General features: G+C 56.8%; 42 protein-coding genes, 3 pseudogenes and 2 riboswitches. Of the genes and pseudogenes, 10 read left to right on the top strand and 35 right to left on the bottom strand.

The annotated features are described in order from the left end of the window. Nucleotides 1–72 precede the first annotated feature (72 nt). The 16 genes and pseudogenes from FCN80_RS19830 to FCN80_RS19760 all read right to left on the bottom strand — a co-directional run bounded on the left by FCN80_RS19830 (nucleotide 73) and on the right by FCN80_RS19760 (nucleotide 17,345). The gene (locus FCN80_RS19830; RefSeq protein ID WP_136992020.1) at nucleotides 73–930 is read right to left on the bottom strand and encodes a hypothetical protein; all 858 of its coding nucleotides are present in this window, start codon (nucleotides 928–930) and stop codon (nucleotides 73–75) included. 11 nt (nucleotides 931–941) lie between these two features. Next, entirely contained in the window at nucleotides 942–1,580 is a 639-nt protein-coding gene (locus FCN80_RS26950) for a DUF2345 domain-containing protein (protein ID WP_230492801.1), read from the bottom strand. 35 nt (nucleotides 1,581–1,615) lie between these two features. Further along, nucleotides 1,616–3,296: pseudogene (locus FCN80_RS19825) on the bottom strand (type VI secretion system Vgr family protein). 168 nt (nucleotides 3,297–3,464) lie between these two features. Continuing rightward, on the bottom strand, nucleotides 3,465–4,943 hold the full coding sequence (locus FCN80_RS19820; protein WP_136992018.1) for an OmpA family protein: 1,479 nt from the start codon (nucleotides 4,941–4,943) through the stop codon (nucleotides 3,465–3,467). Next, nucleotides 4,943–5,482: a DotU family type IV/VI secretion system protein gene (locus FCN80_RS19815; protein ID WP_306767905.1), complete on the bottom strand. Its 540-nt coding sequence runs from the start codon at nucleotides 5,480–5,482 to the stop codon at nucleotides 4,943–4,945. Before FCN80_RS19815 ends, FCN80_RS19820 begins: the two co-directional genes overlap by 1 nt. A gap of 33 nt (nucleotides 5,483–5,515) precedes the next feature. Continuing rightward, nucleotides 5,516–6,865 carry a type VI secretion system baseplate subunit TssK gene (gene tssK / locus FCN80_RS19810; protein WP_136992016.1) on the bottom strand — a complete coding sequence of 450 codons (1,350 nt, stop codon included), beginning with the start codon at nucleotides 6,863–6,865 and terminating at the stop codon, nucleotides 5,516–5,518. Nucleotides 6,866–7,664: 799 nt separating this feature from the next. Beyond that, a complete protein-coding gene (gene gpmA / locus FCN80_RS19805) occupies nucleotides 7,665–8,372 on the bottom strand; it encodes a 2,3-diphosphoglycerate-dependent phosphoglycerate mutase (protein ID WP_136992015.1) in 708 nt (235 codons plus the stop codon). A 47-nt stretch (nucleotides 8,373–8,419) separates the two neighbouring features. Then, nucleotides 8,420–8,638, bottom strand: a complete 219-nt coding sequence (locus FCN80_RS19800; protein ID WP_136992013.1) for a hypothetical protein — start codon at nucleotides 8,636–8,638, stop codon at nucleotides 8,420–8,422. 81 nt (nucleotides 8,639–8,719) lie between these two features. Beyond that, complete coding sequence (locus FCN80_RS19795) at nucleotides 8,720–9,139, bottom strand: universal stress protein (RefSeq protein WP_136992011.1); 420 nt, start codon at nucleotides 9,137–9,139, stop codon at nucleotides 8,720–8,722. Between the two features lie 15 nt (nucleotides 9,140–9,154). After that, entirely contained in the window at nucleotides 9,155–9,682 is a 528-nt protein-coding gene (locus FCN80_RS19790; RefSeq protein WP_136992010.1) for a hypothetical protein, read from the bottom strand. A gap of 89 nt (nucleotides 9,683–9,771) precedes the next feature. After that, nucleotides 9,772–9,848: riboswitch (Fluoride riboswitch) on the bottom strand. Between the two features lie 145 nt (nucleotides 9,849–9,993). Then, complete coding sequence (locus FCN80_RS19785; RefSeq protein ID WP_136992008.1) at nucleotides 9,994–11,976, bottom strand: proton-conducting transporter transmembrane domain-containing protein; 1,983 nt, start codon at nucleotides 11,974–11,976, stop codon at nucleotides 9,994–9,996. Continuing rightward, nucleotides 11,966–12,772 (bottom strand): NADH-quinone oxidoreductase subunit NuoB, encoded by an 807-nt coding sequence (gene nuoB, locus FCN80_RS19780; protein WP_136992006.1) that lies wholly within the window; start codon nucleotides 12,770–12,772, stop codon nucleotides 11,966–11,968. Before nuoB ends, FCN80_RS19785 begins: the two co-directional genes overlap by 11 nt. Nucleotides 12,773–12,784: 12 nt before the next feature. Continuing rightward, entirely contained in the window at nucleotides 12,785–14,257 is a 1,473-nt protein-coding gene (locus tag FCN80_RS19775; RefSeq protein WP_230492798.1) for a hydrogenase large subunit, read from the bottom strand. Next, nucleotides 14,254–15,717 (bottom strand): proton-conducting transporter transmembrane domain-containing protein, encoded by a 1,464-nt coding sequence (locus FCN80_RS19770; RefSeq protein WP_136992005.1) that lies wholly within the window; start codon nucleotides 15,715–15,717, stop codon nucleotides 14,254–14,256. The genes FCN80_RS19775 and FCN80_RS19770 overlap by 4 nt, the downstream gene beginning before the upstream one ends. Further along, on the bottom strand, nucleotides 15,714–16,394 hold the full coding sequence (locus tag FCN80_RS19765) for a hydrogenase (protein ID WP_136992003.1): 681 nt from the start codon (nucleotides 16,392–16,394) through the stop codon (nucleotides 15,714–15,716). Before FCN80_RS19765 ends, FCN80_RS19770 begins: the two co-directional genes overlap by 4 nt. A 6-nt stretch (nucleotides 16,395–16,400) precedes the next feature. Further along, nucleotides 16,401–17,345, bottom strand: a complete 945-nt coding sequence (locus FCN80_RS19760; RefSeq protein ID WP_136992001.1) for a respiratory chain complex I subunit 1 family protein — start codon at nucleotides 17,343–17,345, stop codon at nucleotides 16,401–16,403. A 343-nt stretch (nucleotides 17,346–17,688) separates the two neighbouring features. Then, nucleotides 17,689–17,764: riboswitch (Fluoride riboswitch) on the bottom strand. A gap of 806 nt (nucleotides 17,765–18,570) precedes the next feature. On the opposite strand from FCN80_RS19760, the gene FCN80_RS19755 reads away from it, so the two are divergent. Then, nucleotides 18,571–19,383: an MIP/aquaporin family protein gene (locus FCN80_RS19755; RefSeq protein WP_136992000.1), complete on the top strand. Its 813-nt coding sequence runs from the start codon at nucleotides 18,571–18,573 to the stop codon at nucleotides 19,381–19,383. A 113-nt stretch (nucleotides 19,384–19,496) separates the two neighbouring features. On the opposite strand, the gene FCN80_RS19750 is transcribed toward FCN80_RS19755, so the two are convergent. From FCN80_RS19750 to FCN80_RS19730, 5 genes and pseudogenes are all read right to left on the bottom strand, one after another. Continuing rightward, the gene (locus FCN80_RS19750) at nucleotides 19,497–21,173 is read right to left on the bottom strand and encodes an FAD-dependent oxidoreductase (RefSeq protein ID WP_170975465.1); all 1,677 of its coding nucleotides are present in this window, start codon (nucleotides 21,171–21,173) and stop codon (nucleotides 19,497–19,499) included. Between the two features lie 407 nt (nucleotides 21,174–21,580). Next, a complete protein-coding gene (locus FCN80_RS19745; RefSeq protein WP_136991998.1) occupies nucleotides 21,581–22,477 on the bottom strand; it encodes a MurR/RpiR family transcriptional regulator in 897 nt (298 codons plus the stop codon). A gap of 38 nt (nucleotides 22,478–22,515) precedes the next feature. Next, nucleotides 22,516–23,430: an aldose epimerase family protein gene (locus tag FCN80_RS19740; protein ID WP_136991996.1), complete on the bottom strand. Its 915-nt coding sequence runs from the start codon at nucleotides 23,428–23,430 to the stop codon at nucleotides 22,516–22,518. Nucleotides 23,431–23,438: 8 nt separating this feature from the next. Next, nucleotides 23,439–25,082: pseudogene (locus FCN80_RS19735) on the bottom strand (sulfatase); the annotation flags it as partial. 137 nt (nucleotides 25,083–25,219) lie between these two features. Beyond that, on the bottom strand, nucleotides 25,220–26,761 hold the full coding sequence (locus tag FCN80_RS19730) for a PTS transporter subunit EIIC (RefSeq protein ID WP_136991994.1): 1,542 nt from the start codon (nucleotides 26,759–26,761) through the stop codon (nucleotides 25,220–25,222). A 180-nt stretch (nucleotides 26,762–26,941) separates the two neighbouring features. Between FCN80_RS19730 and FCN80_RS19725 the strand changes: the two genes are divergently transcribed. Further along, nucleotides 26,942–28,180, top strand: a complete 1,239-nt coding sequence (locus FCN80_RS19725) for an anaerobic sulfatase maturase (protein ID WP_136991993.1) — start codon at nucleotides 26,942–26,944, stop codon at nucleotides 28,178–28,180. 54 nt (nucleotides 28,181–28,234) lie between these two features. Here FCN80_RS19725 and FCN80_RS19720 read toward each other — a convergent pair whose 3' ends face one another. The 7 genes and pseudogenes from FCN80_RS19720 to pehA all read right to left on the bottom strand — a co-directional run bounded on the left by FCN80_RS19720 (nucleotide 28,235) and on the right by pehA (nucleotide 35,198). Beyond that, entirely contained in the window at nucleotides 28,235–29,092 is an 858-nt protein-coding gene (locus FCN80_RS19720) for an ABC transporter permease (protein WP_136991991.1), read from the bottom strand. Next, nucleotides 29,089–30,012: an ABC transporter permease gene (locus FCN80_RS19715; protein ID WP_136991989.1), complete on the bottom strand. Its 924-nt coding sequence runs from the start codon at nucleotides 30,010–30,012 to the stop codon at nucleotides 29,089–29,091. Before FCN80_RS19715 ends, FCN80_RS19720 begins: the two co-directional genes overlap by 4 nt. After that, the gene (locus FCN80_RS19710) at nucleotides 30,006–30,995 is read right to left on the bottom strand and encodes an ABC transporter ATP-binding protein (RefSeq protein ID WP_136991987.1); all 990 of its coding nucleotides are present in this window, start codon (nucleotides 30,993–30,995) and stop codon (nucleotides 30,006–30,008) included. The genes FCN80_RS19715 and FCN80_RS19710 overlap by 7 nt, the downstream gene beginning before the upstream one ends. Continuing rightward, complete coding sequence (locus FCN80_RS27485) at nucleotides 30,982–31,389, bottom strand: oligopeptide/dipeptide ABC transporter ATP-binding protein (RefSeq protein WP_373880352.1); 408 nt, start codon at nucleotides 31,387–31,389, stop codon at nucleotides 30,982–30,984. The genes FCN80_RS19710 and FCN80_RS27485 overlap by 14 nt, the downstream gene beginning before the upstream one ends. Before the next feature lie 78 nt (nucleotides 31,390–31,467). Then, nucleotides 31,468–32,013 (bottom strand): annotated as a pseudogene (locus FCN80_RS27480) (ATP-binding cassette domain-containing protein); the annotation flags it as partial. Between the two features lie 5 nt (nucleotides 32,014–32,018). Continuing rightward, entirely contained in the window at nucleotides 32,019–33,641 is a 1,623-nt protein-coding gene (locus FCN80_RS19700; RefSeq protein ID WP_136991986.1) for an ABC transporter substrate-binding protein, read from the bottom strand. A gap of 3 nt (nucleotides 33,642–33,644) precedes the next feature. After that, a complete protein-coding gene (gene pehA, locus FCN80_RS19695; protein WP_136991984.1) occupies nucleotides 33,645–35,198 on the bottom strand; it encodes a phosphoric/sulfuric ester hydrolase PehA in 1,554 nt (517 codons plus the stop codon). A gap of 395 nt (nucleotides 35,199–35,593) precedes the next feature. On the opposite strand from pehA, the gene FCN80_RS19690 reads away from it, so the two are divergent. Together FCN80_RS19690 and dcuR are read left to right on the top strand one after the other, a co-directional pair. After that, nucleotides 35,594–37,171, top strand: a complete 1,578-nt coding sequence (locus FCN80_RS19690; protein ID WP_170975464.1) for a sensor histidine kinase — start codon at nucleotides 35,594–35,596, stop codon at nucleotides 37,169–37,171. Beyond that, a complete protein-coding gene (gene dcuR / locus FCN80_RS19685) occupies nucleotides 37,168–37,887 on the top strand; it encodes a two-component system response regulator DcuR (RefSeq protein WP_136991981.1) in 720 nt (239 codons plus the stop codon). Before FCN80_RS19690 ends, dcuR begins: the two co-directional genes overlap by 4 nt. On the opposite strand, the gene FCN80_RS27475 is transcribed toward dcuR, so the two are convergent. Then, the gene (locus tag FCN80_RS27475; protein WP_373880351.1) at nucleotides 37,789–38,094 is read right to left on the bottom strand and encodes an FAD:protein FMN transferase; all 306 of its coding nucleotides are present in this window, start codon (nucleotides 38,092–38,094) and stop codon (nucleotides 37,789–37,791) included. The genes dcuR and FCN80_RS27475 overlap by 99 nt on opposite strands. Nucleotides 38,095–38,316: 222 nt before the next feature. Beyond that, on the bottom strand, nucleotides 38,317–38,583 hold the full coding sequence (locus FCN80_RS26515; RefSeq protein WP_170975463.1) for a hypothetical protein: 267 nt from the start codon (nucleotides 38,581–38,583) through the stop codon (nucleotides 38,317–38,319). Between the two features lie 119 nt (nucleotides 38,584–38,702). Between FCN80_RS26515 and tnpA the strand changes: the two genes are divergently transcribed. Then, nucleotides 38,703–38,972 (top strand): IS66 family insertion sequence element accessory protein TnpA, encoded by a 270-nt coding sequence (tnpA, locus tag FCN80_RS27620; protein ID WP_445081509.1) that lies wholly within the window; start codon nucleotides 38,703–38,705, stop codon nucleotides 38,970–38,972. Here the strand turns inward: tnpA and FCN80_RS19670 are convergent. Next, nucleotides 38,905–39,318, bottom strand: a complete 414-nt coding sequence (locus FCN80_RS19670) for an oxidoreductase (protein ID WP_230492796.1) — start codon at nucleotides 39,316–39,318, stop codon at nucleotides 38,905–38,907. The genes tnpA and FCN80_RS19670 overlap by 68 nt on opposite strands. Nucleotides 39,319–39,485: 167 nt before the next feature. After that, nucleotides 39,486–39,701, bottom strand: a complete 216-nt coding sequence (locus tag FCN80_RS26510) for a hypothetical protein (RefSeq protein ID WP_170975462.1) — start codon at nucleotides 39,699–39,701, stop codon at nucleotides 39,486–39,488. 306 nt (nucleotides 39,702–40,007) lie between these two features. Between FCN80_RS26510 and FCN80_RS19665 the strand changes: the two genes are divergently transcribed. From FCN80_RS19665 to FCN80_RS19650, 4 genes are all read left to right on the top strand, one after another. Continuing rightward, nucleotides 40,008–41,525 carry a DASS family sodium-coupled anion symporter gene (locus FCN80_RS19665; RefSeq protein ID WP_136991977.1) on the top strand — a complete coding sequence of 506 codons (1,518 nt, stop codon included), beginning with the start codon at nucleotides 40,008–40,010 and terminating at the stop codon, nucleotides 41,523–41,525. Between the two features lie 71 nt (nucleotides 41,526–41,596). Further along, complete coding sequence (gene fumA / locus FCN80_RS19660) at nucleotides 41,597–43,246, top strand: class I fumarate hydratase FumA (RefSeq protein WP_136991975.1); 1,650 nt, start codon at nucleotides 41,597–41,599, stop codon at nucleotides 43,244–43,246. 347 nt (nucleotides 43,247–43,593) lie between these two features. Beyond that, nucleotides 43,594–44,544: an AEC family transporter gene (locus tag FCN80_RS19655; protein WP_136991974.1), complete on the top strand. Its 951-nt coding sequence runs from the start codon at nucleotides 43,594–43,596 to the stop codon at nucleotides 44,542–44,544. A 131-nt stretch (nucleotides 44,545–44,675) separates the two neighbouring features. Continuing rightward, nucleotides 44,676–46,358: an NAD-dependent malic enzyme gene (locus FCN80_RS19650; RefSeq protein WP_136991972.1), complete on the top strand. Its 1,683-nt coding sequence runs from the start codon at nucleotides 44,676–44,678 to the stop codon at nucleotides 46,356–46,358. A 79-nt stretch (nucleotides 46,359–46,437) separates the two neighbouring features. Here the strand turns inward: FCN80_RS19650 and FCN80_RS19645 are convergent, their stop codons facing one another. Both FCN80_RS19645 and FCN80_RS19640 read right to left on the bottom strand, forming a co-directional pair. Further along, entirely contained in the window at nucleotides 46,438–47,472 is a 1,035-nt protein-coding gene (locus FCN80_RS19645) for an alpha/beta hydrolase (protein WP_230492795.1), read from the bottom strand. Between the two features lie 47 nt (nucleotides 47,473–47,519). Further along, entirely contained in the window at nucleotides 47,520–48,026 is a 507-nt protein-coding gene (locus FCN80_RS19640; RefSeq protein WP_136991970.1) for a phenolic acid decarboxylase, read from the bottom strand. A gap of 96 nt (nucleotides 48,027–48,122) precedes the next feature. Here FCN80_RS19640 and FCN80_RS19635 point away from each other — a divergent pair, with 96 nt between their 5' ends. Next, the gene (locus FCN80_RS19635) at nucleotides 48,123–49,004 is read left to right on the top strand and encodes a LysR family transcriptional regulator (RefSeq protein WP_136991968.1); all 882 of its coding nucleotides are present in this window, start codon (nucleotides 48,123–48,125) and stop codon (nucleotides 49,002–49,004) included. Nucleotides 49,005–49,198: 194 nt separating this feature from the next. Here the strand turns inward: FCN80_RS19635 and fhuE are convergent, their stop codons facing one another. After that, nucleotides 49,199–51,364: a ferric-rhodotorulic acid/ferric-coprogen receptor FhuE gene (gene fhuE / locus FCN80_RS19630; protein ID WP_230492794.1), complete on the bottom strand. Its 2,166-nt coding sequence runs from the start codon at nucleotides 51,362–51,364 to the stop codon at nucleotides 49,199–49,201. Nucleotides 51,365–51,653: the final 289 nt, after the last annotated feature.

Here is a 51,653-nt window from a genome sequence, read left to right as displayed (position 1 = left end):
GCTTCCATCGGGAATAAGGATCTGGCAGCCTGAGTTCCCAACTAAAATACTCTCCCGGAAAACCGGGGCGGTTCAATAAGCGCCAGGGCTGGTTTTCCCGTTGCCGGCCGGTACGATTTCCTCCCCGAGGAATCCGATCGCATCCCCCGCCTGTATTGCAAGCCTTGTGGCAGGTTGTACCACGGCATCAAATTTTCCCTGTGCGACAGCATATTGCATCCATGCCGGTAAATGCGTGTAGTGCTCGCCTTCCGCGATCATGTTCTCTGGCAGCGTGGTCACCCAAAAGGCCTTGCCGACGACTCGCCCTTCCTTGTCAAGCTCCCGTGCCAGTCCAAACGGCTGATTCTCGCCGTGATTTGTAAATCTGGACTCCTCAAGTATCAAAACTCGGCAATCTTTCGCGAGAATGCCCTGAGCCGGCGGCACTGGTCCTACGCCTGTTTGTGTCCGGTAAGTGTCATTTTTGCCAGCTTGGCGTTTTCTGACGCCTCGAGAGGCGATCACTCTCATGCACTTACGTTTCACAAATGCCGATAATGGCGCCAATCCCATATATAGCGAGTAAAACTCAAGCCAGGTTCTGTCGTTTCGCGGATCTGGCCGACAGAGGGATCTCACCAGCACAAAAGTCGTCGAGTAGCGTAAAGCCTGGCCGTTATAGGTATTTCCCAGATAATCCCTGTTAACGCGCCAGGCCACCACCTCGCCATCGGCCATGCATTGCAACGGATAGGCCGAGTCCATCGCCCTGGCCCTCAGCATGGCGCCCGGCGCCGAGGTTTCCGTCAAGTGGATACCGCCATGCCACATCCGGTTAGTCCCCGCCAGCCAGGAGCCATGCGTCTCACGAGCGAGGCATCCCATCATGTCATCCAGCGTGGCGTAGTGTTCGTTGTTTTTGTTGCGGGCGGGGAAACAGATTTTCATTTCAGCCATCCTTAGCGCGACAGGTTGTCTTCTGTCGCGGACGGCAGAAGATCAAGCAGGGATTTATCGCAGGCAGGCCTCTCGCTTTGCAGAATCGCGGCCGTCATCGGCACCTGATAGCGTGCCGCTTTAATCACGAAATCTCCGTGAGTGCCGTGTTCAATGCCATGCTGACTCAGCTTAAGATAAGCTCCCCCGCCATTAAGCGTCAGAGTTTTCGGCGTGCTGATAACCACTTCATCCTTGCCGCTGGCGATGGTGAACTGCTGCTCGGCGCTCATTTCAAGCCGGCCGTGCTGGGCGCGCACCTCGATATCCCCCAGATCGGCGATAAGTCTCGCCCCGGATTGATGGGCAAACAGCCCCAACGCCTGTTCCGCGCTGACAGTGATATTGTTCATCGCCCCCATATCCAGGTGCCGGCCCGCGTTAATCATCGTATTTTGCGCGCTGGTCAGTTGGATATGTTCCCCGGAGGTGAAGGCTATTCCCTGTGGAGCACAGGCCATTACCACGGCCGACTTCAATGCCTCCAACCGGTCGCGCAGCAGGTTATGTTGTGCCTGAATATCGCAGGTCAACGCTTGCGCCTGCTCCGCCGCCCCATTCAACGCCTGCATTTGCCTGTTGGCCTCTAACAGTTGATTCACCGCCGAGCTCATCTCCAGCACCTGTCCCTGCCCTTTTATCTGGGCATCCGCGTCAGGTAGACGCCGCGGGCGGCGCGCACCGCGCCGAATTCATCCGTTCGCAGTTCAAACCCCGCGCCGCTTGCGCTCGCTATTGACCAAGTGGCCGATATTAAGCTGAGTCTTGCCGTATTCGGTAGCAAGCTTGATATGCTCTGCCTGGCGCCTGTCCTCAAGGCGCAGTTTATTGTTTGCCGGGGTACGCCAGACGTTGCGGGTATGGTTGTCGCGGGTCACGTGATCGGGGTGGCCCGCATCGTGCTGGGCATGGGCGATATACGGGCGATCAGGGTCGCCGCCATCGAACATCACCGAGACCTCGGTACCGTCTAGCAGGGGCGAGTGAAAACCATAACCGTTACCGGCATACGGCTTTGCCATACGCAACCAGAGGTAAGCGTACCCCCGCTCGCCATGACTGCGGTCAAAGTCAAGTTTCACCCGGTAACGGCCCTGGTTATCCAGCCAAGGGTAGATGTCCCCTTTCTCCGCACTCTCCACACGCGCCGGCAGCGTACCGGCAATGACCGGGCGACGTCGCAGCGGCGGGCGATAGCACACGGATTCACGGTAAGGGATCCCGGTAAACGCCATTCGAAAGCCGCGGCTGCGGGAGCCGCCGCTTTTTACGCCCGTGATAACGATACCCTTTTTCAGGTTCGCCGGCAGAATGCCCAGCGGCTCCAACACGTTTCCAGGCATCAACCTTGGACTGGTGGTTTTTCCCACGATGACCTGTCGTCCATTCAAAATGCGCTCATGGTGCAGACGGGCGTAAAAGGCGTTATTCTCCGCGCTCTCCGTATCGTCTTGATTCTGAGGGGGGTCGGCGTAATAACGATACGCTTCGCCCGCCGTGATGCCGTCATCCACGGGGATGGAAGCGATGCTGTCTTGTGATATCCGTCCTTGGCGAGCGTTGTCATCGCGGGTGGTCACCAGGCCCGTGACCACGCGATGATGCGTATGGATATCCCAGACGCTGAACTGGCCGTTATCGTTGGTATGCGACGGTGCAATGAGCGGCAATGCCATGCCGAATCCGTACTGCCGCGGGCTGTCCTGGAAAATCACCACGTCTTGTTCAAGGCGCGTATCCATCTCAAAACACCAGAAAATACCCACTTCGGCCAATAAGCGCTGAACGAACGCCAGATCGGTTTCATGCCATTGCGTCACCAGTTCCCGCACCGGATAGGGTTGCGACAGGCGAAACTCGAAATCCACCCCCGACAGACCATGGGAGCGCAGGAGGGACTCCACCACCTCGGGCACTGTCTGGTTAAGGTAGATCTCACTGCGTTTTGTGTGTTGCAGTAGCGCAATGCGCGGTACGATGGTCAGGGTATAGCGGGTTTCATCCACAGACGCGCGCAGTCGCTGAAAGGCATGAACCACGCCGAAAACGGTGCGTATCGGCACGGCGGGCATGCCGTTACCCTGCGGCGCCAGAAAAGTGAACGATGCCGGCTTCAGCAATAGCATGTCTCCGGCAATATCATCCACCGCACAGGTCACTGTGACCGCGTAATACCCGGGTTCGCTGAGCTTCTCCTCGGCCCGGAAATCCAGAACATCCAGAAAATGGGGGCAGTCATGTACATCGATGCCATAGCGCGACAGACCACGCAGTTTGTCGATGTTGCCCCGCCCCGGTACAAGCGTAGAATTATCCATGGTTATTTCCCTATACAGTGTCCGGACAGGCAAAGGTTAAGACAACGCGGCAGGACAGGTTGGGCTCCCGGAGGGGCTAACCCGTTGTCGGGGGTGCGTTCAGGCACGCTACCGCCCATCGCTGTAACCAAAGCGCATCAGGTCGGATTTTCGCGGTGTGGGCGCCGTCTACTCGACATTGCGCGAAACCCGCTCTCCTTTATGATGTGATTTGCCGTCATCCTGCGATGGCGCCAGAGTGTTGCCCGGTATCTGACAGGCATTGGCCTGCGGTACCAGACTGATTTCGACGCGGCGGTTAGCCGCGCGTCCTTTCGCGGTGTCATTGCCCGCTATCGGGCGACTCGCCCCATGGCCCCGCGCCGCAAAACAGCTTTCCGGGATAGCGCCGGCGTCTCGCAGCCAGTCTCGCACCGCTTCGGCGCGTTTCATGGACAGCGTCTGATTCAGCGCCGGGCTGCCGGTGTTGTCAGTGTGGCCGGCCACCACAATGAGCCAGCCCGGTCTGGCTTTGATTCCCGCCAGAGAGGCCATCAGCGTCCCGGTGGATCCGGTTTTCAGGACCGATTTGCCGGAATCAAACAGCGACATGCCGTCAAGGCGGACGATCTCCGGCGCCGCGCCGCGTTTGGGGGTGTTGAACGATCTGGCCTTGGGCCTCGGAAGCGGCGCATGGCTGTCAATGGCTTGCTGGACGCTCGACCACAGACGCTCGCCCGGATACAGGCCAAGGCCGTAACGCTGCGGCTCGCCCTGGCGCCGCCAACGTTCCAGCAATAGGGCATCTCGTCGCAGTGCTAGCAGTGACTGCGCCTTATGGACGTAATCTGTCGTTGGGATGACCTGCCAGCGTTGCAGGTCAGCGCCGATCCGCAGGATAAGCGATTGGTTATGCATTACCGACAGGCCAATGCCGGCAAGCGCGCAAAGCATTAGCGCCATGACCACCCGGCATCCGGTTTTACTGTCCTGAAGAGGCATAAAATCAGACGCAAACAAGGGCAGAACCGGATCGGCGAAATGCCACGGCGAAGGATGAGGCGCCGTCGCCATCGACGGCAGTAGTCGCGAATGGCGAAACAGCCATTGCGGCCATACGGCCCGGGCGGTAGTACGCACGGCGCCGACCCGGAGCGCCACGACGAACGGGGATATGGCGGGACACAGCCTATCGGCTTTGGACAGTTCATCCATTGCGACCTGCCGCAGCATGTCCATCGCGTGGAACAAATACGGCAGGCATCGGCACATCACCACCAGTTGCCCGGCCATGCGGGGGTCGCGGGCCAGTAGCCTGCCGGCGAATGCGCTCAGCCGCTCCGCGGGTCCGACACGCAGGTAACACCCCCGCGCCGTGGTGCGGCATGCGCTTTTGATAAAGAGGTCGTCACTGATATCGCCGCAGACCAGCAGAACCGGTCCGCTAAAATTCGCCGGCGGGTAAATGCCAACTTCAGCCTGCCGGCTCGCCGGGAAACGGCGGCGATCATGACGGTCTATCCGCAACAGGGCCGCAATGACGCTCAGTACCGTGAGAGCGCCTTTCAATATTACGGAAAGCCGCAGATATCCCCAGACCAGCCAAAGCACGGCGACCAGACAGATCAAAGCCGGAAAGGCTGTCCGTAACCACGCGGATCCTGGCATTAATGCAGCTCCGGAAGTTCGTGGCGCAGCAGTGCCTGTAGCCACAGGTAGCCGCTGATCCAGGCCACTGTCGTCAGCATCACCGCCAAAACGATCCAGAACCACAGGGAGCGCAAGAGACCGCAACGACGCTTCCCGGTTTCATGCACCACCAGGGATACCGTCGGGTTCAGCGGCGGAACCCGCGCATTGAGGGAAGCGAGGATTTTTTCCCGCTGCTCGCGGCACTCGCCCCGGAGGCTGAATTGCCCCTGAAATCCCAGCGCCAGAACACGTTGATAACAGGCCAGCACGGCCGGAACCGGAGACGGTTGGCGCAAAACCTCGGCAATTCGGTCATATAGCGCGCCACCGGCGCGTAATGAGCCGAAATACCGAGCCTGCAACGGGGCGGCGCGCCAGGCCCTCGCCCCTTCATCCCCTTCTGTCTCGGTAACTTCCGCCACTGTGTTGCTATCACCGACACGGGTGGCGGCAGACTTACGGTTCATTACCGCCTCATCCAGCAGGGCGCAACTGCGCCACCGTAAACCAGGTATCCATCATCAGACTGTCGATATCAATATCCTTGCTCATGAGCGCGGCACCGCGAACAATTCAAGTTCAAGTTCGCCCAGCAGCGAAGGCACGTAGAACAGGCACACCCCCTGCTCCAGCATGTCGCGCGCCGCCCGGCTCTGCATATCCAGCACGAAGTACTGATTTTCCAGCCGCACCGGCAACGCCGCGGGGACCCGGCTTAATAAAATGAGTCCGATGCCTTCCATCGCCACACCGGAAATTCGCCCTACCGCGTCCGGCGTGCCGACCATTGCCATTTCGGCAAATTTCTCGGCCACCTGCCAGGCGGGCAGGGTCGACCGGACGGAGAGATAGAAATCGGTGTCTTCACGCAGACGGATATTGTGCAAAACGGCTTTCCAGGTCTGTTCATCCTGGCGAGTCATGCTCACCGGGACGACGCGGGACGGCAGGCCGGATTCAAGCAGCTCGCTGATAAGTTCAAACAACGGCGGGAAGCTGTTCTCCGGCGCCAGATGGTCATAACCTGGAATAGCGTCCGGATCGCGATCGAGTGAAAAGGTCAGCATACTGCCGGCCAGACGCGCCAGCTCGGCCCACACCTGTTCAGGGTGGCGCGCCGGGAACCGTTCAATTTCAGAAAGAGCGCAAGCATGGGTGTTCAGCGCGTTCAGTAACCAGAATAAGGTGACATCGGCCACGGCGAAATCGGCCATGCGTTCGTTGCTTTCCCGGCGCAAAGCCATCAGATACCGACGGCGGGAGCGCAACTGACGGTTCAGCAGCGCCAGCCGTTCACATAACAGATGGCTGGCGGAAAACAGCGCCATTGGCGGCACATAATCCGGATCCTGACGCCAGCCCCCCTTGCCGTCGCGAAACAAGCGCGCAATGGGGCAAGTCTGCCAGGCATCGTTATTTTCATGATGAAAGCGGAAGGCCAGATTGAAGCGGGCCACCGCCATTGGCTCTTCTTCCTGACCGAAGACATCGGGTATCGTCACCCACTCTTCACGGTAGCGTAACGGACGCTCGGTTGGCGTCGTTTTCGTCTGTACATTGACGATCCCGGACTGCATGACCGGCAGGGCAACGAATACGGTCACGCTTTCTTCATGTCCCTGGGCCGGCACAGCGACCGAACGCGGCGCTGGCGGCAAATCGCTGCGGCGGGTATCAATAAGCGTGCCGTCAGGCAGCCACAGACGCAGGTACTGCGCCTGCACGCGGCCGGAAGCCAGCATCGCATCATTCAATTCCACGCGCTCCACTCCCCAAGGGAAGGGGCTGGCGAGCGATGACAATCCGGCGCGGGAGAAGGACTCCCATTCCGACTGTTGCTGAAACTGCTGAGGCGCCAGCAAAGTCCCTTCATTCCATAAAGGGCGATAAATGTTCATCCCTGGTTATCCCTCTCATTGCGATTTCACGTTCGGTATCCGTGAAACCGGCGACAGATCGATGTTCAATCCTTTAACCCGATCATGCGCGATAGCGGCTGAAACTGCCGCTGGCCTGGTTATACGCTAAATACCATAAGCCGCCCCGCGACTGGCAATAACACGGCGTAGTCAGCGTATACATTCGTCATACTTAACATTGCCTCTTTGTTGGCTGCGCGCATTTACCGCCGTATAGCAACTCGACGTATTTAAACTGTGCGTTAGGCATGGTTTAAATTGCATCTTTGCTAATCATTTTTTCCCACATGCGTATCTGGTTTAAGAGAAATGCGATATTAAGGCACCTTAAGGGCGACGATTCCCGCGCATCCCCCCTGGATATTGTCATAGGGTGATTATTCAAACCCTAACGCGCTATGGGCGATGATAAAACAAGATAACATCAAAAAGCAACCATGCGGTGTATTGATCTTAATAAGGGCATTTTTCAAGAATAAACTCTCATATTACTTATTGAATCATTCAGCTATACTTTAATTAATTCAAGTTGCATCGCGGCGGTAAGCGATCGACAAATTCGTCGGAAAAGAATTTGAACCGCCAACGGCCTCCGGTGAGAGGCGGGATGTTTCTTTTGCCTCCCCAGGGGCATAGCTGATGGCGCGACGGGGGGCGGGAAAACGCCGCAACGGAGGGGCAACGTGAAATATGACGATTACAGCGGCCAACCCAAAGGCGGCGTAACGCATGGCAATGGATCGTCAAGGCCGCGGTGAATGGAATAATCAACGGCAATTCATATCAGCAAGCGCGTTTTTCCTAAGAAATAGGGTTTCGCAGCCGTTCCATTTTTGTCAAATTCATACATTATAGGTATTCCAGTGGGAATGTGAACGTCACCGATTTCAGTGGCTGAAAGCCGACTGATATATTTGATCAAGGCACGCAGTGAATTCTTGTGGGCAATGACCAGTAGGCGTTCGCCATTATTTAAGCGTGGGAAAAGTGTATCGCGCCAATACACCGACACGCGGTCCACGGTCATTTTTAAGCTTTCCGCCACGGGGATATTTTCCGGCGCAAGATGCGCATAACGTCTGTCGCGACCGGCGTAACGCGGATCGCGCAACGACATCGCCGGTGGAGGAATGTCATAGCTCCCGCGCCATTGCTGAACAAGCGCATTTCCGAAACGTTCGGCCGTTTCCGTTTTATTGAGGCCTTGCAACGCGCCGTAATGGCGTTCGTTCAGCCGCCAGCTCTTATCTACCGGCAGCCATTGCGACTGCATCTCATCAAGGATGATCCATGCCGTATGGATTGTCCGCGTCAGCACGGACGCGCATACCGCATCGAACACCATGCCGTCTTTTTTCATCAGCGAAGCGGCATGCCTGGCCTCGTCCCTGCCTTTATGCGTCAAGGGAATATCGGTCCAGCCGGTGAAGCGGTTTTCTTTATTCCAGAGGCTTTCGCCGTGTCTGAGTAGCACCAGGCTGGGCATCTTATCTTCCTCCCGCGCTCGCGCGAGCTTGACTACGACGAGATGGCTTATCGTTTATGCGTGGGACGTGACGCATTATGATTCTTTTTGACGAAAAAATGCCTGGTCAATAAATGCGCGGTAGCACCAATAAGCAGTGCCAGCGATATGTTGACGGTATCGGAAAGCATATCGCCCAAAAAGATGTCTTCAAGGCAAAATACCAGGTAGGTCGTTAATATACCGACAATAGTGGCGGCAATCAACGCCGAGGTCTCTCGCGTCATGGCGCTTGCTCCGGTCGTTAGATTGGGTCAGGGTTATGCCAGTGTTTTTCAATGAAAAACAGGCAACGTACTTTCTTTGCGTCAGAGATGGTGAATGAGTACATCCACCGTGAGATGATTGGCAAACTCCGCCGACCGGGAAGTTAATGTGCCTAAAAACCGATTTTTATGGCCCGCGACCACAAGGTCTATGTTATTGCGTTCCACAAATTTCTCCAGGTCTTTAAATCGACGTATTATCGCCATAAAGGCGATATCAGCCCGATTGGGCGCTTGATTCGCCACGCGGTTTAACATCTCCCTGGCCGCAATGGCTTCAGGGGATTGCGAATCGTCAGCAGGTGTGTCGGAAATATATTCCAGGGGATGGAATTCATCGCGAAGGTGGCATAATGAAACCTTGGCACCCCGTGTTTCAGGCAAGCTGGTGACATGGTTTAATAATGTCAATCCATCGTTTTCATCGTGAATCAATATCAAGACGTGGTTGTAAATGCCCATACATTCTTCCCTCACTTATATCGTTAATCGTTCGACTAGCCAGGGAAGCGTTTCATCTTTTCTACAAAGCACGCCCGGTAGGGAAAGAGACCGCTGAACGCCTGGAAGATTATTTTTGGAAAACCAGAGTGTGGCCTTGTTGCGAGATGTGTCGGTGATCATCAGGATAACGGCGTCGGAATCATGCCGTTGAAAGTGCGTCTCCATTTCCGCCGCCAGTGCCGGCATGAGTCCGTCCAACCGCGAGAGGCTATCAAGAGCCAAATGCATTAACAGAATTTCATGACCGTTAATATTGTAACGCTCGGTTTTTTCGTTGATTAACCCTGCTGGGGCTGGCGCGGAATAGCGCGTCTGCGCATCCATCCGGCTCACGTGCAATTTTTCCTGACCCGGGTCAGGAACGTTGGCGGCTAACGCATGGCATGCCGAAGACCGGACGGACATCCCATTCTCAGCGGAATGACGGCGGTGGCTCGCAGCGCTTGATGCGTCGTGGAGAGTGTCGCGACCGGGACGGTGATGACCGTAAACGTCAATCATTTACCCTCCTGTGCGGCAGAAGAGCAATGTATAGGATACAGGAGTAAAACCAAAAAGCCTGACATACCTTTTCCTCTTGAAAAAAGAATCGGATATCAGGCGTCATCAGCCGGTGTGGAACCACGCCGGCGGTTGGGAAAGGTGGAACGCCATCACCTTATGAGTTATACGTTAGCCTAGAAAATGAAGTTAGGCAATTCCCAGTAAGAGTCGATATCAAGCCGAAACCCGGCGGTGGAAGAGGCTTACCGCACAAGGGCAATCCCGGGCAACGCCACCCCCGGGTATAAGTTCTCCGCGACGTGGTTTGCTCACCATACGGCCACCGCCAGGATCAATACCAGTAATCCACCCACCATGCCGAGATAAACATTCATATGGCCGGATTGTATCGGCGCCAGCTTGCGCGCCAGCCACTGAACCGTCAGCGTCAGGGCGGTAAAAACGGCACTGTTGAACAATGGCAGAACTTGCGCCCGGTGGCGTATTTGCCGAATGAAATACCGGCTGCCGTTATGTTCATGAACAATCTCACTTTTAGTACGGTAAATAAACCGATAAAACGTCCGCATGGCGTTGGAAAAGGTCAGCGCCGTGGCGGCGGCATGCGCCATAGGCGGTTCCCCGCCATACCAAACCGGAACACGGCGCAAAGCATGCCGCAAACGCGAGCGCGCCAGCAGCGCTAAGGGAATCAGCGCCAGCAACGGCCACGCCATAACCAGTTTGGTCGGTGATATAAAGGCGAAGGTATCGGTCAGTGGTACGAGCAACAGCCCATGATGCAATGCCTCGCTGCTTTGGCCGGGGAAACGCTGCGCGACGACGACACGCAGCGCCGACAGCCACCATGGCATACCCACCGCCAGTCCCAGCACCGCCAGCCCCAGTAGCCCGCAAAAAACGGCCGTCCCCGTCGATATGCCCGCCCGCTGCGGTGGGTCGGCGGCGTCCCGCCGGCCAAGGAGCCCCAGGCCGATAACCTTAATAAAAGCGGCCAGCGCAATGGCCGCCGTCAGCGCCATACCGGCGCCGGCGAAGGCCAGGGTCAGGCGTCCCGCCAGTCCGGATAAATGAAATCCCTGGAAAAGCGTCTGGAAGGTGAACCACTCACTGACGAAACCCGCCTGCGGCGGCATCGCCGCCAGACTCATGCCGGCGAACACGATACCGATGCCATACAGCCGGCGATTGTGGCGCAGTAGTCCCCGCTGGATAATCGCGTAGCTGCCGGTGCTGCGATAGGCGCCATCGGCCCCGAGCATCATGGCGCTCTTTGCCAGGGAATGTCCGGCAAGGTGGAGCAGCGCCACCGTAAAACCCAGTACGGCGAGGGCATCGAATCCTTCGCTTCTGAACAATTGACTGGCCCCCAGCAACGTTACCGCGATGGCGGCATTCTCCGCGGAGGAAAAGGCCAGCAAGCGACGCCAGTCCGCCTCCTGAAAAGCATATAGCGCGGGCAGAATGGCGCTGAGCACCCCCAGCGCCACGGTAACCATCGCCAGAATGCCTTGCGGGGGCAGCCATGCGGTATAGGCCCGTTCCAATGCGAAAAACGCCGCGTTCAGCACGATGCCGGACAGCAGCGCGCCGCTGGCGCCGCTGCCTTGCCCGTAAGCGCCCGGATACCATTCGTAGAAGGGCAGCAAGCCGAGTTTCGCGCCGATCCCAATGAGTAGCAACAAGCCCACCCACCGCGTTTTCGCCGGACCCAGCGCGCCCAAATGAGCGAAGGCGGCAAAACCGTCGCCCCGCGCCTCGCCGCTCAGTATCAGCATCGCCGCCAACAACGCTACCGCGCCCACCTCCAGCAGGCTCAGCATAAACAACACGCCATGCCCCTGTTGCGTCGGTCCCAACCGTTCGCCTATGAGCAGCAACGCGCCGCCCAGACTCATGACTTCCCAGGCAATCAGGAAGCCAACCGCGCTCTGCAAGCCGAAACACCCCAATGCGCCAAGCATGCTGAGCGCCGCGCCAACGGTCCAACAGCGCCAATGCCGGGCGGGCGTACCCAGGGCGGTGGCGAAAAAGGCCGCGATGGCGCCGAACAACAAGAGCCATAGTGCGTCCGGCTCAAAGATCATTCGGCTTCCGATGAGCGCCGGGGAAACCCACGTCGCGGAAAATGTCACCCCCGACGGCAGCGCCCAGACGGCCGCCGCCGACAGTAATGCCGACCCGGCCGATAAGGCATAGCGAGCCACATGGCGCGCCACTCCCGCGCACGCCAGGATGATGGCCAGTAGCCACAGGACCAGGGTGATTGCCACCAGGGTATCAGGCGCCATTCAGTCTTCCTCCCCTGACATGTTGCGATCGGCGCTCCAGCAGCAACAGCAATGCGTCAATGATTGCCGCCGGATTGGGCGGACACCCCGGCAGCCAGATATCCACCGGCAATATGCCGTCCAATCCCTGGCCGCTGGCATAACCGCCGCCGCATACGCCGCCGCTGACCGCGCAGGTGCCGCAGGCCAGCACATAACGAGGCTCAGGCATGCCCTGCCAGGTGGCGAGCAGCGGTTCGCGCATGGCGGCGGTCACCGTCCCCGTCACCAGCAGTAAATCGGCCGCACGCGGCGAGGCGGTAAAAAAAATCCCCAGACGATGGAAGTTATAGAAGGGATTGTTTAAGGCTTGCAGTTCCGTTTCGCAGCCATTGCAAGAGCCGGCGTCCACATGTCGGATATGCAGGCTGCCGCCGAAACTAACGTCAATCCGGCGCTTGAGGCGCCGGGCGTCAGGGGAATCGTCATTCGCCGTCCAAAGCAAATCCCGGCGTTCCCTCACGCCGAAAGCCCAGCCGGCATCCGTCTGTATGGCATCCCCGGGGCAATGTTCCACGCATAATTGGCAGGCGATGCACCGGCCGTAGTCCAGTTGAGCCAGATGGCCGGACATATCGGTGGTGATGGCCCCCGTGGGACACACCTCTTCGCAGCGCCGGCACTCATCGCCGCACGGCCGCCCGGTGACGCGCGGCATGCCCAGCGTTCCCTGCTGGCCGTGGGGGTCGTCGGGCCGTTTTGGCCAATCCGTCGTCACTTGGCCCCGCCGCAGTCCGCGCAAAGTCCATAAAGGCATAGCACCCTCCTGTTAGCGATCGCAACCGGCGATGGTGAGACCGAAACTGGCTTCGTTGATGGCGTAATCCATCATGTTGCTTTGGGATACCGTGAACGGGAATACCCGCCAGTTAGAAAAAGAAGGCGATTTGATCTTGACCCTCGCCAACCGCCCTTGCGCATCCAGGTGTATGGCATAGTAAAGCGATCCGCGCGGCGACTCCGCCCATCCCAGGCCACAGGAATCAGGTTTGATGACGCAATCGGCGTGGATGTCGCCCGGCGGCAGATCCGCCAGCAACCGTCTGATAACGTGGAAACTTTCGCGCAGTTCCAGCGCGCGTACCACGGCTCGCGCATGGGCATCGCCCGCCGTCGCCCCCGCCACCTTAACCTCAAGTTCGCCATAGGCCGCGTAGGGATGATCGCGACGCAAATCGCGATCCAGGCCGGAAGCCCGTTCAACCGGCCCGGTCGCCCCCTGATCGAAGGCCACTTCGCGACTTAGCGGGCCGGTGCCGAGCAGCCTATCCTGGTAGCTGGTGGTGCGGGACAATTGGCCGAGATACGACTTGACCCGATCGTACAAACGGAATGTCGTCGCGGCGAATTCGTCGGGCAACGCGAGATCCCGGCGCAACCCGCCGGGCGTCAGTAAATTGTGCATCAGACGATGGCCGGTCAGCCGGCCGGCCAATTGTTTGACGTCCTCTTCCAGCAACCGTCCCTCGGCCTGCCCCACCTTGAGCGTGGTGGTATCCGCCAGTAAGCCGAAAAAATGCAAGTGATTGTAAATACGCTCCAGTTCAGCCAGCAACGTCCGTAGCCGTCGCGCCCGCACCGGGACCGCGCAGCCGGCGGCATCTTCCACCGCCTCGCAATAGGCCAGGGCATGAGCCACCCCGCCGACGCCCGAGACCCGCTCGGCCAGCACGGTGGCGGCAAGAGGATTCATGGCCGCGAACCGGCTTTCCATGCCGCGGTGTTTGAAGAAAAGCCGCGGCTGGTAATGGGCGATGCTTTCGCCCAGATAGAAGAACTGAAACTGGCCGGACTCCATGACGTCGGCGCGCACGGGGCCGAAGTTGAGCAGTTGCACCAAAGGGTCGTCGATACTTGGCAATACGAGGGGGGCGCGCAGGGCCGGCTGCATGACCCGCGGCGAGAGTCTGGCGGGCGCCTCGGCCCCCGCCGCCACCAGGGGGAACGGTTGCGGGTGCCCGGTAAAGGTCAGTCCGTATAAATCCTGCATTTCACGTTCATACCAACCGAGCAATGGCGAGCTTATGGCGAGGCTGGGCAAGCAGCCGTCGGCGGCGGGACAAATCCACATTTGCAACGGCGCGCCGGTGTCGCCCGCCGCCAGATAACGAACCTCCGGCCGGTCTGGCTCGGGAAACCAGACATAGGCCATCTGCATACGTCCGCCGCTCTCAAGCAGCGCTTCCAGACATGGGGCCAGGCTATCGGCCGTTACCGGTAGGTATTCCATTCTGGCGTTCACAGGCCGCCTCCCAATGTGCGAGTGATGCCGGCGAACAGGGCGCTCCAGGCCGGAGGCCACCATAACCCCAGGACCAGTAGGGCCGCCAGCGGTAACACCATTGGCAACACGCGATATAACCCATCGCGGATTTCACCTTGCGGCGGCGCGGCCCGTTCAACGAGATACATAGAACGAAAATGATTAAGAAAGGCGATAAATATCACAATCAGCAATAGCAGCATGACAATGGCGGCCCAGCGCTGCGACCCGCCCCATCCGGCGCGCAAGATGGTGTACTCGCTGAGAAAAAGCCCGAACGGCGGCGCGCCGGTAATGGCCACCGCGCCACACAGCCAAATAGCGCCCGAGATCGGTAATGCCTGCCATACCCCGCGCAAATCCCCGATTTGTTTGCTGCGGAAATAGTGGATAACATTCCCGGCGCCGAAGAACAGTAACGGCTTGGCCAGCGAATGGTTGATCATGTGATACAGGGCGCCGCTGACGCCAAGGGGGCCGCCGAAACCGAACCCCAGCGCCAGCACCCCCATATGCTCCACGCTGGAATAGGCCATCAGCCTTTTGATCTGGCGCTGGCGCACCATAAACAGCGCCCCGACCAGGAGTGACAAGACACCGAGCGCCACCAGCACCTTATGAGGCAACGCGCCTTGCCCCGCCGCATCCATGGCGGCGAGAAACCTGACCACGCCAAGCATGGCGGTATTGAGCAGGGCGCCGGACAACATCGCCGAGACGGGCGCCGGTCCCTCGCTATGCGCATCGGGCAACCAGGTGTGCATGGGCGCCAACCCCACCTTAGTGCCATAGCCCATCAGCGTCAGCAAAAATCCCAGTTTCAACAATACCGGCGGCATCCTGGATGCCGCCGCCGTCAGCGAGCTCCAGGTCAGTTGATAGGTGGCGCCGTAAACAAAGGTCCCCGCCCAGTACAGCAGGGTGGTGCCGAGCAAGGCCAGACTGATTCCCGCGGACACCACGATGATGTATTTCCAGGCCGCCTCCATGCTCTCGGCGCTGCGTTCGAACCCCACCAGGAAAGTGCTGACCAGGGTGGTCAACTCAATGGCTATCCAGAACACGCCGATATTGTTCACCATCGGCGCTATCAGCATGCTCAAGGCGAAACCGGCCAGCAGCGCGTAGAATACCGGCAACCGGGACAGGTGCCGTTCATCGGTGCGCATATACCCTATCGCATAAACCGAGGACAAAAAATACACCAGGGCTACGCAGGCGACCACCCAACCGCCCAATGGATCGACCAGCAGATATCCCTTTAGCAAAACCGTCGGCAGCCCTGGCATGAAAGGCAGGGGCAACGCCATCCAACACACCACGATACTGGCCGCCAGATTGAGGTATTCGGCGACGCGGGCGCGGCGTATCACCAGGGAGATCGCCGCGGCTATGACGGGAGCCGAAAACAAAATCAACAGGCGCGTTGCGATAGTCATCCTATTAACCGCCTTAGTTCATGGCTGCTGGTACTGCCGATATGGGTCAGCAGATAGCGCACAAGTACGCCAAAGCAGGCGACCGCTATCAGCAAGTCGAACAGCAAGACCAACTCAATGATAAGCGGCATCCCGGGCACCAGAATCTGGGTACCGAGAAACACGCCGTTTTCCAACACCAGAATACCCAGAATATGGCTTATGGCTTCATGCCTGAGGGTCAGCATCAAAAAACCGATAAGTTTCATCGAAAGCATAACCATCAGCGCCAACACGACGATATTGGAATTCAGTCCCAACGCCGAAACGATGCGCACGGCAACGACCAGCGCGAAAATCACCGCGCCGCATCCCCACAACAGGCCGGAGGCGGCATTGAGGATGACATGTTGCTCCCGGGCGGTATTCAAACGCCGCAGGATCCGAAGGATCAGCCATGGCAAGACGATGCCGCGAAAGAGTACGGTCAGCAGCGCGACCGCATAGAGTTCCGTATAACCGCCGTCATAAGCGACCAACGCCGATAACAGGCCGATCAACCACGATTGACCGGCGAAGGCCAGCATATAATCCCTAAGCCAGCGCGACCCGAGCATGACGAAAGTCAGTAGCAGACAGGCGATGGCGAGTAGGCTGAATAACGAGGCGGCGAGCGGTTGGAGATGGGTGGCAAGCATGGGCGTTCACCGAATTTGATTAGCGACAATGGCGAGAATCGCCAGCAAAAACCCCACGGCCAGCGGTTCCTGATAGCGATAGAAGCGAAGGCGTGATTGCGCGGTCTCCACTGCGATGACCGCGCACGCGACGATAGCGAATTTGACGATAATGCCCAATATGGCCCCAAGCACTCCCGGCAGCGTGCCGAGAATCGACAGTCCCCAAGGCAACAACAGGACATGGCAGAAGATGGTATACAAGATGAATTGCTTCATCATTGATGCCCATTTCAGCAACGCCAACAGAGGACCGGAATACTCCAGTACGCGTGCTTCCTCGATCATGTAGACTTCGATCTTGGTGCTGGAATGGATAGGCAGCCGATCGGTTTCAGCCAGCAACAGGACGAAGAAGGCGGCGACCAGAAAGAGGTGGGTCGGTCCCCAGTAGACGTCGGGTTTGGCCACCAGCAGATGGTTGACGACGAAGGGCAGCATGGTATGGGCCATCAGGGTGATGCCGACCAGCACCAGGATTAGGATGGGTTCCGTCAGAATGGAAATCAGCGCCGTGCGGCTGGCGCCGATGCCGCCGTAAGCGCTACCGCTGTCCAGCGCCGCCAGGTTGATGACGAACGTGCCCAGGGTCAATACGAAGCCGCCGCCCAGGATATCCCCCATATCGGAGAGCGGCAGCGGATAATTGGTCAATACCGGAATAAGCAGCGGCACGGTCAACATGGCGGTGAACGCGACGATGGGCGCCGTCCAGAATACCCAACTGGCCGTCTCGGGTACGACCAATTGCTTGCGGAACAATTTGCGCAGATCGCGGTACGGTTGCAGCAGCGACGGGCCACGCGAAAATTGCACTCGCTCTTCATAGCGCAAAATGAACCCCTGCAACAAGGGAGCGAGCAGCAAAACAGTCAGCAACTGGGCGGCTTGAGCAAGAATATCCCGCAGCATGGCGACGCTCAGCGACGGTTGAAGAGTGGCAACGGCATACGGATAGCCCGGGGATATCCCCCGTGGGATATCCCCGGCGACCGCTGAACCCCAAGAACGAAGGCGCTAAGCGATGTAAAAGGGAACAAAAGGAAAACGAAATATATCCTGATCGCGACTCCGGCGGATAAGACGACGTCGCGTCGTCTGTCGCAATCCTTCGCCGATGTCGAAAAACGCTTGCCTAAGGGGGAAATCAACTCATGAGCCATCGCCACACCCCGCATCTGAACCGGATAAGGGGCAGGATGGAAGACCTGATAGCCACCTGCCCCTTCCTGGCCTCGCGCCAAAGGAAGAAAATCATAAGGCAGGCATCATCAGCAATTGTTGCGGTTGGCCTTTACTACGGCGGGAGGAATGCCATCTCCACCTTGAGAATAAACCAACAATGTTTATCTGACAACCACCAAACGCCATCTTACCCAGGCGGTAATTGCCCATGTCATCCGTCACGGGGGTAAACAGGGTCCCGATCGTTGCTCCCGGAGGGGGCAGTCCGCCCAGCCGATGGGGTCGTCTTAACAATTTATAAAATGATGTCAATCACAGAAATGGATTAAATCGCGCATTTTATTTTCGTTTATGAGCTATAAACATTCCTTATCGGTCAAGTTAACCTCAACACAACATTTGTGTTAATCGTTTCGGACACGTCGCCGGACGTGGGCGCCATTGATAAAGCCGCCCGCCAACCGGCCAATGGGCGGAAAAGAGAGGGGGCGGGAATGGCATCTGATACCTTCAGCATGGCCGGCGAACGCTATCGGTCAATGTGCGCTCTTTCCCTGAGACGGCGGTTTCCGGCGCTGCCGCGCGCCGGGCAACCCCGTTTGGTTCGCCCTGTCCATCCCGTGCCGGCCGGTTTGTCATGCCCGTACGCTATAGTCCCCCGCGGCAAAGCGAGAGTCGCCTTACCTTCGATTTCCCCCCTCGTCAGGTTTGTCCGCTGGCCCAAATCCACCCGCCATCGCCGAAGGGCAAATAAGCCCACCGGCTAATGGCGACCGCGGATTCAACATCCGCCGCGAAAAACAAGACCCCAAATTATCTGCTGTTCGGCAGAGACGGTTTTTTACCCCTCGGCGACAGGCGGTCGGGCAGTAACGCATTTCAGTCCAACGCCCGCGTAGTGAGATTGTCGTTATTGACAGACAAGTACCAATTTAATCTGAGGATAGAAAACATGAAAAATACATTATTAGGCGAGCTTATAGCAGAAGCTATCGCCATGCTGATTATCATTGCCTTCGGCGATAGCGTCGCAGCCATGTATATCCTTTATGATCCCAGTCCCTATTTGCAAGCGTATTGGGGAGTATGTATCGCCTGGGGACTCGCCGTCACCATCGCCATTTACACCACGGCATCCGTCAGCGGATGCCATGCCAACCCGGCGGTAACGCTCGCGCTGGCGCTTTATCGAAACTTTCCATGGAAGAAAGTGCTGCCCTATTGTTTTGCCCAGACAGTGGGGGCGTTCCTCGGGGCCGTCATCGTTTATATCCTCTATGTGCCGGTGATCGATCACTTCAATGCCCTGCATCATTTGACCCGTTTGGACGGCGGGGCGGCGGGCGTTTTCTTTACCCACCCGGGTCTGGCCATCACGCCGATGCACGCGTTCAGCGATCAGATCATACTGACCGCCTTCTTGATTTTCGGTATTTTCGCCGTCACTGAACAATATAACGAGCAAGCGCCCGGCGCGAATTCCGGCGCGTTGATTATCGGTTTTATCGTTGCGGCGATCGGCGCGTCGATGGGCTATCTGGAAGCCTGGGCGATCAATCCCGCCCGCGACTTCGGCCCCAGGCTGTTTTGCTTTTTCGCCGGTTGGGGCAGTTCCGCCCTGCCCTCACCTGATAACTACTGGTACGTCCCGATAGTCGCGCCGCTTATCGGCGGCGTGGTTGGCGGAGCCGCTTACCAATTCCTGGTCCATCCCTTTTTGCCGGCCAGGCGAAAAGCGGCAATGTCGCCGGGATTTGAAAAGTGAAGAAATGCCTTGGCCACCGGCGCGCGCCACGTTACAGGCAGACGCGCCCTGGTAAGTTGTGATTGATGCTTATCCTCGGGCGAGGGTCGGCCGCTGCTTGCCTTTGCCTGACATCACCGCTCTCGCCGCGCCGCCAGAGATAACTGATAGGTTTTATAGCCCCCGGAAAGATTCCTTGCCCGGAACCCCTGCTGCGCCAGTAATCGGTAGGCGACATGTCCGCGTAAACCGGATTGACAACTGATGAGGATTTCTTTCTCTTTTGGCAACTCGCCAAGCCGTGAACGTAACTCGTCCACGGGGATATGCAATGCCCCCGGGAAGGCGCCCAAGGTTTTCAATTCGTTTGCCGTGCGCACATCCAATAGGCATTGGCGCAACGGATCAAGGTTCAGAATGTCGTCCACGTGGCATACCCGGGTATCGCCATTGATGACATTGCTTGCCAGCATGCCAATCTGATTGACCACATCGCGGGCGCTGTTGAAAGGCGGGGCGTAACACAGTTCGACATCTTCCAGATCCTGCACTTTTAAGTTGGATCGCTGCGCAATCGCCAGTACATCGATACATTTGTCAATACCCGCTTTACCCACGGCTTGCGCGCCCAAGATATCGCCGGTATCGGGGGAAAACAGCAACTTCAGCGAAATGGGGAAGCTTCCAGGGTAATAGCCGGCATGGTGAGCGGCGTGGACATAGACTTTTTCATAGTTCATGTTCAAACGCCGTAAGGTTTTTTCATTCAATCCGACGTTGGCTATGGCGTAGTCGAACACTTTACAGATGGCCGTCGCCTGACTGCGCCGATAGCGATAGCATCCGCCTAACATGTTCCCGGCCGCTATACGTCCCTGACGATTGGCCGGCCCCGCCAACGGCGCCAATATCGCGTCGCCGGTGACCCATTCCGCCGTTTCCGCCACATCGCCCACCGCATAGATGTCGGGATCTGATGTGCGCATAAACTCATCAACCTGGATCCCTCCGCGAGGCCCCAACGTTAATTCGGCGCTTCTGGCCAATTGGGTATCCGGTTTCACGCCGATGGCCAGCAACACCATACCTGTTGTCAATTGCTGGTTAGTATTTAAGCTGAGCTGCAATTTCTGACCATTATCGACTGGCGTTATCGCCGTCAAACCGGTTTCCAAGCGTAAATCAACGCCCTTTTGCCCGAGGATCTGCTGTATCATGGCGGCCATCTCGCCATCAACCGGCGCCATCACTTGCGTCGCCAACTCCAGCAAAGTGACGGATATGCCCAGATTGACCAATGCCTCCACCATCTCCAGACCGATGAAGCCGCCCCCCACGACCGTGGCATGCGTGATCGGACGCTGGTGGATATGCGCCAGAATGCTGTCCATATCCGGTACGGTGCGTAACGTGAATACGCCAGGCAGATCAATGCCCGGCAGGGGAGGACGCACGGGATTGGCGCCGGTACTCAATAATAGCCGGTCATAGTGCTCCTGGTAAACCTCGCCTGTTTGCGCATTCCTGACATGCACCCGTTTCTGACCCGCCTCGATCTGCAATACCTGATGATTAACACGCACATCAATGTTAAAGCGCTGGATAAAATCCTGCGGCGTTTTCATAAGCAGTTGCTGGCGATCGGTGATCTCCCCGCCAATGTGGTAAGGCAGGCCACAGTTGGCAAACGAAACATAGGGGCCGCGTTCCAGCAGGATAATTTCAGCCGTTTCGGATAAACGCCTGGCCCTTACCGCCGCCGAGGCGCCGCCAGCCACGCCGCCGACTATCACAATCTTGATTTTCCGCATGTTCAAATCCTTCCTATCTGAAACAATCAATACCTTTGCTCGACTACGGGTGATCCCATCGGATGCGCGTATCAGACGGTATCGGTAGCCGAATCGTGAAAACCCGCGATAAACAATGCCATGTCGCACAGCTTGTCGGTGCGTCGGAGGGCGTTCCCGGTTTTTATGTCATCATTATACAATATTATATTATATAAATATATAAAATATCACATTGCGCATTATCGCAGTTTCAATAACAAGATTGATCTGCTGTTTAATAGGGAAAAATAAACGCTACGAGTTGTGTGGCGTGTTTTCTGTGAGAAACCGGATCACTTACCGCCCACTGGCCTTTAGCCCGCCGCGCAACGGGGGCGAGTGAAGGCGGTTTGCCCGCAAGCCATGTGGGGTGTAACCCGTCGAGATCATGATGCTGGGTTGGCGTCGGGTGATTGGTTCTTAATCCGTTCTTTTATCAGCAACTCTTTTATGGAAATACTTTGACTGGAGAAGTCTTTGAAGCTTTGCTTGGTGATTTCCGTACAGAGAAATTCGATCATAAACAATTGCGAAATCCGGGTACCAATTGAATCCCCTTGATATTGCTCGCTTTCACCGCAGGTCAGTAAGATATGGTGGGCCAGTTGCGTGAGAGGCGAGTGGGTGTTGTGCGTAATGGCCAGACGGGTCGCGCCCGCTTTTTCCGCCAGCCGGAAGGCGTTGACGACTTCCGGCGTTTCGCCGGAATGGGAAAAGGCCACGACCAGATCGTCGGTTTTCAGGTTGGTCAGTTTGAGCGTCATCGCAAAACGGTCGATAAACGCATCGGAGTCAATACCGATGCGATTCATTTTATCGCGGGCCTCCAGCGCGGCTAAGCCGGATGCGCCAAAACCAATGAACATTACCCGGCGTGCGGAAATAAACAGCGCAGCCAACTGCTTAACCTTCTGCATATCCAGCAAGGCGATAGTTTCCTGAACGGTTTTATCAATGGTCATGGAGATTTTTTGCGCCACATCGTAACGCGTATCGTTCATCAAGATTTCCGGCGTTGCCGGTAGCGGCAAATCGTTTTCGCTCAACAGTTCACGTTTGAGCGCGCTTTTCAGATCCAGCAATCCGTCATAGCCGATGTGCTTGCAAAACCGCACAATGGTCGCCTCGCTGACGCCGACTTTCTCAGCCAGCTTCTTGACCGGCAATTGCACCACCGTGCTTGGATTTTGCAATACGAAGTCGGCGACATGGCAATTGGTGGCGCTTAACCCGCTTAGGATATTGGCGATATAAACACGGACATTGTCTTTATTGATGCTCATGAAGGTGATCTCATCCACCCTGAAAATAGGGCCCATCATTATTCCATAATTTGGGCATTCCAACCGCCTTCTTCGCCAGCGCCGGGAATGACGGTAAAACTATACCGGCAATAGAACGTATCCCCCGCCGACAATTGTTGAATACCCCGTTTGTGTTGCAGTTGTCCGTTGGCGTCCGGCGCGTCCGTGGTACCAAACAAGGGTTCGATGCACAGCAAGTCGGCGCCCGGTTGCGACCACAGCGCCAACCAGGGGTGATCTCCGGTGTTGAAGCGCAATGCCGTGTGACCACGCGGATCGATAATATCAAGACGTTGCTGTTCCGCCCTGCTGAAATAGAGCGCCCCATTGCGAAAGGTCTCGTCACTGAGCGGCAGTTCGCTAACACGCGGGGTATCCGCATCGGCTGCAATCGCCAGCGTGCGGCGGTAAGTCGGCCAGGGACCGCGGCAGGCCGGCGAATGAAAACCGATCTTCCATCCGGGATACCGATGGATAGGCAACGCAAATCCGGGATGCGACCCCAGCGAAAACCACAGCGGCGTATCGCCGCGGTTGGTCAACCGATAAGTGACGCACACCTGCCGGTCATACAGCTTAAACGCGACGAGAAGGCCCCAGCGAAAAGGCCACAATCGCCGGGTTTCTTCGCTGTCGCTACAGCAAAGGCGTAACCGATCCTTGCGCTGTTCCACCAGTGTAAACGGCTGCCGGCGCAAAAATCCGTGCGCCGGCAGCGGCCAGAATTGTCCCGCATAGTAAACACCGTTATGACGCAACTGCCCGACGATGGGAAACAGAATTGGCGCGCTGCTTTGCCAGCCGGTCTCGCCTGGCCGCCATAGCCAGTGACGGCTCCGCCCGGCGGCGTTCTCCGTCAAGCCGCACATTTCCGCGCCCTGAAGCCGCACTGACAACGTTAGCATGCGGTTGTCGAGCGTAAGGATAGTCATATCAATACTCAATCGATGCGCAATAGCAACCGAACCTGATAAACCAGTTCTCGTTGTTGCTTTTGTGGGAAACAGGCGGCGATCAATCGGAAAATATCGGCTTCCCGGAGTGTGACCGCCGGTCTCGCCGCTTCCAGAACGTAGTGGCGCGACGCGCCGTTTTTTTCCGCGGCCGACAGCAGCAGCAGCAGCGCCTCGAAAACGCCGCGGTGAGCGCACCCCAGTCCGGTGCCTTGCAGTTCCTCGTAATGGTGGTAACGATCCTGATCACGCTGTTCCTGCTCCAAGGTCAGCGAGTCTAGCCGAAATCGGTGGTACAGCTCCGGCGGCGCGTCGTTATCCCGCATCATCGCCACGATTTGCCGGGCGTAGCGCAAAGCGCGTGACGGGTCTTCAAGAACCTGTTTTTGTTGCGGATCGTCCACGACGTTAAACAGCTTATCGCCATAGCGGTAAGCATTCAGATAGCCGAACGCGGCGGGTATTTTCATGACCTGCGCGCCTTGCGTAAAATCAAAACCGGGATGGATGGTGATTTCGCGTAATTCCCCGATGGCGAAGGGGCTGTCGATACGGGTAGGCATCAGCGTGTATTCGTACAGATTACGCTTATCGTTATCCCGGGGACTGCGCATGTAAACATATTGCCCGTCGGTGATGTTCACATGGCCGCCATAATAGCCATATAGCGCGTATTCCCGCACGGGATGGTCGTTTTCGATGGCGGGGCGAAGCGGCCGGCCCTGCATGGTCGGCGGCAGGGGAACAGCGAAATAATCCAGGATGGTCGCCGGAATATCGATGGTCTGCGCCAATGCGCCGCGCCGTTCTCCCTCGATGCCGCAGCGCGGATCGCGAATGAAAAATGGCGTATTGGCGATTTCATTGTACACCGGCATGATATTCTTGCCCCACCACTGGTGCTCGCCCAGCAGGAATCCGTGGTCCGTGCAGACGATGAACAGGGTATCGTCCCATAACCCGTGCGCTTTCAGCCGATCCATGACCTGGCCGAGATAATCGTCGCACATGGTGACCAGCGCCTGATAAAACTTCCTGACTTTCGTTGCATGCTCCGGGCTTTCGCTGGCGCAGTAGTAGGGTACCCAGCCATCGAAGTCTTCCGGCTTGCAGCCGTAAAGCGCCAGATACTTTTCAGGCACGAAGAAGGGCTCGTGGGGATCGAAACACTCGATTTGCAAAAACCAGTTGTCCTGCCCCTTGTTCATGTCGATGAATTCCAGCCCCGCCGAAATGGTGCGGTCTGTGTAGCGCTCATGCTGTGTGGGCATCCAGGCGCGGTTGATCATATCCTGGGTAATGCGTTTATTGCGGCGTTTACGCGTGTTTTCGTCTTCCAGACCACGATAGGAAACGCCAGGTTTGGCCACCTGTCCTTTCCAGCAGTCGCCTTCCTGGCCGCGGATAAACTCAAAGGTCGAATAGCGGGTATGGTACGTTGCGCCGCCGTCTCGCCAATAGTGTTTATGGTCGGTGACCAGATGCGTATGTACCCCGTGTTGGTCAAGGGCCTGCGCCATGGAAAAATCAAACGGCTCAAGCGGTCCCCAACTGCGATGCAAAAAGTTATAGCGCCCGGTGTGCAGTTCCCGGCGCGCGGGCATGCAAGGCATGCTGCCAACGTAGAAATTATCAAACCGGACAGACTATTGCGCCAGACGGGTGAAATTCGGCGTGATGGCATCCCCACCGTATGGGGATAGGTGATGGCGAGTCAATGTATCGAACATCAACATGACAGCTTTCATTAGACGATCCTTGATAACAATCAGATAGCGATAAATTCTTCGACTTCGTTTTTTATCAGTGTGACATGCGGCCCATAAACCACCTGTACGCCTTGCCCATGGACAAAGGCGCCCCGGCTCCCCAATGCCTTGAAGGCATCGGTGTTGACCAACGTTGGATCATTCACCGTGATGCGCAGGCGCGTGGCGCAGCAATCGACATCCACGATGTTCGGCTTTCCCCCCAGCGCGGCGACGATGCCTTGCGCGCGCTCAGTGCCGACCGGCGCGGAAGCTGCATTTACGGTGTCGTCGTCATCTTCGCGGCCCGGCGTTTTCAATTGGCGCCATTGGATCAAAAAGCGGAATGAACAGTAGTAGAGCGTAAACATTACCGCGCCCAGCGGCAGCATCAACACCCAGTTGGTTTTGGCGTTGCCTTGCAATACACCGAACAGCAGGAAGTCAATCAACCCGCCGGAGAACGTCTGGCCGACGGTAATCGCCAATAGGTGCGTCAGCATGAACGCGACACCGGTCAGGACGATATGCACCACGTACAAAAGCGGTGCGGTAAACATGAAGGCAAACTCCAGCGGTTCAGTTATTCCGGTGACGAACGCGGTCAACGCGGCGGAAAGCAGTAAGCCGGCGACTCTTCTTCGATTTTCTTTTTTTGCGCAATGGTACATAGCCAGCGCCGCGCCGGGCAGCCCGAACATGAAATCAGCGAAACGGCCGGCCATAAAGCGGGACACGCCGATGTAATAGTGCGTTACCGAAGGGTCGGCCAACTGGGCGAAAAAGATTTTCTGCGTACCTTGCACCAAAGTGCCGTTAACCACCATTTCCCCACCGATGCTGGTCATCCAGAACGGCAAGTAAAAGAGATGATGTAACCCAAACGGGATAAGGCATTTTAAAATCATGCCGTAGAAAAGCGTGCCGATATACCCCGTTTTTTCCACAACGCCGCCCAAATGCGTGATACCGGCTTGAATCGGCGGCCAGAGATAAAACATAAGCACACCGAGAAACAAGGCGGCGAAGGACGCGACGATGGGGACAAAGCGCGATCCGCTGAAAAACGCCAACACCTGCGGCAAGGCGACTTTGTTATAGCGATTATGTAGCCAGGCTGTCAGAAGGCCGCTGAGAATGCCGCCCAGAACACCGGTTTGCAAAGTGACGATGCCCAGGATGGATGCCTGGCCATGCCCGGCGAGGTTGTCTGTCGCAAGCGAATGGGTGATGACCAGCATCGCGTTGATGGATTTATTCATGACCAGGAAAGAAAGTACGGCGGCCAGCCCCGCCGTCCCCCGATCCGTATTGGTCATCCCGATGGCGATGCCCACGGCAAACAGTAATGGCAGGTTATCGAATACTGCGCTCCCGCACTGTTTCATTAGCGTGAAAACAGCCTGTAACAGCGCATTGTCCAAAAAGGCGTAGGTTTCGATGGTAATAGGGTTCGAGAAAACGCCGCCAATACCCAGAAGCAGACCCGCGGCGGGAAGGACGGCAATGGGCAGCATGAAAGACTTGCCTAACTTTTGTGCGCCTGAAAAAACAGTATTCATGAGGGATACCTTGGTTTTGTTGTTCGGTATGTAATTAAAATTTCATTGAAAATTTTATTATGTGAAATTATTATTTCTTTATGTATTCGATACTGTTAACACAAAATATCCAGAGAGTGATCGTGGTCACTTTTGTACTCTCTACCCTGTGACCAGTACCTGAAACTGACGGGAGTCTCAATGAAGCGGCCCTTTCATCTCATGGCAAAACCCACGAGCTATCAGTGCAATCTGGCTTGTAGCTATTGTTTTTATTTGGAAAAGGAACAAGGGACGTTGAAACCTCCCCATGCACAGCGCCATATGCATGATGATGTACTGCGACACTATGTGCAGCAGTACATCGCGGCCAGTCCCGGACATGAGGTGGACTTCACGTGGCAAGGCGGTGAACCCACGATGGCGGGATTGGCGTTTTATCGCAAAGCGATGGCTTACCAACGCCAGTACGCCAACGGAAAAACCATTCGCAACAGCATGCAAACCAACGGCGTATTACTGGACGAAGCCTGGGCGGAGTTTTTGGCTGAGAATGAATTTTTAGTCGGGTTGTCCATTGATGGGCCGGCGCGCTTACACGATAAATATCGCACCACCCATAGCGGCGGTTCGGTATTTGACAAAGTGCTGGCCGCGCTGGACCGTCTGAGAAAGCATCGAATCGCGGTCAATTTACTGACTGTGGTTAACGACGAAACGGCACAGGCCCCTTTGGAAATCTACCGTTTCCTGACGCAGGAATTGCACGGCGAGTACCTTCAGTTCATCCCCGCCGTGGAGCAGCGCGCGAAAAATGTGGATTTTGGCGAGCTTATCTATCCCCAAACCCTGGACGACACCCAAGTCACGCCCTGGTCCGTCAGCGGTGAAGCTTACGGCGCCTTTATGAACGCCATTTTCGACTACTGGGTCCGGCATGATGTGGGGCGGGTGTATGTGCAGCTTTTTGACAATGCGCTGGCGGCCTGGTCGGGAGACAAACCGAGCCTTTGCGTCATGCAGCCCACCTGCGGTTTGGGACTGGTGGTGGAGCAAAATGGCGATATTTATAGCTGTGATCACTTCGTTTATCCGGAACACCGGTTAGGAAACATAACAACCGATCGGCTGGATAAGCTGGTTTACAGTAAACGCCAGCGCCAGTTTGGCATGAATAAAGCCCAGCTTCCGCCTTCCTGCATCCGGTGCCAGTACCGTTTCGCCTGCCACGGCGGTTGCCCAAAGCACCGGATCCACCGGGTCGACAACCACTGGCATAATCATCTTTGTGCCGGATACAAGGCCATTTTTGGCCATATCGATCCTTATATGCGTTACATGGCCGATCTTTTGACCCGGCGCCAGCCACCGGCAAGAGTGATGGACGTGGCGGCATTCATCGCCGCCGAACAGTCTTCCCGCGCCACCGACAACCGTTAAACGCCGCGCCGTGCATTGGCCGGGGACCTGAAAGGCGGGAGGCGCGGCAAACCGTTAACTGTCGTGCTCCAGTTTGTCGCGCAGCCAATCGCCCGTCAGGCTTATCGACAATGTCGTCAGGACAATCACGATGGAGGGCGCCAGGGGGATCCAGGGCGCCGTGCTCAGATAACCGCGGCCATATCCCACCATATTGCCCAGGCTGGTGTCGGGGGGCTGGATACCCAGCCCGAGAAAGGACAGACCGCTGGCGGCAAGGATCACCTCGGGAAAAGCCAGTGTAGCTGAAACGATAAGCGGCGCGGCGATGTTGGGCAGGACATGGCGCAGGTAAAGACGTATCGGCCCGGCGCCCAGTTGACGAACCGCCAAAATATAGCCTTGCCGGTTGGCCAAAAGCGCCAGCCCGCGGGTAACGCGCGCATGGCGTTCCCAGCCGTAAAGCCCCAGCAGGCCAATGAGCAACGCCCAGGAATTGCCGAAAAAAGCCAGGGCCGACAAGGCAAGGATAATAAATGGCAATGCCGCCTGGACATCGATAAGCGTTAAAACAAGCTGTTCGACCCATCCGCCGAAATGGGCGGCGGCAAACCCCATCAACGCCCCGAAAACCACCCCGAGCAAGGTCGCCGACATGGCGATGGTCAGACTGACCCGAATAGAGATCACCAAGCGGGAAAACACATCGCGGCCAAGCTGATCGGTACCCAGCAGGTGACGCAAATCACCGCCGAGGAACAGCGGCGGTTTCATACGGGCGCCCAGGTCGATCGCCGTGATGGAATAAGGACTTATCTGGCTGGCGAAAAGGGCCGTCAGCGCCATTATCATGATCCAAAACAGCGAGCAGCCTACGCTAAACGGGATAACCGGACGGGCGCCGGCTTCCAAGACTTGATTTTGCTCCGTCATGTCGTGCTTATCCTCATGCGGGGATCAAGACAACCGTAGAGCAGATCGACCAACATATTGGCCAGCACCATGGTTGTCGCGACAAGAATGAGCACGCATTGCACCACCGAGACATCCCGGGAGGCGACCGAGGTGACAATAAGCTGCCCAAGCCCCGGCCAGCTAAATACGCTCTCGGTCACCACCGCGCCGGCCAGTAGCCCGCCGACCATGAAGCCTATCATGGTGACCACCGGAATGGCGGCATTGGGCAACGCGTGGCGCATAATGACTTGCCGCCATAACAGGCCCTTGGCCGAGCCGGTAAGAATATAGGGTTGGTCGAGGACGTCGATCATCGACGATCGGGTGAACCGGGCGAGAATAGCCGACCAGCTAGTGGAGAGCGTTAAGATGGGCAGGATGGCGCTGCGCCAGCTCTGATCACCTCCGGCGGGTAGCCAGTGCAGCCGGACGGCGAAGATCAGTACCAATATCAGGCCAAGGACAAAGCCCGGCACCGCAAATCCGGCAACGGAACCGAACATGAGCAGGCGGTCGAGAAATCTTCCTCGATTAAGGGCGGCCCAAATCCCCGCGCAAACACCGGTCAGGATCCCAAGCAGTAAGGCGGGCGCCATTATCTCCAGCGTGACCAACACACGCGACAGCACCAGCGGCAATACCGCCTCGCCGTCAAGCATGGAGCGGCCGAATTCGCCATGCAAAATCCCCCGGAGATAGAAGGCGAATTGCGCCAGCAGGGGTTTGTCCAGCCCCCAGGCCGCACGGAAAGCGGCGACCGCCTTTGGCGGCGCGTCCGGTCCCAGCACCACCAGCGCGGGATCGCTGGTGGCGCGCAAAATGATAAAAGCGCTGGCGACCACGATAAGAATGGTCAACAAAGCCCTGGCCAGACGACGCAAGGCGAAATTCAACATGACGCCGCCCGCGATGGAACCGGCAGGCCGGCTTCCGCCAGATGGCAGGCGACCTGACCGCCTCCCGGATGCCATGTCAGCGCCGGAGCGGCGTGGCGGCATCTGTCCGTGGCATGCGGGCAGCGAGGATGGAAACCGCAACCGGAAGGCGCCCGCGCCGGGTCGGGCGGAGCGCCGTTAAGCACCGAACGGGGCGTGGCGCGCAAGGGTTGCGGTAGCGCATCCAAAAGCGCGCGGGTGTAGGGGTGGACCGGCGCGGAAAATATTTGCCCGCTTTGCCCGCGCTCGACGATACGGCCCAGATACATCACGGCAATCTCGTCGGCGATGGTGGCGACCAGCTTCAAATCATGACTGATAAACAGCAACGCCAGTCCATACTCCCGTTGCAACCGGATAAGGATATTGATGACATGCGCCTGAATGGAGACATCCAGAGCGGAAACCGGCTCGTCGCAGACCAGCAATTCGGGTTTCATGGCCAAGGCACGGGCGATCACCACGCGCTGGCGTTGTCCTCCCGATAATTGCAGCGGTCTTGCTTCGCCCTGGTCCGGACGCAAGCCGACATCATGCAGCAGCCCGGCCGCCACCCCTTGCCGGCTCTGCGCGGTTCCCATAGAGTGGATACGGAGCGGTTCGATGATCTGGTCGATGATTTTCATTCTCCGGTCGAGGGCGCCCAGCGGATCTTGAAAGATCAGTTGCATCCGGCGACGCATCACGCGCCACGCCTGGCTGCCTGGCGCCGGCATGGGTCGGCCGTCGAATATCACCTCGCCGCTCCTTGGCCGGTCAAGACCGAGCGCGATGCGCCCAAGGGTGGACTTGCCGCAGCCGCTTTCCCCCACAAGACCGAGAATCCGACCCCGTTCCAACGACAATGAAACGCCGCGGACCGCCTGTACCGAAGCGGATTTGCGCCATATTCCCCGGGCGCCGGGATAGTCATGGGTGATGTTTTGCAACTTAAGCAGTGTCATTTGCGGGCTCCCGGGGGTTGTGGGGGACGGACGATCGGCTGTCGGAGGCGAAAAGCAGGCACGCGGCATGATGATGGGCATGGGATACCCGCAGCAACCCGGGGGATATCACGCCGCATTGCCCGCGCGCATGGGGGCAGCGTGGGGCGAAGGCGCATCCCGACGGCATATTCCCGGGTTCCGGCACCTGCCCCGGGATGGGCAGCAACTGCCGGCCGCGCCCTTGCGGACGGGGTGTGGCCTTGAGCAGCCCCTGGGTGTAGGGATGGGCCGGCGTGTTGAAGATGCCGGCCGCGGGCGCGGTTTCAACAATACGTCCCGCATAAACCACCGCGATACGTTGACAGGTTTCGCCAACCACGCTGAGGTCGTGGCTTATCAATACCAGCGCCATGCCCAACTCCCGCCGGAGAGTATCAAGCAGAATCAGAATCTGCGCCTGAAGGGTGACATCAAGGGCGGTGGTCGGTTCATCGGCAATCAATATGTCCGGTTGGCCGGCGAGGGCCATCGCTATCATCACCCGCTGATTCTGTCCCCCGGAGAGCTCATGCGGGTACAGGCGCGCCCGTTGCGCGGCCCCGGGAATGCCAACCAGATCGAACAGCCGTCTCACTTCGGCCCGCGCCTACGCATCCTGCATTCCGCGATGCAGGCGCAATACTTCCGCAACCTGATGGCCGACCCTTTTCACCGGGTTCAGCGCGCTCATCGGATCCTGGGAGATAAGCGCAATGCGTCCGCCACGCAGGCGGGCCAGCGCTTTAGGCGTCATACCCAGCAGGTCTTGTCCTTCAAACAACACCCGTCCGCTGATTCGCGCCGCCGATCCCAGTAAACCCAGCGCGGCAAGCCAGGTGATGGATTTACCCGAACCCGATTCCCCGACGATGCCCAGGGCCTCGCCGCGGTGAACGCTCAAATCCAGGCCCCGCACCGCCGGGCCGCGCGCGAAGGCTACCTGGAAATTCTCGAATCGTAATAAGGGAACAGGGGTATGGGAGGTGCTCGGCGACATTGTCATTACCCCCAGTTACCGGGACGAAAATCCATGGCGAAGGAAGGAGAGGCTTGCCACTTGGCCGTTTTTTTCCGGGCGGTGAATGTCGCATTCTGATTAATCACGCCATAGGCCGGATCGTCACGCTCCAGAATGGCCAGCATGCGCCAGAAGGCTTTTAAGCGTTGCGCCGGATCGGTCGAACTTTGCAGGATGCCGCATAACTGATTGACTTCATCATTATGGTATTCGCCCGCCTGCTGCGCCTGGCCCTGCGGCCCCCACTGCGTGGGCTGGGTCGCTACCGGGTCCGGGAATCCGCCGCCGCTGGACCAGTCGTGGATCCCCCGTTTACCTGTCGGCTCCCAGACTTGCGCCCAGTTTTCTTTCATCTCGATTTGAACGTTCAGTCCGACTTGTTTCCACATTTCGGTCATTACCTGGGCATTATTGACCTGTAGCGTGTAATAGTCGTTGAGCAGACGGTAGGGGATAGGCTCTCCCTGGTAGCCGGCCTGCTTCAGCAACTGGCGGGCCATGGCCGGATCGTATTGCGGCGCGCGCCAGTCTTTGAGGTACATGCTGCCATACCATTCGAACTGGTCGCCGTTGGGAACGATGGTTTTCCCCATCCAAAGCTGATTGACAATCGCCTGGCGGTCGATCCCGTGCAGCATTGCCTGGCGGATCCGGGGATCTTTTAGCACGGTGTCGTATTTATCAAAGCAGGTGACGCGGATGTTATTGATAATGCCCCCCACGATTTCCAGTCCGGGGTCCACCGTTACGCTGGCGAACTGGTCCGGGGTCAGGTCGCAGGCCATGTCATACTGGCCCGCGCGTATGCCGTTGACCCGTTGCGCGGCCTCGGGAACCTGGACGAAGCGAATCTGGCGCAATGGCGGCAATCCGCCCCAATAGCGGTCGTGGGAAACCAGCACCAGTTCGGTGTCGGGGGTCAGTTTTTCGACGCGGTAAGGGCCGGTGCCTATGGGGCGGCGGGCGAAATCCAGCCAGCTCGGCGCGGCTTCAAAGGCGCGGCGATTGATAATCTGGCTGCCCAGCGCCATGATCCGCCCTTCCATGGTCACATCGGCAATGGCGTTAACGAAACGCACGGTGTATGTGTCCACCGCTTCGACGCGCAGCAGCGAGGGCCACAGGCGGCGCGCGATGGCCGGCACCTGCGGCGGCAACGTTTTACTGCGTTGCACGATGTTATTCTGATCGACGCGCAAGGTTTTATCCCAGCCCTGCGGCGTGGTATCGCCGAACATGCGTTCGGGACCGAAAGTGAACGCCACATCCTCGGCAGTCATTTCATCGCCGTTATGAAACAGCACGCCTTTGCGCAGTTCCAGCTCGACTGTTTTGTCGTCAATGCGTTTCCAGCCTGTGGCCAGGCGTGGAATGGCCTGCAGTTTACCGAGCAAATTCTGGCCTATCAGGCATTCGGCGTAGGAATTCATAATGCGCATTCCGACGTTCGATTGTTCGATAAGCGGGTCAAGGGTATTCGATGTCGAGATCTGTTGAACCGCGATAGTAATCTGCGGGCGGTTATCAGACTGACCGAAAACGAAGCGCGGCATAACCAGCGCGCCGCCGGCAAGGGTGATAAAGCGACGGCGTGAAAAATGGCCCATGGTTTAATCCTTTGGCGTAGATACGTTGCTGGCGGCACGATTCTCCAATCCGTCAGGGGTGCTGCGATAAGCGGTCAAGGTGCGATCGGCATGGCGCAGGCGCCAGGAAAGCGCTTTTTGCGCGTAATCCTTGACGATGCCGACGTAGGCCGGATCGTCGGCCAGATTGTTGAACTGGCGGGGATCTTTTTTGAGATCGAACAGTAACGGAGGAAGCGCGGCGAAGTGGACATACTTATAAGCCTCATCCTGTATAACGCACAGGCTGGCATCGTCCATGGCGACCCCAAGCGCCGCCTCCGGCCGGGAATAGTAGACATCGCGGAAATCATATTCGTAATGCAATTCGCTGCGCCAGTCATCCGGCTTGTGTCCGTCCACCAGCGGCAACAGCGAACGCCCGTCGCAGGCCCGGGGGATTTCCCCGCCCAGCCAGTCAAGGATGGTGGGCATAATGTCGATGCTTTCCGTAAAGGCGCTTTCTACCCTGCCGCGCCGCGCCGTGCGGCGCGGATCTTTGATAATCAGAGGGATACGGAAACTTTCATCAAAATACCCGATCTTGCCCAGGAGATGGTGATCGCCTAATTGCTCGCCATGGTCCGAGGTAAAGATAATCAGCGTGTCATCCCATTTGCCCTGGGCTTTCAGGCAATCGAACACCCGGCCCAGGCCATCGTCGATTTCCGTCATCAAGCCGAAATAGGTTGCCCGCATCTGGCGTATCTCATGCTCGCTCAATTCGGCGGCAAATCCTTCGGCGCCTTGGAAAAAGCCGTCGTTGCGCGTCTGGCGCAAATAAAATTCCAGCAGCGGGTGTTGTCGCGCCTCACTTTCCACAGAGGCGGCGCGCACCGGCGCCGGCATTTGTTCGGGGCGATACATGGCATGATAAGGCGCCGGCGCCACGAAGGGCGGATGCGGACGCCAGTAGCCGAGATGCAGGAAAAACGGCCGATCGCCGACGCCATGGAGATATTTCAACGCCGAGTCGGTGAAATAGGCGGTGTCCGACAACGCCGCCGGCACCCGTGAGGGGAGATGGGTGGCGCCCGGTACGCTATCCGTGCCTTCCGGTAGCCAGATATCATCGCGATTCGCCGGCAACGGATAGCCATGGTGGGCCAGCCAGCCGAAGTAGCCTTCTTTTTCTGGTTCAAAATTCCCCGCCTGGCGGAACCCGTCCATGATGTCCCCCAACCAGCCAAAACGCGGGTCATTGTGCGAAGCCCGTCGCGGGTCCGGCACCGAGGTCGCGTAGCCAATCATCGCCGGGTCGATACCCGCGGCGCGGAGCGCGTAAGCCAGGTTGACGTGCCGGGCATCCAGCGGAATGGTATTTTGCGCCACCCGATGGTTCATTAGATACAAACCGGTCAGCAGACTTGCCCGGGCCGGGCCGCAGGGCACCGCCGTGGTCACATGGTTGCGGAAGGTCACCCCTTCGCGACACAGGCTATCGATATGAGGGGTTTTTAAATGGGGGGTTCCCAGCGCGGATAGCATGTCGCCACGCCATTGGTCGACAACGATAAGCAAGACATTAGGTTGGGACATGAGTATTCGGCCATTGCAAATAAAGGGGATAACCGCGAGTGGTCAGAGGCCACATCCGATAACCCGGCGTATTTGAACAGACTAAAATGACCTTTTTTTGACGTTTTTTTATACAAATCGTGAATCTGCTTTGGCAAAACAGCGCGGGAGGGGCGCCGGCCGACATCCCCAGCACGCTGGACTGAGGCTCGGACGCGAAGTCGTTGGCGGCCTGTATCGCCAGCCGCCCGGAGTGCGAATCCGGTCACGGAACACCTGTTAATGAGAAAAGCCGCGGAACCGGCCGCGAAGTCTTTGCCATGGGCGGCCATTCGGCGATAATCCCGTTATTGACATCGACGCGTAAGGCCGCTGTGAACGTGAAACATCAATGTCCGGGCGCAGGTCGGCACCCGATGAAACTGAGCACGCAGGTGACGCTGATGGTGTGCGGCGTGATTGTCTCGGTACTGCTTGTGATTTATATCTTCTATTATGTGCAGATCGCGCAGGTCACCCGCGATGGCGTGGAGGATACCGCATTCGCCGTCGCCAGGACGCTGGCCGATACGCCGGACATTCAGCGCGCCCTGCAATCGCCGGACGGAAGCCGTGTTATTCAGCCGATCGCCCAGGCCGCGCGGCGCCGTAATCATCTGCTGTTTATCGTGGTGACCGACATGAACGGCATTCGCTACTCCCATCCCGATGCATGGGAAATCGGCAAACATTTCATTGGCGACGACTTTCTCCCCGCGCTGCACGGCCATGAGAACGCCTCCGTCAATCACGGCGTGCTCGCCCAGGCGCTGCGCGTGTTCACGCCTATTTTCGACAGCGGTCACCGGCAAATCGGCGTGGTCGCCATCGGTATTTCGCTCAGTAAAGTCGATGAACAGATAAGCCACAGTCGCTGGAAATTATTGCTGACGGTGCTGTTTAGCGCGGTGATCGGCACGCTGGGCACCTGGATCCTGGTTCATGTGCTTAAACGTATCCTGTTCGGCCTGGAGCCTTATGAAATCTCGACACTGTTCGAGCAGCGATCGGCCATGCTGCAATCGCTAAGGGAAGGCGTGATCGCCGTGGATCGCCGTGGGAACATTACCCTGACCAATCCTGCGGCGCGCCGGTTGCTTCTCCCGGCCGGAAGCCGGGATAACGCGGAAATCGGTAAAACGCCGTTGTTCGATAATCTTCTGGCGGTATTGCGCAGCGGGCAAGCCCAACCGGACAGGGAAATCCCCTGCAGCGGCCGGCTGCTGTTGAGCAACTGCGTGCCGGTGCGCGGCCAGGATGGGGTGATCGGCGCGATCAGCACTTTTCGCGACAAGACCGAAATCAGCCAGCTTGTGCAACGCCTTGACGGCATGGTGAACTATGTGGACGCGCTGCGCGCGCATTCCCATGAGTTCATGAACAAGCTGCACGTTATTCTCGGCCTGTTGAACATGAAACGCTACGATACGCTGGAAGAATACGTTTTGCAGACGGCGCAGGGTTATCAGACCGATATCGGCACCTTGCAACAGCAAATCCGCGCGCCCGTCGTGGCCGGTTTTCTGCTGGGGAAGATCAATCGGGCCAAAGAGGCGGGCTACCGTCTGACGCTGGCGGCGGGGTCACAAGTGCCGGATAACCCGAATCAGCGGCAGATCACGGCGCTTATCACCCTGTTGGGCAACCTGATCGAAAACGCGCTGGACGCGTTGGCCGGCCAGTCCGAGGGAGAAATCGGCCTGCTGTTGCATTACCAGGACGGCAGACTCATTTGCGAGGTGAGCGATGACGGCCCCGGCATCCGGGCCGAGCATATCAATGACGTCTTTACCAAGGGATATTCCACCAAAGGCAAGAATCGCGGGGTCGGACTCTATCTTGCGAAACAGCAATGCGAACATCTTGGCGGCAGCATCACGGTGGAATCCGAACCCGGGGTTTTCACCCAATTCTTTGTACAACTCCCTTGGGACAGCGAGAGGAAAGCAATGTGACAAATGTATTGATTGTCGATGACGACGCGATGGTCGCGGAGTTGAACCGCTGCTACACCGCCCGGGTGGCGGGCTTCTCCTGTTGCGGTATCGCCTCCACGCTGCAAGAGGCCGAGGACATCGTCAACGATGGGACGTTTAATATCGACCTCATCCTGCTGGATGTCTATATGCATCGGGACAACGGTTTGGCGTTGCTGCCGGTCGTGCGCGCCAGCGGCCGCGAGACGGACGTCATCATGATCTCCTCCGCCTCCGACGCCGCCACTGTCCGGACATCATTACATTACGGCGTGGTGGATTATCTTATTAAGCCTTTCCAGTTTCCGCGGTTTGAGGAAGCCCTGCTGGCCTGGCGGGAGAAAAAGAAACTGCTGGGCGCGCACCCGTATTACCAACAGGCCGACGTGGACCGGCTACTGCACGGCCAGGGACGGGCGCCCGCCGATGGCAAACGCCTGCCGAAAGGCTTAACGCCGCAGACGCTGCGCACCCTTTGCCAATGGGTCGACGCGCATCCGGACCAGGAGTTTTCCACCGACGAGCTGGCGAGCGCGGTCGGCATCTCACGGGTATCGTGCCGTAAATATCTGATATGGCTGACACAGATTAATGTATTATCGACGTCGATCCATTATGGCGCGACAGGCCGCCCGGTCTACCGGTACCGCCTGCTGGCGGAACAATACGGCCTGCTCAGGCAGTATTGCCGGTAACGATAAAGTCTTTATCCAGCAACGTGAAGCGGAAGTGGCGGGTGGAAACGTTTGCACATTGCCGCCCAGATTGATAAGCCCCTGGGTTATTCCCCGACGGCGCAGATAATCCCGAACCCGACCGACGATATCCCCTTTGGCGATCGCGCCCAGATCGAGAGTGGTACTACTCGTCGGAAGATCCGATCTGGAAATCGTTCTTATCACCCACGATGTAGAAAGAATCACCGAAAGGGTATGCCTACACGGTGAAGGTGCTGACGGACACGCGCTGGATGCACCGGGTGCCGTGCATGGTGGAAAATCCGTGGCACCTGCACCCGTTGGTTTTTCTCGATGCCGTCAAATAGCAAGTTAAAACTTTAAAAGGCAAGTTGACTTACAACGCTGAAGGAAATGATATTTCATCATCTATATATTATAGCCGGGTTATTCACTGGCCTGAAAATGATCTTTCAGGCGTAACTCTTGGCCGTGGTTATGATATGGGGGATCGTTCTGAGAGTGATGTATAGAGATCTTCTTGAGATCCTTTTTTACGCCTTTAACTTCCACACCCAGGGAAACCACATGAACATTTTTCACCCGATTATATTCTTTTCTTTTTTTATATTTTCGATTTTTCTGCAAAAAATCATGTTTTTCTTGCATAAAAAACTGCCAAATTTGCAAGTTAAGCATAATTTGAACACTCATGCGGACGCCCTGCTTCGTAAGCGAGCTGGCATCTCGCCTTGTTAAAAAAATATCGCCCCGGCATCCTGACCTCACCTGATACAATCAGTGTGAGATGAACCATGGCGTAACGCTATTCCATTATCGAACGACAACAGCATTTTGACGCTTGGCAACGTAGTGGTTTGACTAAACAAGCGTATTGTCGGCAACATGCCATTACCGTCAGCGCCTTTTATTATTGGATCAAACATAATAATGACAATAGGTATTGGCACCGTGCAATTCAACGCCGTCAGCCCGCGAGGATCGCGCGCCTGACCCCTTCGCCAAACGTCGCGATCATCTCGGCCACCTTTCGGCCGCTGAGGGCCTCCGGCGTGGCCCCACCGGTTTTCGTCCGCCGATAAGCATCGGATCCGCCCTACGTCCGCCATGATAAATCTGTACGATGGCCTTGGAGTCTTTGGCTTTGATTGCCTGGGCGATGCGCGCCAGGCCGGCGATTTTTTCGTCCGTATCGATACCGAGGGCTCCTGGAAACGCCATTCCGCGATTATCGACAAAGCAGCATTCGACAATAAGGGTTCCCATGCTCCCCGCGCGCTCGCGGTAGTATTCCACCAGTTCATTGCCGACCGTACCGTCGTAATATCCGGAGCAGGTGGTCATCGGCGCCATCATCAAACGATTTTTAAGCTCAACGCCATTGGGTAATGTGAAGGGGCTTAATATAGCCGAGTGAGCGTTCATCATCAAAACTCCAAAGCAAATAGAAAATTCGGAAATCCTGTCGGGGCGCATTCTCGTTATGTTTTTTCCGATCATGGATTATTAATATAATAATTTATTTACTTACAAAATCGATTATCTTAGTTAATAAACTTATTAATTCCTCAATATCGCTTATGTTTCCAGAATACTTATGATTTTTTATCTAAAAACAACATAACCATCAACAATGATAACATTGTCCCCGCCATCGTTGTCTTATTTTTCTTATGAGAAATAAAAATAAGATAGAATAAGAAAATTGCCATTTTAATCATGATGTTATCATATATGGCAAATATAAATATTACCGCAATGGCTATAATATTTTTTAATCCCGCCCCGCCCTTCCATCCTTGACAATTCATTGCCCCGCGCCCTGCGGGATCTCTTTTTGATCGTGATCAATTGTGGCAAAAAAGAAAAGCGCATTATACTTCCCGTCGCCACTTTGTTGGCCATGATGTCACTCGAAGTTTGTAGGATATATCTTAGTGTTCTCGTTATCTATTCAGTATGCGCCGCCATGCCGCTTGAATAATTTACAGCGGCGCGTGTAAAAAGTCATTATCCCGGTATAGCGAGTGTCTTATAAAATAATTAAAAAAAGTTTTTTAACTAAAAAAATCATCGCATCGCGACACCGGATCCTCCACGACATTTAGAGTATGATTATGGAAAAGATATCGACGGTTTTATCGCCTGACCAAGCGAAGACGAATCCGAAAAAAAACAGTAAGCAAAATCGACTGCTTATCCTGGCGCTGCCGGCAATTGTCGCGGTTCTGATGCTGCTCCTCCCGGCGCCCGCGGGCCTGCCGCCGTTTGCGTGGCATTACTTCGCGATTTTCCTCGGGGTTATCGTCGGCTTGATCTTCGAGCCTTTACCGGTGGCGGTTATCGGCATAACCGGCGTGGTCATTATCGCCTTGTGCGGCCAATGGCTGCTTTTTAGCCCGGCGCAACTGGCCAATCCCGGATTTCACCTCGCGGCCCAGTCGTTTAAATGGGCGGTCAGCGGTTTTGGCAATGCCACCGTGTGGCTGATCTTCGGCGCGTTCATGTTTGCCGCGGGATACGATAAAACCCGTTTCGGCCGCCGATTGGCGCTGATCCTGGTGAAATATCTGGGACGACGCAGCCTGACCCTGGGCTATGCCATCACCTTCGCCGACCTGCTACTGGCGCCGTTTACGCCCTCCAACACGGCGCGCAGCGGCGGTACCATCTTCCCGATCATCGCCAACCTGCCGCCGCTGTACGGCTCGAAACCCAACGATCCGAGCGCGCGCAAAATCGGTTCTTATCTGATGTGGGTGGCCATTACCGCCGCCTGCATCACCAGTTCCCTGTTTCTATCGGCCCTGGCGCCCAACCTGCTGGCATTGGCGCTGGTGAAAAACATTACCGGGATAGACATTGCCTGGGGCGCCTGGACCCTCGCATTTCTGCCGCTGGGCCTGTTGCTTATCCTGACCATGCCGCTATTGGCTTACTGGTTTTATCCGCCGGAAGTGAAAATCAACGACGAGGTTCCGCTGTGGGCGAACCGCGAGCTGGAAAAACTGGGCAAACTTTCGCGCAACGAAATCCTGCTGCTGATCTTTGTGTGCGCCGCGCTGATGATGTGGATCTTCGCCGCCCACTGGATTGAACCCGCCCTGGCGGCCTTGCTCATTATCGTACTGATGCTGTGGACCGGCGTGCTGGAATGGAGCGACATTACCAGCAATAAAGCCGCATGGAACACCTTTGTCTGGTTCGCCACCTTGGTGGCGCTGGCCGATGGCCTCTCCTCCACCGGCTTTATTGCCTGGCTGGGCAAAGAGGGGGGCGCCCTGATGGGCCATATCGCGCCGGGTAGGGCGACGATTATCCTGTTGCTGGCGTTTTATCTGTTGCATTATTTATTCGCCAGCACGACCGCGCACACCACGGCCCTGCTGCCGGCGGTGCTGACTATCGCCTCGACGATTCCGGGCATGAACATGCATGTGTTTGTGTTGGTGATGACGACATCGCTGGGGGTAATGGGTATTATCACGCCATATGGTACGGGACCTAGCCCGATCTACTACGGTAGCGGCTATCTGCCGACTCGGGATTACTGGCGCTTGGGCACGCTGTTCGGCGCCATCTTTTTGGCCGGCCTGCTGCTGATTGGCTATCCGTGGATAACCATGATGTTCTGATCCGCGCCGCCGGCAGGCAATGCTGCCGGCGGCGATCAACGCCAATGTAAGAAACCATGACGAGAAGAACAATGACAAATAAACCTTTTTTTTATCAGGACCCCTTTCCGCTCGCACCCGACGACACCGAATATTCCCTACTGAGCCGCGAGCATGTTTCCCTCGCCCGATTTGAAGGTCAGGAGATACTGAAAGTTGCGCCGCAAGCGCTGACGCTGCTGGCGCAACACGCCTTCCATGACGCCGCTTTCATGCTGCGTCCCGCGCACCAGCAACAGGTGGCGGATATCCTTAGGGATCCCGAGGCCAGCGAAAACGATAAGTACGTGGCATTGCAATTCCTGCGCAATTCGGAGATCGCCGCCAAGGGTGTGCTGCCCACCTGCCAGGATACCGGCACGGCGATTATCGTCGGCAAAAAGGGCCAGCGCGTCTGGACCGGGGGCGGCGACGAGGCCGCGCTGGCCCTGGGTGTTTACCACACCTATACCGAGGATAATCTGCGCTATTCGCAAAACGCCGCCCTGAACATGTACGATGAGGTGAATACCGGCACCAATCTGCCGGCACAAATCGATCTTTACAGCGTCGACGGCGACGAATATCGATTCCTGTGTATCGCCAAAGGCGGCGGGTCGGCAAACAAAACTTATTTGTATCAGGAAACTAAAGCCTTGCTCACCCCGGACAAGCTTGTGGCTTATCTGGTGGAAAAGATGCGCACGCTGGGCACCGCCGCCTGCCCGCCGTATCACATTGCCTTTGTGATAGGCGGCACGTCGGCGGAAAGCACGCTGAAAACCGTTAAACTGGCCTCTACCCATTACTACGATGGCTTGCCGACGGAAGGCAATACGCATGGCCGGGCATTCCGCGATGTCGCCCTGGAAAAGATCCTGCTGGCCAAGGCGCAAACCCTGGGGCTGGGCGCCCAGTTCGGCGGCAAATACTTCGCCCACGATATCCGCGTCATCCGCTTGCCCCGGCATGGCGCATCCTGTCCGGTGGCAATGGGCGTCTCCTGCTCGGCCGATCGCAATATCAAAGGGAAGATCAATCGCGATGGCATCTGGATCGAGAAGCTGGAAAGCCATCCGGGCAAATACATTCCCGACGCGCTCCGGCGGGCCGGCGAGGGCGACGCGGTGAAAATCGACCTCAACCGGCCGATGAAAGAGATTCTTCAGCAGTTGTCGCGGTATCCGGTCTCCACGCGTCTGTCGCTCTCCGGCACGATTATCGTCGCCCGCGATATCGCTCATGCCAGATTGAAGGCATTGCTTGATAACGGCGAAGCGCTGCCGCAGTACGTGAAAGATCATCCCATTTATTACGCCGGACCGGCCAAAACGCCGGAAGGCTACGCCTCGGGCTCATTGGGACCGACCACCGCGGGACGCATGGATGCTTATGTCGATATTCTGCAATCCCAAGGGGCGAGTTTGGTCATGCTGGCAAAAGGCAACCGCAGTCAGCAAGTCACGGATGCTTGCCGCGCGCACGGCGGTTTCTACTTTGGCAGTATCGGCGGCCCGGCGGCGGTGCTGGCGCAAAACAGCATCAAGAACCTGGAGTGCGTGGCTTACCCGGAACTGGGCATGGAAGCCATCTGGAAGATTGATGTGGAGGATTTCCCGGCGTTTATTCTGGTGGATGATAAAGGCAATGACTTTTTTCAGCACATCCAGGCGCAAAGTTGTGAAAACTGCGCCATGAAATAACCGTTGGTCAATGCGCAAGCCAGTCAGTTATCTGGCTTGCGTTGCAGCGTCTGATTTGTCACTGATGAGAGGATAAAAGCGCCCGCGCATAACAAGCCTATTGAAAGCTGTCCGCGGACGTTGCGCTATTATTTTAACTAAAATAACGATTATGTAATTATTTAAACCATATGCAATGTGAGTGGAATCACTCATGCTGGCGACATTAATCGCTAGATTATCTCCCGGCGATACGCTTTATACTTCGCCTGTTTCAAAATACGTCGCAACGGTGTTTGAACGCCGCCGACAAACAGGCGATATGAGGTATAACGAATCTATAATAAACATATTACGCTGGAGATCTTATGCAATCTGTCCTTCTACAATCATTGTTTCCGCTGATATTTGTCATGGCATTAGGCTGGCTTAGCGGGAAATTGGGTTATACCAAACGTGGGGATGCTTCCGTATTAGCCGCGGTAGTTATCCGTTTCGCCCTGCCATTCCATTTATTTATTGGCGCGTTGAACACATCTCCGGATAAAATCAAAAATTTCCCGTTTATGGCGGTGCTGGTTGTCGGCCTGATGGGTTCTTATTTTTTTACTTTACTCATTTCCCGCGTCGTGTTTCGCCACGATATTAAAACCAGCGCTATTCAGTCGCTGGTATGCGCTTACCCGGATATGGCCTATTTCGGCGCGCCGGTACTGGCGGTGCTTATCGGACCAGAGGGATTTCTTGGGGTTTTGATAGGCAATATCGTGACCAGCGTTTTTATGATTCCTTTGACAATCATACTTATTCGTATGGGGGATAAAACACCCGCCCGCGCGGCGCCGGGAGAGGAAAATGCTTTCCATATGGTTTTGCAGAATCTGCTGAATGCCGTTCGCAACCCGATTGTCTGGATCCCCGTAACGGGCATCATACTGAGCCTCGCGGGCGTGAGATTGCCGCATCTGCTCCAGTCGCCCATTGAGATGGTCGGCAAAATCGCCGGCGGCCTGTCTTTGTTCGCGCTGGGATTGCTGTTTTATGGCGAACGTCCGTCGCTTAATATCCAGACCTGCACCAATATCGGCATCAAAAATCTGATCCAGCCGGTCATGATGGCGGCCGCGGGATTGCTGTTCGGGCTGGATCACACCCTGATGCAGCAAGTGGTGATTATCGGCGCGACGCCGTCGGCAATCGCCGCGGGCATGTTTGCCTTGCGCAGTGATACCTATGTCGAATCAGCCTCGTCGTCTATATTGTTGGGAACGGCCATTGGCATCGTAACGGAAGGTTGCATGATCTATCTTATGTCATAAATCAAGCCTGGGTAGAATTATTTAACTAATAAAATTGTTAATAAATTAATTAAAACACTTCTCACAACCCCTAGCGATTAAAATACGCCCTGTGACTTTGATTGAATCAGACATGGCTCTGGAGTAATACTATGTCAACCCCAAAAACGCTTTACACGCCTTATACCGGATCGGTATTGCTGGAAACCCCGCTGCTGAATAAAGGCCTGGCTTTTACCCAGGACGAGCGTTTGGCTTTTAATTTACATGGCCTGCTGCCCGATAACGTCGAAACCCTTAAAGAACAAATGGACCGTGCCTGGGCACAATTTTGTCATTTTAAACGGGATATATCCAAACATATTTATCTGCGCAATATTCAAGATACCAACGAAACATTATTTTATAATCTGGTCCGCGCCCATATAAACGACATGCTGCCCATCATTTATACGCCCACCGTCGGGGAGGCCTGCGAACATTTTTCGGATATCTACCGCCGGGCGCGCGGTCTGTTTATCTCCTGGCCCAACCGCCACCGGATCGACGAGATGCTGCAGCATTTTTCACGCAACGATATCCGCGTTATCGTGGCCACGGACGGCGAACGCATTTTGGGTCTGGGCGATCAGGGGGTGGGCGGGATGGGCATTCCCATTGGCAAACTCTCTTTGTACACCGCGTGCGGCGGCATCGATCCGTCCGCCACCTTGCCCATCATGCTGGATGCCGGCACCAACAACGCGCAACGTCTGGACGATCCGCTGTATATGGGCTGGCGTCATCCGCGCATCACTGACGATGAGTACCTGGAATTCATGGACATGTTTATTGACGCGGTAACCCACCGCTGGCCTGACGTTTTGCTGCAATTTGAGGATTTTGCCCAAAAAAACGCCACAAGATTATTGAACCGATACCGCGATCGGCTGTGCTGCTTTAACGACGATATACAAGGTACGGCGGCGGTCACGCTGGGTACGCTCATTGCCGCTTCGCGCGTGGTGGGCAAACGCCTGCGCGATCAACGGATCGCCTTCCTCGGAAGCGGCTCCGCGGGATGCGGCATTGCCGAAAAGATCATTGCGTGCATGGTCGCCGACGGTCTGGACGAACCACAGGCCCGCTCGCAAATCTTTATGGTGGACCGTTTTGGCCTGCTGACCGACGATATGCCGAACCTGCTCGACTTTCAGCAGGGGCTCGCCACCGCTCGCGCCAACACGGCCCGCTGGGAGACGAACCAGGGCAATATTTCCCTGATGGATGTGGTGGGTCATGTCCATCCGACGGTGCTTATCGGTGTGTCCGGACAGCCGGGGCTGTTTACCGAAGCCATTATTAAAGAGATGAACCGCCATTGTCCCCGCCCGATCATCATGCCCTTATCCAATCCCACATCGCGCGCGGAGGCACAACCGCGGGATCTCATTACCTGGACGCGGGGTTCCGCGCTTATCGCGACCGGCAGCCCGTTTGCGCCTATACGCTACGGCGACGCGACCTATGAGATAGCCCAATGCAACAATGCCTATATTTTCCCCGGTCTGGGATTGGGCGTGCTGGCGGCCAAGGCGCGGCGCGTCACGGAAAATATGCTGATGGCCGCCAGCCAGGCATTGGCCGCCCATTCTCCGCTGGCCGCCACGGAAGAAGGCGGGTTATTGCCGGCGGTGGAGGATATCGAGGCCCTCTCGCGGACCATCGCGCTGGCAACGGCGCGCGCCGCGCGACAGGATGGGGTCGCGCCGGCCGATGGCCTGTCGCTGGAGGCCGCTATCGATCAGACATTTTGGCAAGCGCGGTACCGCCCCTATAAACGCGCGTCTTTCTGACCGGTTCGGCCACAAAAGCCGGCAAACCGCCGCTGCGCTTGCCGGGATCCCGACGGCGCGCGGCGGCGCGGGCCAGGTCTCAGAGGTTGGCGTTCGGATGGTCGCGCTTGTCTTGGGAAACCTTGATGGGCGCGCCCAGCGTCTGGCGGAACCATTGGGTGACTTTGTCGATGACCGGCGGCTGGAACCAGTGGATATCGCCATGCTCCGCACCGGCCACCAGCACGTACTGCACAGGACTGTGTATCGACTTAAGCGCCTCATAAAGCCGCTGGCTTTGCCATGGCGAAACCAGGGTATCAGCGCTGCCATGCATGATGAGAAAAGGCGGTTTTTTCCCGTTGATATGCCCCAGGGGACTGGCCTGCATGGCTTTATCCGGGGTTTGCCCGATGCCCGCGCCGGGCTTGTCGCGAAATGCCGGCCCATTGACCAGCAACGCTTCGGTCGAGGCGGGGGAACGGTGGACCTGCTGAATATCGTCGGGGAAACCCTCCCCGATTCGCAGCAGGTCCGATAAGCCGTAGAGGGTGGCGACGGCCTGGACATCCGAGGACTGGTTCATATAGTCGCCCTTATCAAAGGATTTTTCGCCGTTGGTGACGCCCAGCATTTGAGCAAGCCAGCCGCCAGCGGAATCGCCCAGCACGCCGATGCGTTTGGCATCGATGCCGTATTCGGCGGCATGGGCCCTGAGATACCTGACCGCGGCCTTCCCGTCGACCACCGGATCGGGAAACGTATCGGGCACCGTGCGGTATTCCGCCGCCGCCACCACAAAACCGGCCTGCGCAAGCGCCATGCGCATTTCTATGAATTTATCATAATCGGCCGAGGTGAATCCGCCGCCAGGTAAATAAAGAATCGCCGGCTTCAGATCGCCATTTCGCGGCACGAGAAAAGACATATGCAGTTGTCTGACGGCCCTGAGGCTTTTCACCTGGGCGTAAACGACGCCATTAATGGCGTCAATCTGATCGCGGGTGGGCGTGACATGCATGATTTGCGCCCCCTCGCTATAACCGGTCAGTGCCGGGCGAACACCGGCCAGGGCGCCGCTGGCGGCTACGGCCATAGCCATTCCTCCGAGTAAACAGGCGAGACTGAATTTCATAGACGGTTCCTTTATAGCCTATCGGTTATTTCCCTCGGGCGCGATGATTAACGAAGATTGGCGGGAAAATCTGCGGGAAGCTCGCTTGCCGCGCAGTTAATTACCGCATCGTCGTCCGGGCCGCAATCGCGCACGAAGGTAATGGTGGCGAACTCGTCGATGACTTCCGTCGGATACGCCGGTCCCGCTTCCCGGTAAGCTTCCATTTGCGCCAGATGGTCATTTTGGAAACAGACGGTTTTTTCAGGCGCGTTGATGACCCAGCGGGGAAAGAAAATCGTGCCATGGAAGAGTTTGTCGCCCAGATTAGCCACCAGACTGACATCCGTGCCGGTGGGCTCCGTCCAGGAAATTTTATAAATCGCTTCACCCACTCTCACGATATACGCTTTCTGGCCTTTCACCCAGCGATTGGCGACTATTCCGCTGTGGATGCGGTAATCCAGGGTTGTGGCGTTCTTAACGTAAATTTCGTAGTTCCAGCCGTTATCATAGGTATAAACCAGATGTTTACCGATAAAGCCGGCCAGGTCATGTTTGTCGAATGTGCTCATTTTCGTCTCCTAGGGAAATATCTTCACGTTAAATCTTCATTAAATAGATGAATAGTGCTATTTTTTGAATAAATTAATTTGAATTTTAGATGTATTATGCACAAAACGACTTTGGAGCAGTGGGCGCTGCTCAACCACGTTGTGAATTGCGGCAGCTTTGCCGTCGCGGCTCAGGAAACGCACCGCAGCCAATCCTCCGTCAGTTATAATCTCGCGTTACTCCAGGAACGGCTGGGCGTGGCCTTGTTGCGGCCGGAAGGTCGGCGTTCGGTCCTCACGCCGGCCGGAGAGACGCTGCTGGCGCATGTTCGACCGCTGTTAAGGGCCTTTGCCGAAGTCGAAGACAAAGCATCCCATCTTAGCGGCGCCACCGTCCCCAGGCTCCGGCTGAGCGTCGATAGCATTTTCCCCAGGCATAACCTGTTCGCGGTTATGAAACAGTTCAACCTGCTTTATCCCGCCACGCAAATAAGCCTCACTGAGGTGCTGGAAGAAGATGACCAGGGACAGGAAGCGGACGTACAGATAGTGACCAGCCGGGAGAATCTGACCGGACACGGGGAGTGGCTGATGAACGTTGAGTTCGTCGCGGTGGCGCACAGCGGCCATCCCCTGTTCGGCGAGACGGCAAACCTGAACGAAAGCACTTTATCCCGCTATCCGCAGGTACGCATTTCCGGCCAGGAACGAATGTCGGCCAAACAAAGTCCCAGCCCGGAGCAGTGGTTTTTCTCCACTGTGGATGCGGCCATTGAGGCCGTAATGTATCAGTTGGGCTATGGTTGGCTGCCCGCGGCGCGCATTGAGGGCGAACTGGCGGCGGGGATCCTGAAACCCCTTCCGCTCAGCCATGGCCTCAGGCGGGTAACTCCGCTGCACCTGGTCGTTCGGGAGGGATTGCTGGAAACCGACCCGCAAATCGCCGCGCTGAAAAGCCTCCTGCGCGGCAATCTGAAAACCGTGGAGATCTCGACCTGAACCCGCGGTCCGCCGTATTGCGCCGCCATTTCCGCGGCAACAGACGGCGCGTGCGGCGAGACGTGGCGTTTACCCCCGCGATGACGGTCATCCGCGAATACTTCCGCAATACTTTCGTTACCCCGCAAATCAACATGCTGCGCCGCTGAATGTCGTTCCGCAGACCGGGCATGATTGACAGGGTTTCGCCCTTATCAGAACCGATAGGTGGCCGAGACGGAAAAATGACGCGGCTCTCCATAGACCAGATAGGTACCCATATAATCGTAATATTTTCTATCGAACAGATTATTGATGTTCGCTTGCACGGAAAGCTGTCGGGTAAGCTGGTAACGGCTAAACAGATTCACCAGCGTGACGCTGCCCTGGGAAATATAGGCGTCTCCCGAAGGGCCGGTGACGTTATTCCAGGTCTTGTTCTGCCAGTTGATGCCGCCGCCCACGGTCAACGCCCTCAGCATGGGCAAACGGTAGCGGGTGAACAACTTGGCGGTGGTGCGCGGAATCTCCGGCATGACGGCGGTGCCGTCGCGCCGTTCGGCAATGTAGCGTGAAGCGCCGAACGTCATCTGCCAGTTATCGCTCAGCGCGCCGTTGATTTCGAACTCCACGCCGCGGCTGACGGAATCCACGGATTCGTAGGCGTACTCCGTGGTGTTGGGAATATAGGTATAGGTATTGACGCCCAGCCTGTTCTGCTCGGTGCGAAACAGCGATAGCATGGCGGTCAGCCGGCTGTTATTCCAGTCGCCCTTAAGGCCGGTTTCGTAGCTTTTGCCCGTGACCGGATCCAAATACCTGCCGCTGATGTCGCGGGTGGTTTGCGGTTGGAAGATACGGGTGTAGCTGGCGTAAATCGAGTAGGTGTCGTTGATGTCGTAAGTCAGGCCGGCGTAAGGCGCGACCTTGTCGCTCTGATTATTGCCGGAAGTACCGCGGGCGCTCCAGTCCGTATAACGCGCCCCCACCAGCAACGCCAAGGGATCGGCCAGCGAGAAGCGTGCCGCGGCATAGGCCGATTTCTGACGTAGGGTATCGTCAAGCTCGACGGTCCAGGGAGACCAGGTCCCCTGGGGAACGTCGCCGTTCCAGTCACGGTAATCGCCGACAGCCACCGAGGACAGGTCCGAATAACTGTTGAAAAACGTGTTGTCCTGCTTGCTGTAGCTGCCGCCTATCATCAGTTGATGGGTCCGGCCCAGCAACTCGAACGGACCATTGGCATACAAATCGACCCCGTTGGTCTCGCGCCGGCCTTTGTTCCAGCCGCTATACAGCGAAACGCCCTCGCCGGTGAGGTTATCCGGATAACCGTCGGGATACAGTAAACGCGTGTCGAAGGTGGTCTTGGTATGGCTGCCGGTAACCTTTGCCTGCCAGCCGTTAGTGAATTTCTGCGTCAGGGTGGCAAAGAGTTTGTTGGACTCTTTATCGCTATACGCCCAATCCGCGCCGGAATTGAAGCTGCGTTTGAAATGGGTGGGATCGCCGTTGCTGTAGAAGGTCGGGATACCGCCCCAGCTTGGGTCCGAGGTGCTGCTGCTCTGATAGTCCCAGCCCAGCGATAAGGTGGTTGAATCGGTCAGGTCGGCATCCAGCACGGTGGTAAGGAAAGCTTTATGGGCGTGGTAGCGGTCTAACCAGCTGTCATTGTCCTGGTAACCGGCGATAACCCGGCCGCGAACCGTACCGGATTCATTGAGGGGCACGGTGACATCCCCCACATAACGCTGTTTATTCCAACTGCCGGTTTCCACGGACAGACTGCCGGTGAGTTGTTTGCTGTCGGCGTGCTTACGTATCATGTTTATCGAGGCGGAGGGGTTGCCGGAGCCAAGGGCCAGGCTGTTTGCCCCGCGGACCACTTCTATGCGGTCATAAATGGCGGTGTCCGACTTGGTATCGCCCAGGTCCCACACATCGGTGACGATAGTGGGAATGCCGTCGAACAGATAATTATTGATTAAATAACCGCGTGAATAGTAATTCGAGCGGTCGGAGTCGATATTGGACGCGGCGATCCCCGTGGTCTGACTCAATACATCGCCGACGCTTTCCAACACCTGATCCTGCATACGCTCCGAACTGACAATGGTGACTGATTGGGGAATATCCCGCAGCACCAGCGGCATTTTCGTTGCCGCCGAGGTCACAGGCACGCTGTAATCTTTGCTGGTCTGGTTCCCGTCGTTTTCGCCGGCAGCCTGCACGGTCAGCGTTTCGGTGCCACCGGCATCCACGGCGAAAGCGGGTTGCCATAGGGATGAGACAAACAGGGCCACGAGGCTTGGCGTAAAGATAAACGCCGTTGATGATTGTCCCGGGGTACGCTCTTGAGTCCAGTTAAAACGAGAAAACACATTCATCCCTCAAATCAAATTTGTCGCGCAATAATGACCTCTCCGGCTACGCGGGACGTTACCGGTTATCCTCTGGCGGTATCGATACGCTTAATTTTCCCTGACTAAGCCCTGGAATGTTCAGCCACGCCCTCCAAGGGGGTGAACTGAACAATGTTAATGCAAATGAGAACTATACGCATTTCTTAACAATGTGTAAACGTCTCCCCGGTCTTGCAACTACCCACAATTATATTAAGGTAATCATTAAGATAGTTGGGATGAATTACTTTCAGGGATGGTTGAATGG

This window comes from Martelella alba (assembly GCF_005217455.1).
Lineage (GTDB): Bacteria > Pseudomonadota > Gammaproteobacteria > Enterobacterales > Enterobacteriaceae > Acerihabitans.
The sequence above is the reverse complement of the archived record's forward strand: the minus strand, read 5'-3'. Positions and strand labels throughout refer to the sequence as shown.

Coding starts and splice junctions, on each gene's coding strand:
- FCN80_RS19800 (WP_136992013.1), bottom strand. CDS start 8,638: ATGACGCGAGAGACCTCGGCGTTGATTGCCGCCACTATTGTCGGTATA.
- FCN80_RS19765 (WP_136992003.1), bottom strand. CDS start 16,394: ATGCTTGCCACCCATCTCCAACCGCTCGCCGCCTCGTTATTCAGCCTA.
- gpmA (WP_136992015.1), bottom strand. CDS start 8,372: ATGCCCAGCCTGGTGCTACTCAGACACGGCGAAAGCCTCTGGAATAAA.
- FCN80_RS19655 (WP_136991974.1), top strand. CDS start 43,594: ATGCAATCTGTCCTTCTACAATCATTGTTTCCGCTGATATTTGTCATG.
- FCN80_RS19820 (WP_136992018.1), bottom strand. CDS start 4,943: ATGCCAGGATCCGCGTGGTTACGGACAGCCTTTCCGGCTTTGATCTGT.
- FCN80_RS19690 (WP_170975464.1), top strand. CDS start 35,594: ATGAAACTGAGCACGCAGGTGACGCTGATGGTGTGCGGCGTGATTGTC.
- pehA (WP_136991984.1), bottom strand. CDS start 35,198: ATGTCCCAACCTAATGTCTTGCTTATCGTTGTCGACCAATGGCGTGGC.
- nuoB (WP_136992006.1), bottom strand. CDS start 12,772: ATGCCTTTATGGACTTTGCGCGGACTGCGGCGGGGCCAAGTGACGACG.
- FCN80_RS19760 (WP_136992001.1), bottom strand. CDS start 17,345: ATGCTGCGGGATATTCTTGCTCAAGCCGCCCAGTTGCTGACTGTTTTG.
- FCN80_RS19635 (WP_136991968.1), top strand. CDS start 48,123: ATGCACAAAACGACTTTGGAGCAGTGGGCGCTGCTCAACCACGTTGTG.
- FCN80_RS19700 (WP_136991986.1), bottom strand. CDS start 33,641: ATGGGCCATTTTTCACGCCGTCGCTTTATCACCCTTGCCGGCGGCGCG.
- FCN80_RS19715 (WP_136991989.1), bottom strand. CDS start 30,012: ATGTTGAATTTCGCCTTGCGTCGTCTGGCCAGGGCTTTGTTGACCATT.
- FCN80_RS19830 (WP_136992020.1), bottom strand. CDS start 930: ATGAAAATCTGTTTCCCCGCCCGCAACAAAAACAACGAACACTACGCC.
- FCN80_RS19745 (WP_136991998.1), bottom strand. CDS start 22,477: ATGAGCATCAATAAAGACAATGTCCGTGTTTATATCGCCAATATCCTA.
- fumA (WP_136991975.1), top strand. CDS start 41,597: ATGACAAATAAACCTTTTTTTTATCAGGACCCCTTTCCGCTCGCACCC.
- FCN80_RS19720 (WP_136991991.1), bottom strand. CDS start 29,092: ATGACGGAGCAAAATCAAGTCTTGGAAGCCGGCGCCCGTCCGGTTATC.
- FCN80_RS19645 (WP_230492795.1), bottom strand. CDS start 47,472: ATGAAATTCAGTCTCGCCTGTTTACTCGGAGGAATGGCTATGGCCGTA.
- FCN80_RS26510 (WP_170975462.1), bottom strand. CDS start 39,701: ATGAATTGTCAAGGATGGAAGGGCGGGGCGGGATTAAAAAATATTATA.
- FCN80_RS19710 (WP_136991987.1), bottom strand. CDS start 30,995: ATGACACTGCTTAAGTTGCAAAACATCACCCATGACTATCCCGGCGCC.
- FCN80_RS19650 (WP_136991972.1), top strand. CDS start 44,676: ATGTCAACCCCAAAAACGCTTTACACGCCTTATACCGGATCGGTATTG.
- FCN80_RS19730 (WP_136991994.1), bottom strand. CDS start 26,761: ATGAATACTGTTTTTTCAGGCGCACAAAAGTTAGGCAAGTCTTTCATG.
- FCN80_RS19740 (WP_136991996.1), bottom strand. CDS start 23,430: ATGACTATCCTTACGCTCGACAACCGCATGCTAACGTTGTCAGTGCGG.
- FCN80_RS27485 (WP_373880352.1), bottom strand. CDS start 31,389: ATGGCGCTGGTATTGATAAGCCACGACCTCAGCGTGGTTGGCGAAACC.
- FCN80_RS19790 (WP_136992010.1), bottom strand. CDS start 9,682: ATGATTGACGTTTACGGTCATCACCGTCCCGGTCGCGACACTCTCCAC.
- FCN80_RS19750 (WP_170975465.1), bottom strand. CDS start 21,173: ATGCGGAAAATCAAGATTGTGATAGTCGGCGGCGTGGCTGGCGGCGCC.
- FCN80_RS19795 (WP_136992011.1), bottom strand. CDS start 9,139: ATGGGCATTTACAACCACGTCTTGATATTGATTCACGATGAAAACGAT.
- FCN80_RS19640 (WP_136991970.1), bottom strand. CDS start 48,026: ATGAGCACATTCGACAAACATGACCTGGCCGGCTTTATCGGTAAACAT.
- FCN80_RS19725 (WP_136991993.1), top strand. CDS start 26,942: ATGAAGCGGCCCTTTCATCTCATGGCAAAACCCACGAGCTATCAGTGC.
- FCN80_RS19755 (WP_136992000.1), top strand. CDS start 18,571: ATGAAAAATACATTATTAGGCGAGCTTATAGCAGAAGCTATCGCCATG.
- FCN80_RS19670 (WP_230492796.1), bottom strand. CDS start 39,318: ATGATGAACGCTCACTCGGCTATATTAAGCCCCTTCACATTACCCAAT.
- tssK (WP_136992016.1), bottom strand. CDS start 6,865: ATGAACATTTATCGCCCTTTATGGAATGAAGGGACTTTGCTGGCGCCT.
- FCN80_RS19665 (WP_136991977.1), top strand. CDS start 40,008: ATGGAAAAGATATCGACGGTTTTATCGCCTGACCAAGCGAAGACGAAT.
- FCN80_RS26515 (WP_170975463.1), bottom strand. CDS start 38,583: ATGAGTGTTCAAATTATGCTTAACTTGCAAATTTGGCAGTTTTTTATG.
- FCN80_RS19770 (WP_136992005.1), bottom strand. CDS start 15,717: ATGACTATCGCAACGCGCCTGTTGATTTTGTTTTCGGCTCCCGTCATA.
- FCN80_RS19785 (WP_136992008.1), bottom strand. CDS start 11,976: ATGGCGCCTGATACCCTGGTGGCAATCACCCTGGTCCTGTGGCTACTG.